The 56,833-nt window shown below is 72.4% G+C and carries 48 protein-coding genes, 2 tRNA genes and 1 pseudogene (2 of these 51 running past the window's edge); 29 read left to right on the top strand and 22 right to left on the bottom strand.

Going from position 1 to position 56,833, the window contains the following annotated elements:
- The 4 genes from M5362_RS23780 to M5362_RS23765 all read right to left on the bottom strand — a co-directional run.
- Nucleotides 1-2,097, bottom strand: the 5' portion of a protein-coding gene (locus tag M5362_RS23780; RefSeq protein WP_374214518.1) for an ABC transporter ATP-binding protein. Its footprint begins 1,620 nt before the window's first position; 2,097 of the gene's 3,717 nt are visible here — the first part of the coding sequence; it begins with the start codon at nt 2,095-2,097; its stop codon lies beyond the left edge, outside the window.
- A gap of 302 nt (nt 2,098-2,399) precedes the next feature.
- Nucleotides 2,400-4,082: a thiamine pyrophosphate-binding protein gene (locus tag M5362_RS23775; protein ID WP_260229737.1), complete on the bottom strand. Its 1,683-nt coding sequence runs from the start codon at nt 4,080-4,082 to the stop codon at nt 2,400-2,402.
- A 260-nt stretch (nt 4,083-4,342) separates the two neighbouring features.
- Nucleotides 4,343-5,317 (bottom strand): agmatinase, encoded by a 975-nt coding sequence (speB, locus tag M5362_RS23770; RefSeq protein WP_260229736.1) that lies wholly within the window; start codon nt 5,315-5,317, stop codon nt 4,343-4,345.
- Nucleotides 5,318-5,401: 84 nt separating this feature from the next.
- Nucleotides 5,402-6,883 carry a sodium:solute symporter gene (locus M5362_RS23765; protein ID WP_260229735.1) on the bottom strand — a complete coding sequence of 494 codons (1,482 nt, stop codon included), beginning with the start codon at nt 6,881-6,883 and terminating at the stop codon, nt 5,402-5,404.
- 186 nt (nt 6,884-7,069) lie between these two features.
- Here M5362_RS23765 and M5362_RS23760 point away from each other — a divergent pair, with 186 nt between their 5' ends.
- Nucleotides 7,070-8,659, top strand: coding sequence for a PucR family transcriptional regulator (locus M5362_RS23760; protein ID WP_260229734.1), 1,590 nt, complete (start codon nt 7,070-7,072; stop codon nt 8,657-8,659).
- A 21-nt stretch (nt 8,660-8,680) separates the two neighbouring features.
- Here the strand turns inward: M5362_RS23760 and M5362_RS23755 are convergent, their stop codons facing one another.
- A complete protein-coding gene (locus M5362_RS23755) occupies nt 8,681-9,286 on the bottom strand; it encodes a hypothetical protein (protein ID WP_260229733.1) in 606 nt (201 codons plus the stop codon).
- Nucleotides 9,287-9,449: 163 nt separating this feature from the next.
- Here M5362_RS23755 and M5362_RS23750 point away from each other — a divergent pair, with 163 nt between their 5' ends.
- The 4 genes and pseudogenes from M5362_RS23750 (at nt 9,450) to M5362_RS23735 (ending at nt 13,878) form a co-directional block, all read left to right on the top strand.
- Entirely contained in the window at nt 9,450-10,682 is a 1,233-nt protein-coding gene (locus M5362_RS23750) for a helix-turn-helix transcriptional regulator (RefSeq protein ID WP_260229732.1), read from the top strand.
- 127 nt (nt 10,683-10,809) lie between these two features.
- Nucleotides 10,810-11,967 (top strand): acyl-CoA dehydrogenase family protein, encoded by a 1,158-nt coding sequence (locus M5362_RS23745; protein ID WP_260229731.1) that lies wholly within the window; start codon nt 10,810-10,812, stop codon nt 11,965-11,967.
- Nucleotides 11,968-12,828 carry an acyl-CoA thioesterase II gene (gene tesB / locus M5362_RS23740; RefSeq protein WP_260229730.1) on the top strand — a complete coding sequence of 287 codons (861 nt, stop codon included), beginning with the start codon at nt 11,968-11,970 and terminating at the stop codon, nt 12,826-12,828.
- A 23-nt stretch (nt 12,829-12,851) separates the two neighbouring features.
- A pseudogene (locus M5362_RS23735) lies at nt 12,852-13,878 on the top strand (cation diffusion facilitator family transporter).
- Nucleotides 13,879-13,926: 48 nt separating this feature from the next.
- On the opposite strand, the gene M5362_RS23730 reads toward M5362_RS23735, so the two are convergent.
- Entirely contained in the window at nt 13,927-14,709 is a 783-nt protein-coding gene (locus M5362_RS23730) for a phosphatase (protein WP_260229729.1), read from the bottom strand.
- Between the two features lie 86 nt (nt 14,710-14,795).
- Nucleotides 14,796-15,383 (bottom strand): TetR/AcrR family transcriptional regulator, encoded by a 588-nt coding sequence (locus M5362_RS23725; RefSeq protein ID WP_260229728.1) that lies wholly within the window; start codon nt 15,381-15,383, stop codon nt 14,796-14,798.
- Nucleotides 15,384-15,470: 87 nt separating this feature from the next.
- Here M5362_RS23725 and M5362_RS23720 point away from each other — a divergent pair, with 87 nt between their 5' ends.
- From M5362_RS23720 to M5362_RS23705, 4 genes are read left to right on the top strand one after another with little or no spacing between them, the layout of a single operon-like run.
- Entirely contained in the window at nt 15,471-17,078 is a 1,608-nt protein-coding gene (locus tag M5362_RS23720; RefSeq protein WP_260229727.1) for a carboxyl transferase domain-containing protein, read from the top strand.
- A 20-nt stretch (nt 17,079-17,098) separates the two neighbouring features.
- A complete protein-coding gene (locus tag M5362_RS23715; protein ID WP_260229726.1) occupies nt 17,099-19,144 on the top strand; it encodes a biotin carboxylase N-terminal domain-containing protein in 2,046 nt (681 codons plus the stop codon).
- Nucleotides 19,141-20,076, top strand: a complete 936-nt coding sequence (locus tag M5362_RS23710; protein ID WP_260229725.1) for a hydroxymethylglutaryl-CoA lyase — start codon at nt 19,141-19,143, stop codon at nt 20,074-20,076. Before M5362_RS23715 ends, M5362_RS23710 begins: the two co-directional genes overlap by 4 nt.
- 7 nt (nt 20,077-20,083) lie before the next feature.
- Nucleotides 20,084-21,244, top strand: a complete 1,161-nt coding sequence (locus M5362_RS23705; RefSeq protein ID WP_260229724.1) for an acyl-CoA dehydrogenase family protein — start codon at nt 20,084-20,086, stop codon at nt 21,242-21,244.
- 1,136 nt (nt 21,245-22,380) lie between these two features.
- Here M5362_RS23705 and M5362_RS23700 read toward each other — a convergent pair.
- Both M5362_RS23700 and M5362_RS23695 read right to left on the bottom strand, forming a co-directional pair.
- Nucleotides 22,381-22,650, bottom strand: coding sequence for a DUF397 domain-containing protein (locus tag M5362_RS23700; RefSeq protein ID WP_260229723.1), 270 nt, complete (start codon nt 22,648-22,650; stop codon nt 22,381-22,383).
- Nucleotides 22,619-23,458: a helix-turn-helix transcriptional regulator gene (locus M5362_RS23695; RefSeq protein ID WP_260229789.1), complete on the bottom strand. Its 840-nt coding sequence runs from the start codon at nt 23,456-23,458 to the stop codon at nt 22,619-22,621. The genes M5362_RS23700 and M5362_RS23695 overlap by 32 nt, the downstream gene beginning before the upstream one ends.
- 84 nt (nt 23,459-23,542) lie before the next feature.
- Here M5362_RS23695 and M5362_RS23690 point away from each other — a divergent pair, with 84 nt between their 5' ends.
- Genes M5362_RS23690 through M5362_RS23680 form a run of 3 tightly spaced genes read left to right on the top strand, consistent with a single transcriptional unit; the run spans nt 23,543 to nt 26,007 of the window.
- Entirely contained in the window at nt 23,543-24,076 is a 534-nt protein-coding gene (locus tag M5362_RS23690; RefSeq protein WP_308354900.1) for an ATP-binding protein, read from the top strand.
- Nucleotides 24,077-24,104: 28 nt separating this feature from the next.
- Complete coding sequence (locus M5362_RS23685) at nt 24,105-25,154, top strand: ABC transporter substrate-binding protein (protein WP_260229722.1); 1,050 nt, start codon at nt 24,105-24,107, stop codon at nt 25,152-25,154.
- 4 nt (nt 25,155-25,158) lie between these two features.
- Nucleotides 25,159-26,007 (top strand): siderophore-interacting protein, encoded by an 849-nt coding sequence (locus M5362_RS23680; RefSeq protein ID WP_260229721.1) that lies wholly within the window; start codon nt 25,159-25,161, stop codon nt 26,005-26,007.
- Between the two features lie 82 nt (nt 26,008-26,089).
- On the opposite strand, the gene M5362_RS23675 is transcribed toward M5362_RS23680, so the two are convergent.
- Entirely contained in the window at nt 26,090-27,712 is a 1,623-nt protein-coding gene (locus M5362_RS23675) for a beta-N-acetylhexosaminidase (protein ID WP_260229720.1), read from the bottom strand.
- A 186-nt stretch (nt 27,713-27,898) separates the two neighbouring features.
- On the opposite strand from M5362_RS23675, the gene M5362_RS23670 reads away from it, so the two are divergent.
- A complete protein-coding gene (locus M5362_RS23670) occupies nt 27,899-28,174 on the top strand; it encodes a hypothetical protein (protein ID WP_260229719.1) in 276 nt (91 codons plus the stop codon).
- A 33-nt stretch (nt 28,175-28,207) separates the two neighbouring features.
- A complete protein-coding gene (gene glmS / locus M5362_RS23665) occupies nt 28,208-30,025 on the top strand; it encodes a glutamine--fructose-6-phosphate transaminase (isomerizing) (protein ID WP_260229718.1) in 1,818 nt (605 codons plus the stop codon).
- A 227-nt stretch (nt 30,026-30,252) separates the two neighbouring features.
- Here glmS and M5362_RS23660 read toward each other — a convergent pair whose 3' ends face one another.
- On the bottom strand, nt 30,253-30,816 hold the full coding sequence (locus M5362_RS23660; RefSeq protein ID WP_260229717.1) for a GPR1/FUN34/YaaH family transporter: 564 nt from the start codon (nt 30,814-30,816) through the stop codon (nt 30,253-30,255).
- Between the two features lie 165 nt (nt 30,817-30,981).
- Nucleotides 30,982-31,503 carry a universal stress protein gene (locus M5362_RS23655; RefSeq protein WP_260229716.1) on the bottom strand — a complete coding sequence of 174 codons (522 nt, stop codon included), beginning with the start codon at nt 31,501-31,503 and terminating at the stop codon, nt 30,982-30,984.
- Nucleotides 31,504-31,837: 334 nt separating this feature from the next.
- On the opposite strand from M5362_RS23655, the gene M5362_RS23650 reads away from it, so the two are divergent.
- The 5 genes from M5362_RS23650 (at nt 31,838) to M5362_RS23630 (ending at nt 35,862) form a co-directional block, all read left to right on the top strand.
- Entirely contained in the window at nt 31,838-32,242 is a 405-nt protein-coding gene (locus M5362_RS23650) for a hypothetical protein (protein WP_374214514.1), read from the top strand.
- Between the two features lie 397 nt (nt 32,243-32,639).
- On the top strand, nt 32,640-33,809 hold the full coding sequence (locus tag M5362_RS23645; RefSeq protein ID WP_260229715.1) for a helix-turn-helix domain-containing protein: 1,170 nt from the start codon (nt 32,640-32,642) through the stop codon (nt 33,807-33,809).
- 211 nt (nt 33,810-34,020) lie between these two features.
- Nucleotides 34,021-34,623: an oligoribonuclease gene (gene orn, locus M5362_RS23640; RefSeq protein ID WP_260229714.1), complete on the top strand. Its 603-nt coding sequence runs from the start codon at nt 34,021-34,023 to the stop codon at nt 34,621-34,623.
- 154 nt (nt 34,624-34,777) lie between these two features.
- A tRNA-His gene (locus tag M5362_RS23635) sits at nt 34,778-34,850 on the top strand.
- A 229-nt stretch (nt 34,851-35,079) separates the two neighbouring features.
- Nucleotides 35,080-35,862 (top strand): alpha/beta fold hydrolase, encoded by a 783-nt coding sequence (locus tag M5362_RS23630; protein WP_260229713.1) that lies wholly within the window; start codon nt 35,080-35,082, stop codon nt 35,860-35,862.
- Nucleotides 35,863-35,932: 70 nt separating this feature from the next.
- On the opposite strand, the gene M5362_RS23625 is transcribed toward M5362_RS23630, so the two are convergent.
- From M5362_RS23625 to M5362_RS23615, 3 genes are all read right to left on the bottom strand, one after another.
- On the bottom strand, nt 35,933-37,429 hold the full coding sequence (locus tag M5362_RS23625) for a cellulose binding domain-containing protein (protein WP_260229712.1): 1,497 nt from the start codon (nt 37,427-37,429) through the stop codon (nt 35,933-35,935).
- A 173-nt stretch (nt 37,430-37,602) separates the two neighbouring features.
- The gene (locus M5362_RS23620) at nt 37,603-39,000 is read right to left on the bottom strand and encodes a HAMP domain-containing sensor histidine kinase (RefSeq protein WP_260229711.1); all 1,398 of its coding nucleotides are present in this window, start codon (nt 38,998-39,000) and stop codon (nt 37,603-37,605) included.
- Nucleotides 38,997-39,698 (bottom strand): response regulator transcription factor, encoded by a 702-nt coding sequence (locus M5362_RS23615; RefSeq protein ID WP_260229710.1) that lies wholly within the window; start codon nt 39,696-39,698, stop codon nt 38,997-38,999. The genes M5362_RS23620 and M5362_RS23615 overlap by 4 nt, the downstream gene beginning before the upstream one ends.
- Before the next feature lie 78 nt (nt 39,699-39,776).
- Here M5362_RS23615 and M5362_RS23610 point away from each other — a divergent pair, with 78 nt between their 5' ends.
- On the top strand, nt 39,777-40,340 hold the full coding sequence (locus M5362_RS23610; protein WP_260229709.1) for a hypothetical protein: 564 nt from the start codon (nt 39,777-39,779) through the stop codon (nt 40,338-40,340).
- A 21-nt stretch (nt 40,341-40,361) separates the two neighbouring features.
- Here the strand turns inward: M5362_RS23610 and M5362_RS23605 are convergent, their stop codons facing one another.
- Together M5362_RS23605 and M5362_RS23600 are read right to left on the bottom strand one after the other, a co-directional pair.
- On the bottom strand, nt 40,362-41,237 hold the full coding sequence (locus M5362_RS23605; RefSeq protein ID WP_260229708.1) for a spermidine synthase: 876 nt from the start codon (nt 41,235-41,237) through the stop codon (nt 40,362-40,364).
- Between the two features lie 102 nt (nt 41,238-41,339).
- A complete protein-coding gene (locus M5362_RS23600; protein ID WP_374214513.1) occupies nt 41,340-41,777 on the bottom strand; it encodes a hypothetical protein in 438 nt (145 codons plus the stop codon).
- A gap of 222 nt (nt 41,778-41,999) precedes the next feature.
- Here M5362_RS23600 and M5362_RS23595 point away from each other — a divergent pair, with 222 nt between their 5' ends.
- Nucleotides 42,000-43,286 carry a tetratricopeptide repeat protein gene (locus tag M5362_RS23595; protein WP_260229707.1) on the top strand — a complete coding sequence of 429 codons (1,287 nt, stop codon included), beginning with the start codon at nt 42,000-42,002 and terminating at the stop codon, nt 43,284-43,286.
- Nucleotides 43,287-43,435: 149 nt separating this feature from the next.
- Here the strand turns inward: M5362_RS23595 and M5362_RS23590 are convergent, their stop codons facing one another.
- Complete coding sequence (locus M5362_RS23590) at nt 43,436-44,032, bottom strand: histidine phosphatase family protein (RefSeq protein ID WP_260229706.1); 597 nt, start codon at nt 44,030-44,032, stop codon at nt 43,436-43,438.
- Nucleotides 44,033-44,205: 173 nt separating this feature from the next.
- Between M5362_RS23590 and M5362_RS23585 the strand changes: the two genes are divergently transcribed.
- The 3 genes from M5362_RS23585 to M5362_RS23575 are packed head-to-tail and all read left to right on the top strand — an operon-like array spanning nt 44,206 to nt 48,349.
- On the top strand, nt 44,206-45,378 hold the full coding sequence (locus M5362_RS23585; RefSeq protein ID WP_260229705.1) for a hypothetical protein: 1,173 nt from the start codon (nt 44,206-44,208) through the stop codon (nt 45,376-45,378).
- Entirely contained in the window at nt 45,369-46,985 is a 1,617-nt protein-coding gene (locus M5362_RS23580; protein ID WP_260229704.1) for a hypothetical protein, read from the top strand. Before M5362_RS23585 ends, M5362_RS23580 begins: the two co-directional genes overlap by 10 nt.
- Complete coding sequence (locus M5362_RS23575) at nt 46,982-48,349, top strand: AAA family ATPase (RefSeq protein WP_260229703.1); 1,368 nt, start codon at nt 46,982-46,984, stop codon at nt 48,347-48,349. The genes M5362_RS23580 and M5362_RS23575 overlap by 4 nt, the downstream gene beginning before the upstream one ends.
- Nucleotides 48,350-48,352: 3 nt before the next feature.
- On the opposite strand, the gene M5362_RS23570 is transcribed toward M5362_RS23575, so the two are convergent.
- Nucleotides 48,353-48,940 carry a peroxiredoxin-like family protein gene (locus M5362_RS23570; RefSeq protein ID WP_374214512.1) on the bottom strand — a complete coding sequence of 196 codons (588 nt, stop codon included), beginning with the start codon at nt 48,938-48,940 and terminating at the stop codon, nt 48,353-48,355.
- A 68-nt stretch (nt 48,941-49,008) separates the two neighbouring features.
- Between M5362_RS23570 and M5362_RS23565 the strand changes: the two genes are divergently transcribed.
- The 4 genes from M5362_RS23565 (at nt 49,009) to M5362_RS23550 (ending at nt 51,000) form a co-directional block, all read left to right on the top strand.
- Nucleotides 49,009-49,623: a TetR/AcrR family transcriptional regulator gene (locus M5362_RS23565; RefSeq protein WP_260229702.1), complete on the top strand. Its 615-nt coding sequence runs from the start codon at nt 49,009-49,011 to the stop codon at nt 49,621-49,623.
- Between the two features lie 85 nt (nt 49,624-49,708).
- Nucleotides 49,709-50,065 (top strand): hypothetical protein, encoded by a 357-nt coding sequence (locus M5362_RS23560; RefSeq protein WP_260229701.1) that lies wholly within the window; start codon nt 49,709-49,711, stop codon nt 50,063-50,065.
- Between the two features lie 199 nt (nt 50,066-50,264).
- Nucleotides 50,265-50,936 (top strand): bifunctional DNA primase/polymerase, encoded by a 672-nt coding sequence (locus tag M5362_RS23555; RefSeq protein ID WP_260229700.1) that lies wholly within the window; start codon nt 50,265-50,267, stop codon nt 50,934-50,936.
- Nucleotides 50,927-51,000: transfer RNA gene (locus M5362_RS23550), tRNA-Lys, on the top strand. Before M5362_RS23555 ends, M5362_RS23550 begins: the two co-directional genes overlap by 10 nt.
- Before the next feature lie 85 nt (nt 51,001-51,085).
- On the opposite strand, the gene M5362_RS23545 is transcribed toward M5362_RS23550, so the two are convergent.
- On the bottom strand, nt 51,086-52,339 hold the full coding sequence (locus M5362_RS23545) for a M6 family metalloprotease domain-containing protein (protein WP_260229699.1): 1,254 nt from the start codon (nt 52,337-52,339) through the stop codon (nt 51,086-51,088).
- 355 nt (nt 52,340-52,694) lie between these two features.
- On the opposite strand from M5362_RS23545, the gene M5362_RS23540 reads away from it, so the two are divergent.
- Nucleotides 52,695-54,608: a putative bifunctional diguanylate cyclase/phosphodiesterase gene (locus tag M5362_RS23540; protein WP_374214511.1), complete on the top strand. Its 1,914-nt coding sequence runs from the start codon at nt 52,695-52,697 to the stop codon at nt 54,606-54,608.
- A gap of 86 nt (nt 54,609-54,694) precedes the next feature.
- Here M5362_RS23540 and M5362_RS23535 read toward each other — a convergent pair whose 3' ends face one another.
- Together M5362_RS23535 and M5362_RS23530 are read right to left on the bottom strand one after the other, a co-directional pair.
- Nucleotides 54,695-56,410 carry a glycosyl hydrolase family 18 protein gene (locus M5362_RS23535; protein ID WP_260229698.1) on the bottom strand — a complete coding sequence of 572 codons (1,716 nt, stop codon included), beginning with the start codon at nt 56,408-56,410 and terminating at the stop codon, nt 54,695-54,697.
- A 245-nt stretch (nt 56,411-56,655) separates the two neighbouring features.
- Nucleotides 56,656-56,833 carry the 3' end of an LLM class flavin-dependent oxidoreductase gene (locus M5362_RS23530; RefSeq protein ID WP_260229697.1) on the bottom strand. It continues 902 nt past the right edge of the window, so 178 of the gene's 1,080 nt are visible here — the last part of the coding sequence; its start codon lies beyond the right edge, outside the window — the gene reads right to left on this strand; it ends in the stop codon at nt 56,656-56,658.

The raw sequence follows: 56,833 nt of genomic DNA, 5'->3' as shown, positions 1-56,833 counted from the left end.
GTGCCGGATCAGGATCGGCAGCAGCAGGCCCATGCCGGCGTCGAGGGCGACGAGGCCGAGGCTGATGAGGAGGGGGATCCCGAAGCCGTGCAGCAGGCGGCGCAGTCCGTACGACGCCTCGGGCGTGACGGCACGGGCCTCGTCGATGTCGGGGATGTCGGTGGCGGGCGGCAGCGCCTCGACGGCGGCCAGGAGTTCTGGGGTGGCCCCTGGGGCCTGGGACTCCTCGGCGGGCGTCTCCTCGCGGACCCACAGGGTGGGGGTGATGCCGCGTTCGGCGTCGAACTCCGCGTCGAGTTCGGCGCGCAGGGTGCGGTCCTCGGGCACCTCGACGGGCGCCGTGTGGCCGGGCGAGACGCCGCCGAGCTCGTCGGGGTCGGTGAGGAGCCGCCGGTAGAGCGCGGAGCGCCGCTCCAGCTCCTCGTGGGTGCCGATGTCGGAGAGCCTGCCGCCGTCGAGGACGGCGATCCGGTCGGCGAGGCCCAGGGTGGAGCGGCGGTGGGCGATGAGGAGGGTGGTGCGGCCGGCCATCACGGAGGCGAGGGCCTCGTGGATCTCGTGCTCCACGCGGGCGTCGACGGCGGAGGTGGCGTCGTCGAGGAGGAGCAGCCGGGGGTCGGTGAGGATCGCGCGGGCGAGGGCGACGCGCTGGCGCTGGCCGCCGGAGAGGGTGAGGCCGTGCTCGCCGACCTTGGTGTCGTAGCCGTCGGGCAGCTCGGCGATGAAACGGTCCGCCTGGGCGGCGCGGGCGGCGGTCTCGATCTGCTCCTGGGTGGCGTCCGGGTGACCGTACGCGATGTTGGCGCGGACGGTGTCGGAGAACAGGAAGCTGTCCTCGGGGACCAGCCCGATGGCGGCGCGCAGCGAGTCGAGGGTGAGCTCGCGGACGTCGTGGCCGCCGACGAGGACGGCGCCGTGGCCGACGTCGTAGAAGCGGGGCAGGAGGAGCGAGACGGTCGACTTGCCGCTCCCGGACGCGCCGACGACGGCGACGGTCTCGCCGGAGCGGATCTCCAGGGAGAAGCCGTCGAGGACGGGGCGCCCGTCGTCGTAGGCGAAGCTCACGTCGTCGAACTCGACCGTGGCCTCTGCGTCCGCCGGCAGCTCCTTCGTGCCGTCCTTGATGACCGGCTCGGTGTCGATGAGCTCAAGCACGCGGTCGACGCCCGCGCGGGCCTGCTGGCCGACGGTGAGGACCATGGCGAGCATGCGGACGGGGCCGACGAGGGACGCGAGGTACGCCGAGAAGGCGACGAAGGTGCCGAGGGTGATCTGGCCACGGGTGGCGAGCCAGCCGCCGAGGGCGAGGACGGCGACCTGCCCGAGGGCCGGGACGGCCTGGAGGGCGGGGGTGTACCGCGAGTTCAGCCGGATCGTACGCATACGGCCGGCGAAGAGCTTGCGGCTGGCGTCCCGGATCTTCCCGGTCTCCTGGTCCTCCTGTCCGAAGCCCTTGACGACGCGGACCCCGGTCACGGACCCGTCGACGACCCCGGCGACGGAGGCGGCCTGGGCCTGGGCGTACCAGGTGGCGGGGTGGAGGCGGGTTCGGCTGCGCTTGGCGATGAACCAGAGCGCGGGGGCGACGGCCAGGGCGACGAGGGTGAGCGGGAGGGAGAGCCACGCCATGACGGCCAGCGAGATCAGGAAGAGCAGGATGTTCCCGATCGTCATCGGGAGCATGAAGAGCAGGCCCTGGATGAGCTGGAGGTCGCTCGTGGCCCGTCCGACGACCTGCCCGGTGGACAGCTCGTCCTGCCGCCGGCCGTCGAGCCGGGTGATGGTGCCGTACATCTCGGTACGGAGGTCGTGCTGGACGTCGAGGGCGAGCCGGCCCCCGTAGTAGCGGCGGACGTAGGTGAGCGCGTAGACGAAGACGGCGGCGCCGATGAGGAGACCGGTCCAGACGGAGAGCGACCGGGTCTTCGCTCCGATGACGTCGTCGATGATCACCTTGGTGATCAGCGGGACGAGCGCGAGGAGGGCCATTCCGGCGAGCGAGGACCCGAGGGCGAGCACGACGTTGGCCTTGTACCGCCAGGCGTACCCGGCCAGCCTGCGCGCCCAGCCCCGCGCACGCGGCGCCTGCCGGTCCACCTGTTCCTGCCCCGCCGCGGCCACGTGGTCGCCTCCCGTTCGTCCTGCTCTACCGGAAGGCACCAACGCGGGTGGGGTGGGATTTCATCCCGCCGCAACAAACTGTGGGAGAAGACCGGTCGCTGGTCCTAGGACCGTCGGACGGTCGGAGACGGTCAGTCGGCGTAGAACAGCAGAAAGACCGCGGTCACGCCGACGGCGGTGAAGGCGGTGGAGGCGGCGGCGAGCCGCCGCCGGCGCCGGGGGCGTGCCACGAGTGGAGGACTCGCGAAGAGCGGGGACGGTTGCGCCGGTGTCCGGCCTCAGAGGTGCGTCGGTTCGAACATGCGCAGGAGGGCCGGGAGGACCACCACCGACGGGCCGGGGGTCGCAAGGGCCTTCGAGAGGTCGGCCGTCAGGGTCTCCGGGGTCGTACGGACCGCCGGGACGCCGAAGGACTCCGCCAGGGCCACGAAGTCCGGGCGGGCCAGCTCCGTCGCCGTCGCCTCACCGAAGGCGTCCGTCATGTACTCGCGCAGGATGCCGTAGCCGCCGTCGTCGACGATCAGCCACGTGACGTCCGAGCCGTACTGCTTCGCCGTCGCCAGCTCCGCGATCGAGTACATCGCGCCGCCGTCGCCCGAGACCGCGAGGACCGGGCGCGTCGGGTCGGCCGCCGCCGCGCCGAGGGCGGCGGGGAAGCCGTAGCCGAGACCGCCGGCGCCCTGGGCGGAGTGCATGGTGTTCGGGTGGCGGGCGTCGAAGGCCGACCAGGCCCAGTAGGCGAGGATCGTCATGTCCCAGAAGCTGGGCGAGTCGTCCGGCAGCGCCTCGCGCACCGAGGCCACGATCCGCTGCTCCAGGCCGAGGTCCTGCGCCGCGATCCGGTCCCTGACCTTGGTGAGAACGGCTTCGACCCGCGCGGGCGCGGTCTCGTCCCGTCGCTCGTCCACCGTCTCCAGGAGCGCCTGGAGGGCGAGGCGGGCGTCCGCGTGGATACCGAGCGCCGGGTGGTTGGACTCCAGCTTGCCCGCGTCCGCCTCGATCTGGATCACCCGGCCGCGCGGCGCGAACGTGTGGTAGTTCGACGACAGCTCGCCGAGCCCCGAGCCGACGACCAGCAGGACGTCCGCGTCCTCCAGGAAGTCGGTGGTGTGCCGGTCCTCCAGCCAGGACTGGAGCGACAGCGGGTGCTTCCAGGGGAACGCGCCCTTGCCGCCGAAGGTGGTGACCACGGGCGCGTCGATCCGCTCCGCGAGCGCGCGCAGCTTGCCCGACGCGTCGGAGCGGACGACTCCGCCGCCCGCGATGATCGCGGGCCGCTCGGCGTTGGCCAGGAGGTGTGCGGCCACCGCCGTCAGCTCGGGGCGCGGGGCGACCTCCTCGGGTGTCGCGTCCATCGCCGTGACGACCGGCAGGAGGGTCTCCGCGAGCAGCACGTCCTGCGGGATCTCCACCCAGACCGGCCCGTGCGGGGCGGTCAGCGCCGACTCCCACGCCGCCGCGATGGCGGAGGGGATCTGCGACTGGGTGCGGACGGTGTGCACGGACTTCACGATGTCCCGGAAGGACGCCTGCTGGTCGCGCAGCTCGTGGAGGTAGCCGTGCCGCCCGCCGCCGAGCCCGGCCACCGGGATCTGGCTGCCGATCGCGAGGACGGGGGCGGAGGCGGCCGCCGCCTCCTGGAGCGCGGCGAGGGACATGAGCGAGCCGGGGCCGGTGGAGAGCAGCAGCGGGGCCGCCTCGCCGGTCATCCGGCCGTACGCGTCGGCCGCGAAGCCCGCGTTGTTCTCGACGCGCAGTCCGACGTACGAGAGCGAGGAGCGGCGGAGCGCGTCGAACATGCCGAGCGCGTGCTGGCCGGGGAGCCCGAAGACGGTGGTCGCGCCGAGCCCGGAGAGGGTCTCGACGACGAGGTCGCCACCGTTCCGCCCGGGAGGCGGGTTGAGCGCGGCGGCGGTCTGCGCCTCCGTGGGGCGGAGTACCAGGTCGTGGTCGTGGGTCATGGACGTTCCCCAGGGTGGCGTGATCGGTCGGGTACGGCGGGGTGGTACGAGGAGGGACGGACGAGCAGCGGCCCGGCGCGACGAGCGTTCGCCCGGTCCGGGCGCGCCCCGTCGGCGCGGGCGCGCCCCGTCGGTCCGGGCGTGACCCCCGGTCCGACGGTACGGCCCGAGGCCGGCCGGATGCGGCACCGGGGCGGCCGGCACCACCCGGCCGCCCCGGGCGGGCCGCCCCTGCGGCCCGGGCCCGCGAGCGCCCCGCGCTACTGGGCCGCGCGGTTCTCCGCGATCTGGCGGGACATGATCGTCGTCAGCTCGTACGCCGTGTGCGAGGCGGCGACCGCGGTGATCTCCGCGTGGTCGTAGGCCGGGGCGACCTCGACCACGTCCGCCGACACCAGGTTGCAGGAGGACAGGCCGCGCAGGATCTCCAGGAGTTCGCGGGATGTCATGCCGCCCGCCTCCGGGGTGCCGGTGCCGGGCGCGTGCGCCGGATCGAGGCAGTCGATGTCGATGGAGATGTACAGCGGCCGGTCGCCGATGCGCTGGCGCAGCTGGTCGGCCACCTCGTCGGCGCCGCGGCGGTAGATGTCCGCCGAGGTGACGATGCCGAAGCCCATCTTCTCGTCGTCGGTGAGGTCCTGCTTGCCGTACAGCGGGCCGCGCGTGCCGACGTGCGACAGGGCGGAGGTGTCGAGGATGCCCTCCTCGACGGCCCGGCGGAACGGGGTGCCGTGGGTGTACTCGGCGCCGAAGTACGTGTCCCAGGTGTCGAGGTGGGCGTCGAAGTGGAGCAGCGCGACCGGGCCGTGCTTCTTGGCGACGGAGCGCAGCAGCGGCAGCGCGATGGTGTGGTCGCCGCCCAGGGTCATCATGCGGGCGCCGGTGGAGAGCAGGTCGTCCGCCGCGGCCTCGATCGTCTCGACGGCCTCGTTGATGTTGAAGGGGTTCGCGGCGATGTCACCGGCGTCGGCGACCTGGGCCAGGGCGAACGGCGAGGCGTCCTGCGCCGGGTTGTACGGGCGCAGCAGACGGGAGGCCTCACGGATGGCGTTGCCGCCGAAGCGGGCGCCGGGGCGGTAGGAGACACCGCTGTCGAAGGGGACGCCGACCACGGCGATGTCGGCGGTGCCGACCTCGTCGAGTCGCGGCAGCCGGGCGAACGTCGCGGGACCGGCGTACCGCGGGATGCGGGACGAGTCGGTCGGGCCGCGGAAGGCGTTCTGGTCGCTGCTCATGGTCGGGTCCTCCTGGGTGTGTCGGTGATGTCCGGCCGGGGCCCGAGGGTCGTCTCGGGCTCCGGCCGGGAGTCTGCGGTGCCGTCAGCCGGTCGTCGGCACCGGCACGGTCTCCGGCGTCGTCGGGTCGGCTTCGGGGGTGTCCTGGCCCGCCAGCCGGGCGCGCCAGTTCGCGAGCACGGCGGCGTCCGTCGGGCGGGTCGCCAGGGAAACGATCACATATGCGGCGAGCGAGGCCAACAAACCATAGTAAACAGGCTCATTTGCCAAGATTCCGTAAGCCCACATCAGGCCAATGACGGACAGGCCGCCGACGGTGACCGCGGCGAGGGCTCCCTGCACGGTGCCGCGGCGCCACAGCAGGCCGCCGAGGATCGGCACGAGCAGTCCGCCGACCAGCAGGTTGTAGGCGACGGTCAGCGCCTGGACGACGTCGTTCAGGGCGATGGCGATGGCGATGGTGGCGATGCCCATGAGGAGGATGAAGAGGCGGTTGCCCTTCACCTCGTCGTGGTCCTCGCCGCCGCCCCCGGCGGTCAGCCCGCGCAACCTCGACCAGATGTCGTTGTTGGCGACGGTGGCGCAGGCGATCAGCGCGCCGGAGGAGGTCGACATGACGGCGGCGAGCGCGGCGGCGAGGACCAGGCCCCGCACACCCATGGGCAGCTCGTCCTTGACGATGGTCGCGAAGGCGTCGTCGGCACTGGGCAGGTTCGGGTAGAGCACCTTGGCCGCGGTGCCGATGACGGCGCCGGCGAGGGCGTACACGAGACAGTACGTACCGGCGACGGTCCCGCCCCACTTGGCGACCTTGTCGGTCCGGGCGGTGAACACGCGCTGCCAGATGTCCTGGCCGATGAGCATGCCGAAGGTGTAGATCAGGACGTACGTGAAGATCGTCTCGCCGCCGATGCCGAGCGGCGCGAAGTACTCGGTGGGCAGCTGGGCCTTCATCTCCGCGAACCCGCCGGCCTTGATCACGGCGATCGGCAGCAGCAGGATCAGCACGCCGATGGTCTTCACCACGAACTGCACCATGTCGGTGAGGGTGATGGACCACATGCCGCCGAGCGTCGAGTACGCGACGACGATGGCGCCGCCGAGGACGATCGCGACCGTGCGGGGCAGGTCGAAGAGGACGTCGAAGATCGTGGCGTACGCGATGGTCGAGGTGACCGCGAGCATCAGCGTGTACGCCCACATGACCACGCCCGAGATGACGCCGGCCTTGCCGCCGTAGCGCAGGTCGAGCATCTCGGAGACCGTGTAGACCTTCAGCCGGGCGATGCGCGCGGAGAAGAAGACGGAGAGGGCGAGGAGTCCGAGGCCGATGGCGAAGACCATCCAGGCGCCGGAGAGGCCGTACTTGTAGCCGAGACCCACGCCGCCGATGGTGGAGGCGCCGCCGAGGACGATGGCGGCCATGGTGCCGGAGTACATCCAGGGACCGAGGCGGCGGCCGGCCACCAGGAACTCGCTCTTGGACTTGGCGCGGCGCATGCCCCACCAGCCCATCGCGAGCATGCCGGCCAAGTACAGGACGATCACTGTGTAGTCGACGGCCATGGGGCCCTCCCTCGTTCACTTCGGTGGCGTGTCGTGCGGGTGGAGTGACTCCAGTGACTGATCGCGAGGACATCCGCCCGTACCCGCGGCCGCTGGATGCCACGAGGTTAGGTGGCCGGAAAGCGACGATGAAGCGTAGGTTTCATCCACTGTTCACCCGGTGCGATGTACGAAAGGTCCATAGCGATGCCCGCCAAGGAACCCACGTCGACACCCCCGGCCCCGCCCGTCTCGCTGGCCGCGCTGCTGAGCCGGAAGGACCTCGGGCTGCGGCTCCTCGCCGGCCCGGAGGACGCCGCCGTCCACTGGGTGCACACCTCCGAGATGGCCGACCCGTATCCGTACCTCCTCGGCGGCGAGCTGCTGATGACCGCGGGCGTGCAGCTCACGGACCCGGAGCACTATGTCGAGCGGGTGGTGGCGGCAGGGGCGGCGGCGCTCGGTTTCGGCGTCACACCGGTGTACGACACGGTGCCCGCGGCGCTCGTCGACGCGTGCGGGCGCCGCGGGCTGCCCCTGCTCGAAGTGCCGCCGGACACGCCGTTCACGGCGGTGGCCCGGGCGGTGTGGCGGCTGATGGCGGAGGCCCGCCACCGGGAGCTGCGCCGGGTGACCGAGGCCCAGCAGTCGCTTGCGGTGGCGGCCGCCCGGCCGGCGCCGGTCCCGGCGGTCCTCGGGGCGCTCGCGTCCCGGCTCGGAGGGCACGCGGCGCTCTACGCGGCGGACGGTACGCCCTACGCGGCGGCGGGCCGGGAACTGCCGGGCGCGGCGTCCGGGGCGCTCATGGAGCTGGCGGGCGTGGTGGGCCGCCGGCCCGGTGGCCCGGCCTCCGCGAGCGGTGAGGGCGACGGGCTGCGCCTCGCCGCGTACGCGCTGGGCGGCGGCGACGGTGAGGGCGACGGACTGACGCTCGGGGTCGCGACGGAGAGCCGCGAGCCCGGGGACCACACGATCGCGGGCGTCGCGGTCGTCCTGCTCTCCCTGCTGACCGCCCCGCACCGGGGCGCCGACGTCTCGGCCCGGGACGCCGCCCTGGTCCGCCTCCTCCTCGGCACCCGGCCGGAGGAGGCCGCTCCGGCCCTCGGCCCCGGCCCCTGGACCGTCGTCCACGCCCACGGCGGCGACGGCACCCCGTTCGCCGCGCCGAGCCTGGCGGCGGCTCTGGGCACGCCGCTGATGGACGCGGGCGAGGAAGCCACCGGCGCGGAGGCGGGCACGGGCGAAGCCGGCAGCGAGACGACGCGCACGGCCACCACCGACCCGGGCGACGCCACGGGCGGAGCCTCCACGGGCGGAACCGGCGACGCGGAGGCGGGCGAGGCCGAGCCGGACGGCACCCCCGTGACCGTCCGGCTCCTGCTGCCCGCCTCCTCCCCCGTCACCGCCCAGCCCGGATGGACCCTCGGCGTCAGCTCCCCCGTCGACGCCGGCGACCTCTCCGTCGCCGACGCCCAGGCCGCACGGGCGCTGCGCAGGGCCGAGGCCGGCCGCACCGATCTCGTACGCCACCGGCCCGCCGGGTTCGGCGGGCTCATCGACGAGGCGGAGGCCGCCGCGTACGCCCGGACCCTGCTCGCACCGATCGGCGAGCCGCTGACCGAGACCCTCCGCACCTGGCTCTCGCTCCACGGCAGCTGGGACCGGACGGCCGTCGCCCTGGACATCCACCGCAACACGGTCCGCCAGCGCATCGCCCGCTGCTCCACGCTCCTGGCCATGGACCTGGACGACGCGAACGTACGGATGGAGCTGTGGTTCGCCCTCGGCCGGATGTGACCCCGGCCGAGGGCGGGCACGTCAGCGGAGCTTGTTCACCGCGGTGCGCGTGGTGTTCTTGAAGTCCGCCAGCGGGGCGTCCTCGAAGTCGCCCATCTGCCCCCAGCGGACGAGGGTGACGGTGCGGCCGTCGCGGCCGACGGAGAAGAGGTGGATGTCGGTGATGCCGATCTGCGGGTCGGCGGTGTCCAGGCTGTAGACCCAGGCACCCTCCTCGACGGCGAGCTTGCCGTGGGAGGCGCTGACGGCGTGCAGGCCCGGGTTCTGCCGCTCCAGCAGGGGCCCGCAGCCGGCGAGGGCCTTGCGGAGGGTGTCGACCAGCTTCACGGCGTCGGCCTCGGTGCGGGCGACGGTGGTGATCTGGACGCCGTTGGTGTCGAGCTCGGTGGTGAACTCGCGGTAGCGGGTGTTCTGCGCCGGGATCTTGTACGGGGCGCAGAGGGCGCCGCCGTTCTCCGGGATGCCGGTGAAGACCCGGGTGGCGGTCCACGGCGTCGACGACGGCGGCATCTGGGAGGCGGCGAGGAAGGCGGGCTGGGCAGCGGCCTGCGCCGGGGCCGTGGCGAGGGCCGCGAGGCCCAGGGCGGCAGCGGTGGCGGTGGCGAGTGCGGCACGGAGCTTGTTCATGGTGGTGGATCCCCCGTCGGGTCGTTCGGTCAGTGCTCGACCAGCGTCGGGCCGGAGCCCGTTGCTTGCAACGGTGACGCGCCCTCCACCCGTCCCGGAACCATCCCACCCCCACTGACGTGCAAGGACATGAAGCGTGGGACGCAGGTTCGAGGGGGATGGAATGCCGAAGGACGCCGCCGTCGAGGAGTTCGCGCGGCTCGTGCACGCGCTGAAGGCGCGGGACGGGCGCAGTTACGAGGCGCTGGGCCGGCGCCTGAGCGTCAGCGCGTCCACCCTCCACCGCTACTGCTCGGGCGCGACCGTCCCGGAGGAGTTCGCCGTGGTCGACCACCTCGCCCTGCTGTGCGGGGCGGACGAGGAGGAGCGGCGGGCCCTGGAGGTGGCCTGGAGCCGCGCCGACCGCACCCGTCGCCCTCCGGTGCCGGAGCCCGACGCGGAGCCCGTGCCCGACGCGGAGCCCGTGCCCGACGCGGAGCCCGTGCCCGGCCCGGAACCGAAGCCGACGCCGGAGCCCGAGCCGGCCCCGGAGCCCGAGCCGGCCCCGGAGCCCGCGTCCGAGCCCGAGCCCGCGTCCGAGCCCGAGCCCGACCCCGAGCTGGAACCCGTGCACGCGCGCGTGCCGGGCCTCCCGTCCGGGCGGCGGAGGCGCCGGTGGGCGTGGTTGGGCTTGGTCGGCGGGGTGCTGGCGGTCGTGGGGGCGGTGACGCTCGGAGCCGTACTCCTGCCCGGGAAGACCCGGGAGCGGGCCGCCGAACCGCCGGCGCCGCTGACGTGGACGGTCGCCTCGCACCTCTATGAGGACGGGTGCGGGCACACCTACCTCGTGGAGCGGACGCCCCCTCCCCCGCCGGGGTCGGCCGACGCGAGGAGCTGGGCGGTGACGCAGGGGGCCGTGGACGGCGGGAAGACGCTGGTGCGGGTGTCGGTGCAGGGGAAGAACTCGGCGGCGGTGGTGCTCCAGGCGCTGCACGTGCGGGTGGTCGAGCGGGGCGCGCCGCTGCCGTGGACCGCGTACCAGATGGGCGGCGGGTGCGGCGGGGCGGTGACGCCGCGCCGTTTCGAGGTGGACCTGGACCGGCCGCGGCCGGTGGCGCGGGCGCTGGACGGGTACGACGCCTCCGGGGAGGAGGGCCGGACGCTCCCGGCGGTCTCCTTCCCGTACACGGTCAGCGCCGCCGAGCCGGAGGAGCTGCTGGTCTCGGCCGGGGCGGCGGGGTGCGACTGCCGCTGGTACCTGGAGCTGGAGTGGAGCTCGGAGGGGCGCCGGGGCACGGTCCGGATCGGGGACGAGGACGGCGCACCCTTCCGGACGAGCGGTCTGCGGGGCCGCCCGGTGTGGGAGTACGACTCCGTCGGCCTCCGCTGGGTACCCGGCGAGGCGCCCGGCTCCTGAGTGGACGTGATGTGGGCAACCCTGGGGCCCCCAGATCTGGACAGCGGCGCGAACCGATGGGTAACTTGACTGAGCAAGCGCTTAGGCATAGTGCGTCAGGTACGCAGGACTCCGAAGGAGGCGGCTCGTGCGCCGTACGGTATTCAACGAGGACCACGAGGCGTTCCGGGAGACCATCCGGGCCTTCATCGAGGCCGAGGTCGTCCCCGTCTACGACGACTGGTTCGCCGCGGGCCAGGCGCCGCGCGAGTTCTACGACAAGCTCGGCGAGCTGGGCGTCTTCGGCATCAACGTGCCCGAGGAGTTCGGCGGCGCGGGCCTGGACACCCACAAGTTCGAGGCCGTCCTCTACGAGGAGACCTCCCGCGCGGGCGTCCAGTTCGGCGGCTCCGGCGTCCACGTGCTGCTCGCCCTGCCGTACATCAAGATGCTCGCCACCGACGAGCAGAAGAAGCGTTACCTCCCGAAGTTCGTCTCCGGCGAGGAGATGTGGGCGCTGGCGATGACCGAGCCGGGCACCGGCTCCGACGTCGCGGGCATGAAGACCACCGCCAAGCTCTCCGAGGACGGCACGCACTACGTCCTCAACGGCTCCAAGACCTTCATCACCGGTGGCGTCCACGCCGACCGCGTGATCGTCTGTGCCCGTACCTCCGCCCCGACGGCCGAGGACCGCCGCTTCGGCATCTCCCTCTTCGCCGTGGACACCAAGTCCGAGGGCTACTCCATCGGCCGCAAGCTGGACAAGCTCGGCCTGCGCACCTCCGACACCGCCGAGCTGGCGTTCGTCGACGTGAAGGTGCCGGTCGAGGACCTGCTCGGCGAGGAGAACAAGGGCTTCTACTACCTCGGCCACAACCTGGCCTCCGAGCGCTGGGGCATCGCCTTCGGCGCCTACGCGCAGGCCAAGGCCGCCGTCCGCTTCGCCCAGCAGTACGTCACGGACCGCACGGTCTTCGGCAAGCCGGTCGCGCACTTCCAGAACACCAAGTTCGAACTGGCCGCCTGCCAGGCCGAGGTGGACGCCGCCGAGGCGGTCGCCGACCGCGCCCTGGAGGCCCTGGACGCGGGCGAGCTGACCCCGGCCGAGGCCGCGAGCGCCAAGCTCTTCTGCACCGAGGTCGCGCACCGCGTGATCGACCGCTGCCTCCAGCTGCACGGCGGCTACGGCTACATGAACGAGTACCCGATCGCGCGCCTGTACGCCGACAACCGCGTCAACCGCATCTACGGCGGTACGAGCGAGATCATGAAGTCGATCATCGCCAAGTCGATGGGCCTGTAAGTGCCCGAGGCTCTGGACGCTCTGCTCGATCTGCTCGACCTGGAGCAGATCGAGCAGAACATCTTCCGGGGACAGTCCCGCTCCGCCGTCGTCCCCCGCGTCTTCGGCGGCCAGGTGGCCGCCCAGGCGCTGGTGGCGGCGGGCCGGACCGTCCCCGCGGACCGGCTCGTCCACTCCCTGCACGCGTACTTCCTGCGCGCCGGGGACCCGGGCGCGCCGATCGTCTACACGGTCGACCGCATCCGTGACGGCCGCTCCTTCACCACCCGCCGGGTCGTCGCCGTCCAGCACGGGCAGCCGATCTTCCACTTCTCCGCGTCCTTCCAGACGTACGAGGAGGGGCTTGAGCACCAGTACGACATGCCGGCCGCGCCGGACCCGGAGTCCCTGCCGACGGCGGCCGAGATGCTGCCCCGGCACCTCCCGGCGGAGGTGGCCGCGCGCCTGGTCGAGGCGCGGGCCGCGGTGGACCTGCGCTACGCCGACGTGCCGCCGTGGGGTTCGGTAGGGGAGCCGCGCGAGCCGCGCTCGCAGGTCTGGTTCCGTACGAACGGCAAGCTGGCCGACGACCCCCTGCTGCACGTCTGCCTGGCGACCTACGTCTCCGACATGACGCTGCTCGACTCGGTGCTGCTCGCCCACGGGCGCGGCGGCTGGGCGGTCGGGGACGTCGTCGGGGCGTCGCTGGACCACGCGATGTGGTTCCACCGGCCGTTCCGGGCCGACGAGTGGCTGCTGTACGACCAGGAGTCGCCGTCCGCGTCGGGCGGGCGGGGGCTCGGCCAGGCGCGGATCTACACGCAGGACGGGCGGCTGGCGATCTCGGTCATCCAGGAGGGTGTCGTTCGCATCCCGCGCTGAGGGCCGGACATACCGTCCGGACCATGGCGCGGAACGACGACGCACGGAACGACGACGCACAGAACAGCTCGCAGAACGGCTCGCAGAACGGCGAGAGCACCGTCACGGTGATCGTGGCGGCGGTGGCGAACCTGGGGATCGCCGCCGCCAAGGCCGTCGCCGGGATCGTGGGGGCACCTCCCATGCCCGAAGGGCTATGGGGGAGGATCGAGCGCGATGCTCTCCGAGGCGGCCCACTCGGTCGCCGACACCGTCACCGAGGTCATGCTGCTCACCGCGCTGAAGCGGAGCGAGAAGCCGGCCGACGAGGACCATCCGCTCGGCTACGCGAACGAACGCTACGTCTGGGCGATGCTCGCCGCCGTCGCCACCTTCGTCGGCGGGGCGGTCTTCTCGGTCTACGACGGCGTCCACACCCTCGTCCAGGGCGAGGAGGTGGGCGACCCGCTCGTCTCGTACATCGTGCTCGGCGTCGCCTTCGTCCTGGAGAGCTTCTCCCTGCGGACCGGCGTCCGCCAGGTCAGGGGCGAGGCGGCACGGAAGAGGACGCCCTTCGGCCGCTATCTGCGGCGCACCCCCGACACGACCGTCAAGGCCGTCGTGATGGAGGACTCGGCCGCGCTGGCCGGTCTGCTGCTGGCGGCCGGCGGTCTGCTCGGCGTCGAGCTCACCGGCTCGGACGTGTGGGACGGCGTCGCCTCGATCCTCATCGGCCTGCTGCTCGTGTACGTGGCCTGGGTGCTCGGCCGCTCGAACGCGGAGCTGCTGATCGGCCGGCCGGTTCCGAGGCGGATGCGGGCGGAGATCCGCGAGGAGCTGCTGTCGGTCCCGCACATCATCGACGTGCTCGACCTGACGACGCTGATCCAGGGCCCGGAGGAGGTCCTGATCGCGGCCAAGGTCGACTTCCGTGACGTGGCGTCGGCCGGGCAGGTCGAATGGGCCTGCGAGGAGGCCGAACAGCAGCTGCGGGAGCGATTCCCGGCCGTCAGGCGGGTGTACCTGGACCCGACCCCCGGTCTCGGCCGGCGTGCGCCGCGGGACGCGTGACGGGGCCGCGGCCCCGTGCGGCCCCGTCGTCGTCCGGCCGCCCGGCCGTCAGTCCTTCAGGCCCGCCGCGTCGAGCAGGTAGTCGGTGAGCGGCTCGTAGTACCGGGGGTCGAGGACGTGGTCGTCCAGCGGGATCGTGACCTGCATCGTGCCCTCGGCCTCGCCGATGAAGAGGGCGGGGTCGTTGCAGTCGGCGTACCCGACGGAGTCGATCCCGCGCTGACCGGCACGGCCGGCCCAGCCGTGGTCGGCGACGACGAGGTCGGGCCGCCGCTCGCCCAGGGCCTCCAGGCCGTCCAGGATCGCGTTCATGGGCTCCGGCGAATGGGTGTGCCAGAGGGTGGCGCCCCGCTCGAAGACGGCGACGTCGGCGAACTGCACGACGTACCCCTCGTCGGCGGTGAGTCCGCCGGGGATCCGCACGATGTCGCAGCCCCTGGCCCGCAGCGCGGCGGCGACCCGGCTGTGGGCGTCGATCAGCGCGCCCGGGTGGCCGGTCGCGAAGAGCACCCGCTCCTCGTCGGCGGCGGCCTTGCGCAGGCGCGCGGCCGCCCGGTCGAGGGCGTCGACGGTGAGCTCGGGGTCGATGGTGTCCTGCCCGGTGCGGTGGGCGGGATCGTCGTTCACCCCGCACCGCTCGGCCATCACGGCGAGCACGTCCTGCTCGTCGGTCCACCGGTCGCCGAGTTCCAGGCCGAGCCAGTAGTGCCGGTCACCGTTGGCGAGCTTGCGGTAGTGGGCGAGGTTGTTGTCGCGCGGGGTGGCGACATCGCCCGCGATCCGGGTCCGTACGAGGTGCTCGACAAGGGCGGGGCGACTGAGTATCGGCATGGTGCTCATTCTGAAGGACCCGCAACGGTTGTGGGCAATCGTTTCGCGGTGCGGGACCGGTGGGCACGGCCCGCAGGACCGGTGACCTACTCGGCTCCCAGGGCCCCGAACGCCCCGTGCGCCAGGCGCCTCAGGAGGTCCTCCATGGGGGCCCGGCCCAGCGCGGCGAGGTGGGGCGTCGAGTTCAGCAGCCCGAAGACGGCGTGGACGGCCGCCCGGGCCTCCCCCTCACCGGCCGCCGGGTACAGCTCCCGTACGACCGTCACCCACAGCTCCACGTACTGCCGCTGGAGCTGGCGCACCCGCTTGCGGTCCTCGTCCTTGAGCCGGTCCAGCTCCCGGTCGTGCAGGGTGATCAGGGGCCGGTCGTCGAGCGCGAAGTCGATGTGCCCGTCGATGAGCGCGCCGAGCAGGACCCGCGGGTCGCCGGGCTCCTCGCCGACCCGCAGGCGCCCGCCGTCCAGGAGCCGCTCGCTGATCCCGACGAGCAGCTCCGCGAGCATCGCGTCCTTGCCCGGGAAGTGCCGGTAGAGACCGGGGCCGCTGATGCCGACGGCGGCTCCTATCTCGTCGACGCCCACCCCGTGGAAGCCGCGCTCGGCGAAGAGGCGAGCGGCCTCCTTGAGGATCTGCTCGCGTCGCGTGGGGGCGTCGGTCCTGGCGGTGGTGGTCATGGAAGCGATTCTAGACAACCGGGTTAGCGGTCGTTAACCTGAACGACATACGTTAACGCTCATTAACCGAGCAAGGGAGCTCGAGAGATGCAGCAGGCACCTGTGCTGACGAGCGCGGCGGACCCCGCGTCGGCGGCCTGGCAGGCCAATGAGGCCGCTCACCACGAGCTCTCGGCCACTCTGCGCGCCAAGCTGGCCGCGGCCGCGCTGGGCGGCGGTGAGAAGGCCCGCGCCCGGCACACCGCGCGCGGAAAACTGCTGCCGCGCGACCGCGTGGACACCCTCCTCGACCCGGGTTCCCCGTTCCTGGAGCTGGCCCCGCTCGCCGCGAACGGGATGTACGGCGACGCGGCACCGGCCGCCGGTGTCATCGCGGGCATCGGGCGGGTCTCGGGCCGTGAGTGCGTGATCGTCGCCAACGACGCGACCGTCAAGGGCGGCACGTACTACCCGATGACGGTGAAGAAGCACCTGAGGGCCCAGGAGGTGGCGCTGGAGAATCGTCTCCCCTGCCTCTACCTGGTCGACTCCGGCGGCGCGTTCCTGCCCATGCAGGACGAGGTCTTCCCGGACCGCGAGCACTTCGGCCGGATCTTCTACAACCAGGCCCGGATGTCCGGCGCCGGCATCCCGCAGATCGCGGCGGTCCTCGGCTCCTGCACGGCCGGTGGCGCGTACGTCCCGGCGATGAGCGACGAGGCCGTGATCGTACGGAACCAGGGCACGATCTTCCTCGGCGGACCGCCGCTGGTGAAGGCCGCGACCGGCGAGGTCGTCACGGCGGAGGAGCTGGGCGGCGGCGAGGTGCACTCCCGTACGTCCGGAGTCACCGACCACCTCGCGGAGGACGACGCCCACGCGCTCCGGATCGTCCGCAACATCGTCTCGACCCTCCCCGCGCGCGCCGCCCTCCCCTGGTCGGTCGAGCCGGTCGAGGAGCCGAAGGTGGACCCCGCGGGGCTCTACGGCGCGGTGCCGGTCGACTCCCGCACCCCCTACGACGTCCGCGAGGTCATCGCGCGGATCGTGGACGCCTCCCGCTTCCAGGAGTTCAAGGCCGAGTACGGGCAGACGCTGGTCACCGGCTTCGCCCGGATCCACGGCCACCCGGTCGGGATCGTCGCCAACAACGGCATCCTCTTCTCCGAGTCCGCCCAGAAGGGCGCGCACTTCATCGAGCTGTGCGACCAGCGCGGCATCCCGCTCCTCTTCCTCCAGAACATCTCGGGCTTCATGGTCGGCAAGGACTACGAGGCGGGCGGCATCGCCAAGCACGGCGCCAAGATGGTGACCGCCGTGGCCTGCACGCGCGTGCCGAAGCTGACCGTGGTCGTCGGAGGCTCGTACGGCGCGGGCAACTACTCGATGTGCGGCCGGGCGTACTCCCCGCGCTTCCTGTGGATGTGGCCCAACGCCAAGATCTCGGTCATGGGCGGCGAGCAGGCGGCGTCCGTCCTCGCCACCGTCAAGCGGGACCAGCTCGGCGACGAGTGGAGCGCGGAGGACGAGGAGGCCTTCAAGGACCCGATCCGCGCGCAGTACGACACCCAGGGCAACGCCTACTACGCGTCGGCGCGCCTCTGGGACGACGGGGTCATCGACCCGATGGAGACCCGCCAGGTGGTGGGCCTCGCCCTGACGGCCTGTGCCAACGCGCCCCTGGGTGACCCCCAGTTCGGCGTCTTCCGGATGTGAGGGACCCAAGGATGCAGCACATGTTCGACACGGTGCTCGTCGCCAATCGCGGCGAGATCGCGGTCCGGGTCATCCGCACCCTGCGGGCGCTCGGCGTGCGCTCGGTGGCGGTCCACAGCGACGCGGACGCCGAGGCACGCCATGTCCGGGAGGCGGACACGGCGGTACGGATCGGCCCGCCGGCGGCCTCGGAGTCGTACCTGTCGGTGGAGGCGCTCCTCGACGCGGCCCGCCGGACGGGCGCGCAGGCGGTCCACCCGGGCTACGGCTTCCTGGCCGAGAACGCGGGCTTCGCGCAGGCGTGCGCGGACGCGGGCCTGGTCTTCATCGGCCCTCCGGCGTCCGCGATCTCCCTGATGGGCGACAAGATCCGGGCGAAGGAGACCGTGAAGGCGGCCGGCGTCCCGGTCGTCCCCGGCGCGGCGGATCCGGAACTGGAGGCGGCGGCGCGCGAGCTGGGCGCCCCGGTCCTGCTGAAGCCCTCGGCGGGCGGCGGCGGCAAGGGCATGCGCCTGGTGCGCGACCTGGCGACGCTGACCGACGAGATCGCGGCGGCACGGCGCGAGGCGCGGTCGTCGTTCGGCGACGACACGCTGCTCGTGGAGCGGTGGATCGACCGGCCGCGGCACATCGAGATCCAGGTCCTCGCGGACGGGCACGGCAACGTCGTGCACCTCGGTGAGCGCGAGTGCTCGCTCCAGCGGCGCCACCAGAAGATCATCGAGGAGGCGCCGAGCGTCCTGCTGACGCCCGGGATCCGCGAGGAGATGGGCGCGGCGGCGGTCGAGGCGGCGCGCTCGTGCGGCTATGTCGGCGCGGGCACGGTCGAGTTCATCGTGCCGGGCGTCGACCCGTCCTCGTACTACTTCATGGAGATGAACACCCGGCTCCAGGTGGAGCACCCGGTGACGGAGCTGATCACCGGGATCGACCTGGTGGAGTGGCAGCTGCGGGTCGCGGCGGGCGAGAAGCTGGGCTTCGCCCAGGAGGACGTCCGCCTCGACGGCTGGGCGATCGAGGCCCGGATCTGCGCGGAGGACCCCTCGCGGGGCTTCCTCCCGTCCGGCGGCACGGTCCTCTCGCTGCGCGAGCCGCAGGGCGCCGGAGTCCGCACGGACTCGGGGCTGAGCGAGGGCACGGAGGTCGGCAGCCTGTACGACCCGATGCTGTCGAAGGTCATCGTCCACGCGCAGGACCGCCCCACGGCCCTGCGCCGCCTGCGCGCGGCCCTCGCGGACACGGTCACCCTGGGCGTCCCGACCAACGCGGGGTTCCTGCGCCGCCTGCTGGCCCACGAGTCGGTGGTGAGCGGCGACCTGGACACGGGCCTGGTGGAACGCGACGCGGACAGCCTGGTCCCGACGGGCGTCCCGGACGAGGTGTACGCGGCGGCGGCGCTGCTGACCGCGTGGGGTGCCCCCTCCGCGGGCACCCGAGGCCCCGCCCCCGCGGGCACCGGCTGGGTCGACCCCTTCGACGTCCGCAGCGGCTGGCGACTCGGCGGCACGCCCGCCTGGACCGTCCTGCAGTTCCGCGTCCCGGGCCACGACCCCGTGACCGTCCGGGTGCGCGGCACGGCGTCCGGCGCCGAGCTGCTGCTCGGCGACCCGGAGGTGGCGGCCGACCCGGTCACCGCCGCTCTCGTCGGCAACCCGTCGGCCGTGGCTTCCGCAGGGGCGGCGGAGGGCGAGCTCACCCTGTCCGTCGACGGGGTCACCCACCGCCTCCACCTCGCCCCCTCCGCGGAAGGGCTCTGGCTCGGCCGCGACGGCGACTCCTGGCACGTCCTGCACCACGACCCCGTCGCCGCCGCCCTCACCGGCGCCCGGCACGGAGGGGCCGACACTCTGGCCGCGCCCATGCCCGGGACCGTCACGGTCGTCAAGGTCGCGGTCGGGGACGAGGTCGAGGCCGGGCAGAGCCTGCTCGTCGTCGAGGCCATGAAGATGGAGCACGTCATCTCCGCCCCGCACGCCGGCACCGTCACCGAGCTGGACGTCACCCCCGGCTCCACCGTCGCCATGGACCAGATCCTCGCCGTGGTGACCCCCAGGGAGGAATCATGACCACGGGCCTGCCCATGCGCGTGCCCGCCGCCGGGCTCCCCGCCCGCGTCCGGATCCACGAGGTCGGGCCCCGCGACGGGCTGCAGAACGAGAAAACCGTCGTCCCGACCGCCACGAAGGCCGAGTTCGTGCGGCGGCTCGCCGCCGCCGGGCTCTCCACCGTCGAGGCGACCAGCTTCGTCCACCCCAGGTGGGTGCCCCAGCTGGCCGACGCCGAGGAGCTGTTCCCGCTCGTCAGCGGCCTGCCGGCACGCCTGCCCGTCCTCGTGCCGAACGAGCGCGGTCTCGACCGCGCCCTCGCGCTCGGCGCCCGCGACGTCGCGGTCTTCGCCTCCGCCACGGAGTCCTTCGCGAAGGCCAACCTGAACCGGACCGTCGACGAGGCGCTCGCCATGTTCGAGCCGGTCGTCACCCGGGCCATAGAGCAGGGCCTCCGCATCCGCGGCTACCTCTCCATGTGCTTCGGCGACCCCTGGGAGGGCGCCGTCCCCGTCGAGCAGGTCGTCCGTGTCACCAAGGCCCTGGCCGAGATGGGCTGCGACGAGCTGAGCCTCGGCGACACCATCGGCGTCGCCACCCCGGGACACGTCACGGAGCTCCTGGAGAGCCTGAACGAGGCCGGCGTCCCCACCTCCCGTCTCGCCGTGCACTTCCACGACACGTACGGCCAGGCACTCTCCAACACCCTCGCCGCGCTCCGGCACGGCGTCACCACGGTCGACGCCTCCGCCGGCGGCCTCGGCGGCTGCCCCTACGCCAAGAGCGCCACGGGCAACCTCGCCACCGAGGACCTCGTGTGGATGCTCGACGGCCTCGGCATCGAGACCGGGGTCGACCTGGCCGCCCTCACCGCCACCAGCGTGTGGATGGCCGAACAGCTGGGCCGACCGAGCCCTTCCCGTACCGTCCGCGCCCTCTCCCACAAGGAGTGACGTACCCATGTCCCTCGACCACCGTCTCTCCGAAGAGCACGAGGAACTCCGCCGCACCGTGGAGGAGTTCGCGCACGACGTCGTCGCGCCGAAGATCGGCGACTACTACGAGCGCCACGAGTTCCCGTACGAGATCGTCCGCGAGATGGGCCGGATGGGCCTGTTCGGCCTGCCCTTCCCGGAGGAGTACGGCGGTATGGGCGGCGACTACCTCGCCCTCGGCATCGCCCTCGAGGAGCTCGCCCGCGTCGACTCCTCCGTGGCGATCACCCTGGAGGCGGGGGTGTCGCTCGGCGCGATGCCGGTCTACCGCTTCGGCACCGAGGAGCAGAAGCAGGAGTGGCTCCCCCGGATGTGCTCGGGCGAGATCCTCGGCGCGTTCGGCCTGACCGAGCCCGGCGCGGGCAGCGACGCCGGCGGCACCCGCACCACCGCCGTCCGTGACGGCGACGACTGGGTCATCAACGGCTCGAAGTGCTTCATCACCAACTCCGGTACGGACATCACGGGTCTGGTCACCGTCACGGCCGTCACCGGCCGCAAGCCCGACGGCCGCCCGCTGATCTCCTCGATCATCGTTCCCTCCGGCACCCCGGGGTTCACGGTCGCCGCGCCCTACTCCAAGGTCGGCTGGAACGCCTCGGACACCCGCGAGCTGTCCTTCGACGACGTCCGCGTGCCGGCCGCGAACCTGCTCGGTGAAGAGGGCCGTGGCTACGCGCAGTTCCTCCGGATCCTCGACGAGGGCCGGATCGCGATCTCGGCGCTGGCGACCGGGCTCGCGCAGGGCTGTGTCGACGAGTCGGTGAAGTACGCGAAGGAACGTCACGCCTTCGGCCGGCCGATCGGCGACAACCAGGCCATCCAGTTCAAGATCGCGGACATGGAGATGCGGGCGCACATGGCCCGGATCGGCTGGCGGGACGCGGCCTCGCGCCTGGTGCTGGGCGAGCCGTTCAAGAAGGAGGCGGCGCTGGCGAAGCTGTACTCGTCGACGGTCGCGGTGGACAACGCCCGCGAGGCCACCCAGATCCACGGCGGCTACGGCTTCATGAACGAGTACCCGGTGGCCCGGATGTGGCGCGACTCCAAGATCCTGGAGATCGGCGAGGGCACGAGCGAGGTCCAGCGCATGCTGATCGCCCGAGAACTGGGCCTCCAGGCCTGACGGGACGGCGGTAGGGCGGTAGGGCGGTACGGCGGTACGGGTACGGCGGTACGGCGGTACGGGGCCGGGGGCTCGGGAGTCGGGAGCGGCCGGGCCCCGGGGGCCGGGCTCTCCCGGGGCCTGGGGTCTCGGGAGGGCCCGGGCCTGGCCCGTCACCCAGGCCGGGGCGACGGGTCGCGGCCCTGGGGTTTGCGAGCCTCTGGCTTCCCAGGCGGTCGAATCCTGGGCCCGGTGAGCTTCTGGGTCGGCCGCCCTCGTTCCGAGTGTGGCGGGTTCCACCGGCGCCTCAAGGGCGCTCCTTCGTCGCGTCGCTTCGCGATGGCCTACGGCCACCCTTGACCCACCGCCTCCACCCGCCTTTTCACACTCGGAGGGCGGCCGGGGGGCGTGGCCACGCGTCCAGGCCGGGGGCGGTGCCGCTCTGCTCAGCGCCTGCCGCCCGGCGGGTGGTGTTGCGCGGCAGTTGAATGGGGCGGCCCGGCACCGGCTCAGCGGCTGACGGTTTCCGGACGGCCGGGCCTCATGCCCCGCTGGTCACCCTGGGTGGGTGGAGCGACCGTAAGTGCCCGGATTACGCCTGCGGGACCTCGATCGCCCCGAAACGGCCCGAACCGAGGATAGTTACCGCAAGTACGCTGCACTTACGTCCACTTCAGCCCCGCGGACCGGGGGCCTGCGACGACGCCAACCGCCCGAAGTCGGACCCATCGAGCGGATTGGCCCCCGCATCCGGGCCATTGGTGCGGTGCTACCGCAGGTACGGGACGGTTACGTCCGCAAGCTCCCGGTTCTCACCACCCACCGGGCAGTGACCAGCGGGGCATGAGGCCCAGCCGCCCACCGGTGGAGAGACGCTGAGCCGTGCCGGGCCGCCCCATTCAACTACCGCGCAATCCCACCCACGCGGCCGCGGGCGCCGATCCCTGCTCAGGTACCCGCCAGGCCCCTGCGTGGCCACGCCCCCCGGCCGCCCTCCGAGTGTGAAAAGGCGACCCGAGGTGGTGGGTCAAGGGTGGAGCGCAGCGGAATCGGCGCAGCCGACGCGACGAAGGAGCGCCCTTGACGCACCGCCTCCGGTCGCCACACTCGGAACGAGGGCGGCCGAACCAGAAGCCCGCGAGGGCCCGTCACCACGATCAGCCGAGGAGACCATGGGCAGTGGCCGTCACGAACGCGGAGAACGCGGCGGGGGTAGCCAGGAAGACGGGACCCTCGGGGACCTTGGAGTCCCGGACGGCGACGTGAGCGGCCAGGTCGGCGACCTCGATGCAGTCGCCACCGTTGGGACCGCTGAAGGAGGACTTCCGCCACGCGGCGCCGCCGAGCGGGGCGCACTCGACACACTCGCCGCCACTGGGGCCGCTGTACGAGGACTTACGCCACCGCAGGATCTGGCTCGTACTCATACCGTTCCTCCATCACGCGAGCGATCAGCGCAGCCGAGTCCTCCCGTGAGAGGGCCGTAGCCTGCAGTCGAGCGTAACCGACGGAACGCTCCCGGATCGCCTGAGAATTCGCGGTCATATGGCCCGAGTCATAGCTCTCGGTGTAGCAGATGTCCGGGTCGTCCTCGAAGCGCAGAAGATTGAACGAACCCAGCAGCCCGGTGTGTTGCCCGGCCTTGAACGGAAGCACCTGCACCTGGACCCACCGATGGTCCAGGAAGCCCAACAGGTTGGCGAGTTGGTTCCGCATCACCTCGGCATCGCCGAGTTCCCGGTGCAGCACCGCCTCGTCGAGGACGACACACAGAACCGGCGGATAGTCCCGCTCCAGGATGCGCTGGCGCTCCATCCGAGCGGCCACCATCTCGTCGAGCTTGTCCGGGTGGTCGACGCTCAGCACTGCCCGCGCGTACTCCTCCGTCTGAAGCAACCCGTACACCAGCTGCGCCTGGTACGTGGAGATGTACGTCGCCTTCGCCTCAAGCTCCGCGTACTGCTGGAACCACGTCGGCAGCTGGCTCTTCAGGACCAACCCCACCAGCCGCGAGAACAACCCGCCCGTCATCAGCGCCGCGTCGAGCCGTTCCGAGAACTCGCGCGTGGGGACCTTCTTCGCCGTCTCTATCTGGCCGATCAGCGACGCCGTGCAGTAGACGATGTCGCCCAACTGCTGCTGGTTCAGCCCCGCCTCCTCCCTCAACCGGCGGAGTTCCGAGCCGTAGTAGTCCAGCGGCGAGGCACTCGGATCCAGACTGCGGATGTTGACCACGACGAGGTCACCCCCAAGCTCACGCATGACTGCGTTCGTTTCGCTCCGTAGCCGAGCGTAACCAGCCCACCCCACTCTGGTGCCATGAATCACGCAACTGACCTCGCAACCGACCTCTATCCGACGGAACTTCGCCACCGCTACCGCATGGGCTTCACCGTCGGTGAGCACTCCGCCGGTCACATGCGCCGCATCCTGCGCATCTTCCTCACCCGTTGGGAGCTCGACCACCTCACCGACGCCGCCGAGCTCGCGCTCACCGAGCTCGTCGCCAACGTCGTACGACACGTCCCCGGGCGGTCCTGCACCGTGCTGATCCTGCGGGAGCCGCACGCCCTCAGGGTGGAGGTGGCGGACGAGGTGCCCGGGCCGCTCTACGCGAAGGCGGCCGAGCCGCTCGCGGAGGGCGGGCGGGGGCTCGCGCTCGTCGAGGCCGTGACCGACCGATGGGGCGTGGAGCCGTCCGCCGGCGGCAAGACGGTCTGGTTCGAGTGCGACAACCCACCGACCGAAACCCACCGGCCGGAACCCACCAGCCGGAACCGGTCCCGACCGGAACCCACCCCTCCAGATCAACAGGAAGTTAGGTTACCCTACCCTCACATCGCCCAGGCCTGATCAGGCCCGCACCGAAAGCGACTTCGCCATGCCCAGCAACGCCCGAGCCACCTCCCTCACCCGTCGCGGTCTGCTCGCCGCGGGCGGCGCCCTCGGGCTCGGCGCCGCGCTCGCCGCCTGTGGCAGCGAGAAGGCCGGAAGCGGTGCTGCCGGCGGCTCCGCCGAGAAGGCCGGCCCGTGGAAGTTCACCGACGACCGCGGCACGGCCGTCGAGGCGAAGTCCACCCCGAAGAACATCGTCGCCTTCACCGGTATGGCCGCCGCCCTCAAGGACTTCGGCATCGAGGTCAAGGGCGTCTTCGGCCCGACCACGGTCAAGGACCCGAAGACGGGCGAGGTGAGGCCGGACGTCCAGGCGGGCGACCTCGACGTCACGAAGGTCAAGGTCATAGGCAACGTCTGGGGCGAGTTCAAGATCGAGGAGTACCTCAAGCTCAACCCGGACCTCCTCATCACGGACATGTGGGAGAAGAACGACCTCTGGTACGTCCCGGCCGAGCAGAAGGACAAGATCCTCAAGGTCGCCCCGAGCGTCGCCCTGTGGGCCTCCGACAAGTCCATGCCGGCCGTGCTCCAGCGCCACGCCGACCTCGCCGCCTCCCTCGGCGCCGATGTGAAGACCAAGCGGATCCTCGCCGACAAGGCCCGTTTCGAGGCCGCCGCCGAGCGGGTCCGCCAGGCCGCCAAGGGCAAGAAGGACATCAAGGTCCTGATCGGCTCCGGCTCCCCCGACCTGTTCTACGTCTCCACCCCGGTCCGGCCGACCGACACGGTCTACTTCAAGGAGCTGGGCGTCAACCTGGTCACCCCCACCGCGCTCGACCAGGGCGGCTGGTTCGAGGGTCTGAGCTGGGAGAACGTCGACAAGTACCAGGCCGACATCATCATGCTCGACAACCGCACCTCGGCCCTCCAGCCCGAGGCGCTGAAGTCCAAGCCGACCTGGGCCGCGCTGCCCGCCGTCAAGGCCGGTCAGGTCATCCCGCGTGTGACCGAGCCGATCTACTCGTACGCCAAGTGCGCGCCGCTCCTGGAGGACCTGGCCAAGGCGCTGGAGAACGCGAAGAAGGTTTCCTGACCCGATGACGAACGCAGAGACCGCCCCGTTCCGGTTCTTCTCCCTCCAGGTCGACAGGACGAGGCGGCTCGGCCCGTCGCTGGTCCGCGTGACCTTCACGGGCGAGGACCTGGCGTCGTTCGCCTCCGGCGGGCGGGACCAGTCGCTCTCCCTCTTCCTGCCGCACCCCGGCCAGGAGGCCCCCGTCCTGCCGCCGTTGGACGACCCCGACATGTACGCGATCCTGGGCGCCTGGCGGGCGATGCCGCACGACGAGCGGGCCGTGATGCGCTCGTACACCGTCCGCGAGCAGCGCACCGAGCCCGGCGGGCCGGGCGAGATGGACATCGACTTCGCCCTCCACGAGGACGGCGGCCCCGCCTGCCGCTGGGCGCAGCAGGCCGCGCCCGGTGACCGGGTCGTCGTGCTCGGCCCGGCGACGCCCGCCAACACCGGCGTCCGCTTCCAACTCCCGGACGACGTCGACTCCGTCCTCCTCTGGGCGGACGAGACGGCCCTGCCGGCCGCCGCGGCGATCCTGGAGTGGCTGCCGGCCGGCACCCGGACGCACGCCTATCTGGAGATCCCCTTCTCCGGCGACCGCCTGGAGCTCGCGACCGAGGCCGACGCCACGGTCACCTGGCTGGTGCGGGAGGAGGGCGCGCCGTCCGCGGTGGACGCGGTGCGCGCCGCCGAGCTGCCGGGCGAGGATCCGTACGTCTGGATCGCGGGCGAGTCCGGTTCGGTGAAGGAGCTGCGCCGCCACTTCGTACGCGACCGTGGGCTCGACCGCCGTCGGGTCACGTTCGTCGGCTACTGGCGCAAGGGACTGTCCGAGGACGCCCTGCGCGAGACGCCCGAGGACGTCTCCTGAGCTGGAGACCGGCACGTCGTGAGACACAGACCGGCGCGGGCCCGGCGGAGAGTACGGTCCTCCGCCGGGCCCGCGCTTCGTGCTACTCAGCCGCGGGCCACGGGACCTGCGGCGAGCGGTAGTAGTCGATCCCGAGCGCCTCGAACCTCGGCCCCTGTGCCGCGAGCCGCACCTTGTAGGCCTCCCAGTCGTGCGTCGCCGCCGGGGACCAGCCCAGCTCGGCCACTCCCGGCAGGCGCGGGAAGGCCATCTGGTCGATGTGCGCGTTCTGCGAGACGGTCTCCGTCCACAGCGGCGCCTCGACGCCCTTCACGGCCTCGGCGGGCGCGCCCGGGAGGTAGGCGGCCGGGTTCCAGTCGTACGAGCGCTGCACCTCGACGTAGCCGGCCCAGGCCAGGCCCAGCTTGGTGTCCTTCGTGTACTTCATGTCGAGGTAGACCCGGTCGGCCGGCGAGAGGATGAGCCCGGTGCCGTTGCGGGCGGCCGCGGCGACCTGTTCCTTCTCCGCGGCGCTCGTGCGGTCGAGGCCCCAGTACTGGGCGAGCGCGCCCTCGGCGGGCGTGGCGCCCGTCAGCTGGTGCCAGCCGACGACGGTCTTGCCGTACTTCGCGACGATCGGCTGGACCTTCTCCATGAAGGCCACGTAGTCCTCGTGGGCCGTGGAGTGCGCCTCGTCGCCGCCGATGTGGAGGTACTTCCCCGGCGTGAGCGCGGCGAGCTCGCGGATCACGTCGTCCACGAAGTCGTACGTGACGGGCTTCGGGACGCACAGGGAGCTGAAGCCGACGCTGGTGCCCGTGTAGAGCGGCGGGGCGACTCCGTCGCAGTTCAGCTCGGCGTAGGAGGCGAGGGCGGCGTTGGTGTGACCGGGGAGGTCGATCTCGGGGACGACCTCCTGGTAGCGGGAGGCCGCGTACCGCACGATCTCCCGGTAGTCGTCCTTCGTGTAGTACCCGCCGGGTCCGCCGCCGACCTGGGTGGAGCCGCCGTAGGTGGCGAGCCGGGGCCAGGAGTCGATGGCGATGCGCCAGCCCTGGTCGTCGGAGAGGTGCAGGTGCAGCTTGTTGACCTTGTAGAGGGCGAGCTGGTCGATGTACCGCTTGACCTGGTCGACGGTGAAGAAGTGGCGGGAGACGTCGAGCATCGCGCCTCGGTAGGCGTAGCGCGGGGTGTCGGTGATGGTGCCGCCCGCGACCTGCCACGGCCCGGGCTGCACGGTCTTCTTCTCGACGGCCGCCGGGAGCTGCTGGCGCAGGGTCTGGACGCCGCGGAAGAGTCCGGCGGGCCGGTGGGCCGTGAGGGTGATGCCGCCGCGGCCGGACTGGAGCCGGTAGCCCTCGTCGCCGAGCGACTTCTCCGCGTTGCTGAGGCGGAGCCGGATGCCGCCGTGCGCGTCGTCCTCGTCGACGACGCGCAGCGGGTGGCCGGTCGAGGGGCGCAGGATCCCGGCGAGGTAGGCGGCGACGGCGCGGGACTCGCGGGAGCGCTCGTCGACCCGGATGCGGGTGGAGGCCGTGATCGTGTACGGCTGCCCGCCGGGCGCCACGGAGGCGGGGGCGGGCACGATCCGGCCGAGCGGGCGGGGTGCGGGTTCGGCGGCGGAGTGGGCGGTGGGGGCGGCCCCGACGCAGGAGATGCCGGCCGCCGCAAGGAGCAGCAGGGCGCCGAGCACACGGGGAAGCGTTCTGCGCTGTCTCACAGGCATGGTCCCTTTCGGTGGACTTCGCGGCTGTGGATATGCGTATCCGAACAGTCACCATGCGTACCGTGGACCACTTGCGCGGTCAAGGTGTAGACCAATTTCCCCGCCAGCGCGCCGATCATGAGGTCGTCTGCCCGAATTCGGGCAGGATTCTTGCGAAACACCGGGGGCACCCCTCAGTATTCACAGGTGCTCGAACGCCGCCCGTCGCATGACGACCTCATCGACCACCTGGTGCGCAGCACCGCGCTGCAGCGCGGTGAAGCCGCCCGGGTGGTACTCGACGTGCTGGCGTACTTCGACGAGTCGACCGAGACGTTCGTCCGACGCCGCCACCGCGAAATGCAGTCCGGTGGCGCCGTGAACGCCGAGATCTTCGAGCGCATCGCGGCCGAGCTGCCGCACCGCGCCGTGGCGCCGCCGGAGCTCTCGCTCCGGCAGCTGCGCCGCATCGTCTACGGCTGAGCACACTCACCAACCTGGAGGGGTTACACCTTTATGTGTGGAATTGTCGGTTACATCGGAAAGCGCGACGTGGCCCCGCTGCTGCTGGAAGGCCTGCAGCGGCTGGAGTACCGGGGGTACGACTCCGCCGGCATCGTCATCACCAGCCCGAAGGCCTCCGGCCTGAAGATGGTGAAGGCCAAGGGCCGGGTCCGTGACCTGGAGGCCCGCGTCCCGAAGCGCTTCACCGGCACCACCGGCATCGCCCACACCCGCTGGGCCACCCACGGCGCGCCGAGCGACATCAACTCGCACCCGCACCTGGACCCCGAGAACAAGGTCGCGGTCGTCCACAACGGCATCGTCGACAACGCCCAGGAGCTCCGCGCCAAGCTGGAGGCGGACGGCGTCGTCTTCGCGTCGGAGACCGACACCGAGGTCATCACCCACCTGATCGCCCGCTCCCAGGCCACCACCCTGGAGGAGAAGGTCCGCGAGGCGCTCAAGGTCATCGAGGGCACCTACGGCATCGCCGTCATGCACGCCGACTTCAACGACCGCATCGTGGTGGCCCGCAACGGCTCCCCGGTCGTCCTCGGCATCGGCGAGAAGGAGATGTTCGTCGCCTCCGACGTCGCCGCCCTGATCGCCCACACCCGCCAGGTCGTCACCCTCGACGACGGCGAGATGGCCACCCTCAAGGCCGACGACTTCCGTACGTACACGACCTCGGGCGCCTCGACGACGGCCACCCCGGAGACCGTGGAGTGGGAGGCCGCCTCCTACGACATGGGCGGCCACGACACGTACATGCACAAGGAGATCTGCGAGCAGCCCGACGCGGTCGACCGCGTGCTGCGCGGCCGGATCGACGACCGCTTCTCCACCGTCCACCTGGGCGGCCTGAACCTCGACGCCCGCGAGGCCCGCACCATCCGCCGGATCAAGATCCTCGGCTGCGGCACCTCGTACCACGCCGGCCTCATCGGCGCGGGCCTGATCGAGTCCATGGCCCGGATCCCCGCCGACGCCGAGCCGGCCTCGGAGTTCCGCTACCGCAACCCGGTCGTGGACCCCGACACCCTGTACATCGCCGTCTCCCAGTCGGGTGAGACGTACGACGTGCTGGCCGCCGTGCAGGAGCTCAAGCGCAAGGGCGCCCGCGTCCTCGGCGTGGTCAACGTCGTCGGCTCGGCGATCGCCCGCGAGGCCGACGGCGGCGTGTACGTGCACGCCGGCCCGGAGGTCTGCGTCGTCTCCACCAAGTGCTTCACCAACACGGTCACCGCGTTCGCGCTGCTCGCCCTGCACCTCGGCCGCATCCGCGACCTGTCGGTCACCGACGGCAAGCGGATCATCGAGGGCCTGCGCAAGCTGCCCGCGCAGATCAGCGAGATCCTCGAGACCGAGGACGAGATCAAGAAGATCGCCGAGCAGTACGCGGGCGCCCAGTCGATGATGTTCATCGGCCGCGTGCGTGGCTACCCGGTCGCCCTGGAGGCCTCCCTGAAGCTCAAGGAGATCTCCTACATCCACGCCGAGGCGTACCCGGCCTCCGAGCTGAAGCACGGCCCGCTCGCCCTCATCGAGCCGGCCCTGCCGACGGTCGCGATCGTCCCCGACGACGACCTGCTGGAGAAGAACCGCGCCGCCCTGGAGGAGATCAAGGCCCGCAGCGGCCGTATCCTCGCGGTCGCGCACCAGCCGCAGGCGAAGGCCGACCACACCATCGTCGTCCCGAAGAACGAGGACGAGCTGGACCCGATCCTGATGGGCATCCCGCTCCAGCTCCTCGCGTACCACACGGCGCTCGCCATGGGCCGCGACATCGACAAGCCGCGCAACCTGGCCAAGTCCGTCACGGTCGAGTAGCAGCAGACCGGGCCTGTCCCCCGGAGCTCTCGACCACGGCCGGGAAAGCCCGTCCGCCCGCATTCCGGACCTGTCCCCGGAGGGCCGGACGCCCGGCCGGACACGAAGAGCGGTCCCTGTGCACGCCACGCGCGCACAGGGACCGCTCTTTCTCCGTGGTGCCTGGATCGCCCCTACGGGCTCTTCCGTCTCCCCTACGGGCCCTTCGTCTCCCCTCCGGGCCGGCGTCAGCTCGCGGCGGGCGCGCTGCGGCGCGCGCGGCCCAGCGAGGTCGGCCAGTTGGCCACCGCCGCCGTCGCTCCGTACCAGGCCGCGAGGCCCGCCACCGCGGCGACCCAGCCGCCCGCCTTCGCCAGACCGCCGTTGTCGGCGAGGGCGCCGATGCCGAGCAGCAGCAGCGCGACGAACAGCAGCCCGTACACGCCCTGCCCGAACAGACCGCTGCCTCCGGCGGCCACCGTCAGCGTGAGCGCCAGCAGCGCCCACAGCAGCAGGAAGAGACCGCTCGCCTCGGCCGACCCTGCGTCGCCCACCCCGGTGCCCCAGGTGAACCAGAAGGCGCCGAGCGCCGCGTAGGCCGTACCCGTGCCGCCGTTGCCGGCGCGCAGGGCGAGCAGACCGACGAGGAAGAGCGTCACCCCGCCGACCCAGGTGGCGAGGGCCGCGGCGTCGGACGCCGCGACGTTGTCCACGACGCCTGTACCGCCTATGCCGAAGGCCAGCAAGGTCAGTCCGAGCGCGAGGTGGCCGAGAGTGGAGGTCGTGTTTCCCGCGGCGACTTCGTTGTCCACGGCGGGCTCCCTTCAAGTGGGCAGTTGTGCTGCGTGAGCTGCTTGTTCCGGTGACCTTTAACTACCCTTCACAAGCACACAAATCACCTGACGGGGGCAGAAATTATCGCCGCAGCAAGGGAGTTGACGAAGCGTCGAAGAGAAGGAACCCGGGGGCGCGGACGCTCAGGGAATGACGATCACGGGCCGCTGCGCGCGCTTCGCCAGCCGGCCGGCCACCGAGCCGAAGATCCGGCCGACGATGCCGTGCGTCGATCCGACCACGATCGCGTCGGCCGAGTACTCCCGGCCGACCTCCTCCAGCTCGTGACAGATGTCGCCGCCGCGCTCGACGAGGATCCAGGGGACCTCGGCCAGGTAGTCCGCGCAGGCCAGCTCAAGGCCGAGCACCTCGGTGCGGTGGTCGGGGACGTCGACGAAGACCGGCGGCTCGCACCCCGCCCAGACGGTGGTGGGCAGCCGGTTGGCGACATGCACGATGATCAGCCCGGAGCCGGAGCGGCGGGCCATGCCGATGGCGTACGCGAGGGCTCGCTCGCTGGACGTCGAGCCGTCGAAGCCGACGACCACTCCGTGCCGGAAGGCGGGATCACAGGAGTGGCGTGGCTGTTCCACCGCGAGGGGGTCGACCGTGGAGTCGGCGACGCGCTTGCGGTCCGCGGGTTCGGAGAATTCGTGACCGGCCATCGGTGTCTCGGCGAAGAAGATCCTTGTGAAAAGGGACGGTAAGAACGTCGTACGGACCAGCGGTTGGCGGCGGAGCAGTGTCCGGGAATCACCTTCCCAAGCCCATACCCCCAAGGGTACGGCGACACTCCTTTCCTGCCCAGAGCGGTCCGAGGCCACACGCGGCGCCCTCACGGCGTCCCAGGGAGCATGCACGAGCCCGTCCCGATATGGCAATGCCGGTTGTGTCCTACAGCTGTCCGGTACGGGGGCCAAACGGACGCCCCCGGCAGTGACCGGAACGTTCCGCTTCTCGTTGCCACAGGTCCAGTCACCGTCGCAGGGAGCTCCGCCCGTGCCCGTACCATCGGCCGCCGCCCACCCCGCCACCACCGGTCCCGTCGACACCCGCTCCCCCGCCGGCCCGCCCGCCCACGCCCCGGCCCACGCCCCCGCGCACACCGTCGTGTCTGCGCCGGGCGGCGGACGCCGGCGCGCCCCGGAGCCCCCGGCAGGTGCGGCGGCGGACCCGGCGGGCGACGTCGTCCGCTGGGCGGCCTTCTGCTGCGTCCTCGTCCCGGTCGTCCTCGTGGTCTACGGCACGTCACTGGGCGGAGCCGTCGGGACCGCGCTCGGCCTCGCCGCGGTGACGGCGGTCTGCCGGGTGCTGCTGCGCCGCGCGGAACGCGGTCTGCGCGCGGAGGCGGCGGGACCCCGCGCGCGCCACTCCCACAGCGGCCGAAACCACCGTCACGGCTGACGTACCCCCCGTGAAGCTGACGCATTCGCACACCCGGACCCGTACGTTTTCAGCCAACTTCCAAACGTCGGCGAGTCCTTGGCGGAATGCCCCCTCAACCCCGTTGCCACCAGGCATGAAAGCCCCGAGCCCGGCCCGCACACCCTACGGGGATGGGCCATGCGGCCACGGCGCACTTCCCTGCGCGGCCCGCGAGTGGAACGCTTCGTGATCGAATGCTTCGCGCCAAGTTGCCTTGTCGACAATGTGCCGGATGGAGAACTTGTCACGCCGGCGCCACGGAACACAGTAGATTCGATCATGAGTATCGAAGACTGGGGTCTCGTGCAAAACCGAGGGGAAACGTGCAGGAGCGACAGGACCAGGGAGACGCGAACACCGAGGGGGGCTTAGCGTCATGAGCCAGGACTCCGCCGTAACGGAGGCCGCACGGAAGTTGTCCGGACGCCGCCGCCGCGAAGTCGTCGCGGTGCTGCTGTTCAGCGGCGGCCCCATCTTCGAGAGCTCCATCCCGCTCTCCGTGTTCGGCATTGACCGGCAGGACGCAGGAGTACCGCGGTACCGGCTGCTCGTATGTGCCGGCGAGGAAGGCCCGCTGCGGACCACAGGGGGCCTCGAACTGACCGCGCCGTACGGCCTGGACGCGATCAGCCGTGCCGGCACAGTCGTCGTGCCGGCCTGGCGGTCGATCACCTCGCCGCCACCGCCGGAGGCACTCGAAGCGCTGCGCCGGGCACACGAAGAAGGCGCGCGGATCGTCGGGCTGTGCACCGGCGCGTTCGTGCTCGCCGCGGCCGGACTGCTCGACAGCCGCCCGGCCACCACACACTGGATGTACGCGCCGACGCTCGCGAAGCGCTATCCGTCGGTCCACGTGGACCCGCGGGAGCTCTTCGTCGACGACGGGGACGTACTGACCTCGGCCGGCACCGCGGCCGGCATCGACCTGTGTCTGCACATCGTGCGGACCGACCACGGCGCGGAGGCCGCGGGCGCACTGGCGCGCCGCCTGGTCGTCCCGCCGCGGCGCAGCGGCGGCCAGGAGCGCTACCTCGACAGGTCTTTACCCGAGGAGATCGGCGCCGACCCGCTCGCGGAGGTCGTCGCCTGGGCCCTGGAGCACCTCCACGAGCAGTTCGACGTGGAGACGCTCGCGGCCCGTGCGTACATGTCACGGCGTACGTTCGACCGCCGTTTCCGGTCGCTGACGGGGTCCGCCCCGCTGCAGTGGCTGATCACCCAGCGGGTGCTGCAGGCGCAGCGGCTGCTCGAGACCTCCGACTACTCGGTCGACGAGGTCGCGGGACGCTGCGGCTTCCGCTCCCCGGTGGCGCTGCGCGGCCACTTCCGCCGCCAGCTCGGCTCCTCGCCGGCCGCGTACCGCGCGGCCTACCGGGCCAGGCGCCCGCAGACCGAGACGTCGACGGCGGTGCTCGACCCGCTGGTGCCCCCGCAGGGCTCGCCGGTCGTCCGGCGGCCCGGGGGCCCCATGGAGCCGGGCAAGCCGCAGTCCGACGTGTACGCCTCCGGCCGCCCGGCCCTGCCGGGCCAGCGCAGCGCCCCCTAGGGGCGAGGCCGGACCGCGCGCCACAAGCCGCGCAACCGAGAACCGACGGGCGCCCGGGGACACCCTCCCGGGCGCCCGTCGGCGTCGGGTCGGCGGGCCGGTCTCCGGGCGGGCCGACGGGCGGGTTGACGCCGGGTCGGCGGGCGGGCCGGCCGTGAGCCGTACCGCCGGTCCCGGTCCGAACCGGGAGCCACCCCCTAAGGTAGGACGCATGAACGATCGCATGGTGTGGATCGACTGCGAGATGACCGGGCTCTCGCTGACGGACGACGCACTCATCGAGGTGGCCGCACTGGTCACCGACTCGGAACTGAACGTACTCGGCGAAGGGGTGGACATCGTGATCCGCCCGCCGGAGGCGGCGCTGGAGACCATGCCCGAGATCGTGCGCCAGATGCACACGGCCTCCGGCCTGCTCGACGAGCTCGCCGGCGGCACCACCCTCGCCGACGCCGAGGCACAGGTCCTCGCCTACGTGCGCGAGCACGTGAAGGAGCCCGGGAAGGCCCCCCTCTGCGGGAACTCCGTCTCGACCGACCGGGGCTTCCTCGCGCGGGACATGGCGGCGCTGGAGAGCCACCTGCACTACCGGATCGTCGATGTCTCCTCGGTCAAGGAGCTGGCCCGCCGCTGGTACCCGAGGGCGTACTTCAACAGTCCGGAGAAGAGCGGCAACCACCGTGCGCTCGCCGACATCCGCGAGTCCATCGCGGAGCTGCGCTACTACCGCGAGGCGGTCTTCGTCCCGCAGCCCGGACCGGACTCGGACACGGCGAAGAAGATCGCCGCGCGCCACGTCCTGCCGCCGGAGTAGTCCCCACCGTCCGAGCACCCCCGCTCGCGCCCCTGACGCACCCCTGACGCCCCTCCGGCGCCGCCGGGTCGAATACGGGCGCGAGCACCCTCTCGGACCCTGTAGACTTCTTCTCGGCCGGTCGGGGAAACCTTCGGGAAAACCGCCGGTCATGGTGGGTATAGCTCAGCTGGTAGAGCACCTGGTTGTGGTCCAGGATGTCGCGGGTTCGAGTCCCGTTACTCACCCTGAAGATCGAGGCCCCGGTTCGAAAGAACCGGGGCCTCGGTCGTTTTCCGGGGCACCCCGCGACTTGCCCACTGGTGTGAGCTACGCAACCCCTCGCCGCCTGCGGTCCGTCCCGCACGGCCCCCTCCTCACATGCCTCGAAAGAGTGAACCGTTTTCTGTAGTGGCCGCTATGGAATCTGCTGTACGGTGATTTCGTAACGTCCACTACAGATTTGGGGGATCTTCGATGACTGCGGTGACTTCGACGACGGCTTCTCACGCGCTCCTGCTCGCCCATGGATCCGGCGGGGGCATCGACGCCAACTACGGCCCGATCAGGGGCGCGTTGGCCTCCGGCGGACGTCTGGTCGTCGGCTTCGACCTGCCGGGGACGGGCGGGGCGCCGCGCGCCACGGAGCCGCTCGAACTGGACGCCCTGGCCGACGGGTTGGTGGCGGCGGCCGACGAGGCGGGGGTGGAGCGGTTCGCGGTCTCCGGGTACTCCCTGGGGACGACGGTCGCCGTCCGCGCGGCCACCCGCCATCCGGAGCGCGTGACGGCCCTCGTCCTGACGGCCCCGTTCGCCTGCGCCGACCATGCGTTGCGGCAGTCCTCGCTGCTGTGGCGGGACCTCGCGGACAGCGGTCGGCACGAACTGGTGGCGCGCCTTCTGGTGCCCCTGGTGCTCGGCTCCGCGACGCTTGACCCGATGACGCCGGAGGCCGTCGAGGGCCTCGTCCGGCTCACCGCCGAGTCGGTCCCGGCGGGGACGCCGGAGCACGCGGACCTGGTGACGCGCGCGGACGTCCGGGAGGAGCTGGGACGGGTGGGCGTGCCGACCCTGGTGATATCGACGACCGAGGACCGGCTGGTGGCGCCCGCGCTGCACCGTGCCGTCGCCGCCGGCATCCCCGGTGCGCGTCTCACCGAACTGGCCACGGGCCACGCGCCGTTCGCCGAGAACCCGGAGGCGTGGGGGAAGCTGATCACCGAGTTCCTCGGTTTGGTCGAGCGCGGGGCCGTCGGCTGACGAAGAGGCGCGCTCCGGCCGGCGGTGGGGTGGCTCCGGCCGGAGCGCGCGGTGTGGGGGGCTCAGTGGCTCACTTGTAGGCGGCGAACGCCTTGGTGAAGGCCAGCGGCTGCTGGAGGATCGAGGAGCAGGTGGCGTCCGCGTGGTTCACCGCGCCGGCCGCGCACTGCTTGTCGCGGGTCGAGGACCACATCGACAGCCAGCCGATGCCCTTGGACTTCGCGAAGTCCACCAGCTGGGTGGCGTCGTCGACCTTGAAGATCTCGGTCGTGACGTCGTTGACGCCGATCATCGGGGTGACGGCGACGGCCTTCCAGGCGGCCGCGTCGCTCAGCCCGAGGACGCCCTTGATCTGGGCCTGGGTGGCCGTCGCGGCCTGGATCGCGTACTGCCCCATGTCGCCGCTGTAGGCCGGCCCGTAGTCCATCGCCATGATGTTGACGGCGTCGATGCGGACACCGTTCTTCTTGGCGTCGGCGAGCAGGTCCACGCCCGGCTGGGTCAGACCCTCGGGCATGACCGGCAGGGTGAAGGAGACGTTCAGGCCGGGGTGGGACTTCTGGAGCTGTGCGATGGCCTGCGAGCGCCGGGTGTTGGCTGCGGTGTCCGGCAGGGCGGCGCCCTCGATGTCGAAGTCGACCTTGGTGAGCTTGTACCGGTCGACGACCTTGCCGTAGGCGGCGGCCAGGTCGGCGGAGTTGGCGCAGTTCAGGGCCAGTTCGTGGCCGGCGGCGCCGCCGAAGGAGACCCGGACGTCGCCGCCCTTGGCCCGCAGGGCGCCGATCTGGGAGGCCACCTTGTCGTCGGCGAGGTCGGTGACACCGCCCCAGAGCGGGGCGCAGGAGCCGCCGGAGGTGATGAAGGCGAGGTTGAACTCCTTCACACCGGTGGCGTCGGCGGTGGCGAGCATGTCGTACGTCGGGTAGAGGGAGGTGTCGATGTAGGGCGCGTACTTGGCGGCGGCGCCCGGAGTGCCGGTGGCGGTCGCCGTCGGGGTGGGCGTCGGAGCCGTCGTGGCGGTCTGGCTCGGGGTGGCCGTCGCGGTGGCGGAGGGGGTCGCCGAGGCGGTCGGGGTCGCGGTGGCGGTGGGCTGCTCGGTGGGACGGCCGCTGGGGGTCGGGGTGGCTCCGCCGACGGAGCAGGTGGCCTTGTTGATCAGACAGTTCGTGGGGTCGGCGGCCTCCCCGGCCGCCGAGGTCACGAAGCCGACGGTGACGGACTGGCCGGGGGCGAGCTCCTTGTTCCAGCTCGCGGGCTTCACGGTGACATGCCGGCCGGAGACGGTGTGCTCGCCGTTCCAGAGGGAGCCGATGGTCGTCCCTGCAGGCAGGTCGAACTCCAGCGTCCAGCCCCCCGACTGGACGCTGGAGGTCTCGTTCGTGACGACGTACTGGCCGGTGTAGCCGCCGGTCCAGGAGCTGGTCCGGGTGTAGGCGGCGCCGACGGCGGCGGCCTGCGCGGTGCCGGTGAGCGCGAACACCGCGCCGCCGATCACCGCTGCCGCGACGACCGCGCCGACGGCCTTGGTCCTGGTGCTCGCCCTGCGTCGGTGCGAACTGGTGCCCATCGCGTGCCTGCCTCTGTGCCGGGGGTGTGGGGTGCGGCAGCACGCTAGCGACCGGGAAACAGACAAATGCCCACGAGGAGGCCGAGGTTGAGGATTCTTAGGCTCCGCTTAAGGAAGCCATCGGGACGAGGAAAGGTTGGGCCCCGCGCCGCCCCTCGCGGGGCCCGTGACAGCTATCGGGCCTTGGCCGTGGCCGGCCGCTTGCGGCGGCCGCGCTGGCTGCGGCGGCCGCCCGCGTCGCCGGACCGGCGCCCGTCCAGGCCGATCCAGATGCGGACCTCCGTGCCGCCCAGCACCGAGTGGCCGATGCGGACGTCGCCGCCCGTGGCCTCGGCCATCTGCCGCACGATGTCCAGGCCCAGGCCGGTCGAGCCGGCACGGTGGCCGCTGTTGCCCCGGGTGAGCGCGGCGGCCGGGTCGGCGATGCCGGGGCCCGCGTCGGAGACCAGCACGATGACGGCGTCGTCGCCGTTGTGGACGTCGACGGAGAACGCCGTCCCCTCCGGGGTGTGGCGGAAGACGTTGCCGAGCAGCGCGTCGAGCGCGGCGACGAGTTCGGGCCGGGCGACCGGGATGCGTACGGGTCGCTCGATGCCCGCGACGCGCACCTTGCGGCCCTCGTCCTCGGCGAGCGCGGACCAGAAGTCCATCCGCTCCCGGACGACCTCGGAGGCGTCGCAGCCGGCGCCCGGGCCGGGGCCCTGCGTCTGGGGCTTGGCCTCCCGCGCCGTGCGGATGATCGTGTCGACCTCGCGCTCCAGCTGCTCGACGGCGGCGCGGGTCTGGTCGGCGGCCGGCCCGGAGCCGAGCGAGGCGGCGTTGAGCCGGAGCACGGTCAGCGGGGTCCGCAGCCGGTGGGAGAGGTCGGCGGCCAGTTCGCGCTCGTTGGCGAGGAGCTGGACGACCTGGTCGGCCATGGAGTTGAAGGCGATGGCGGCCGACTTGAGCTCCGGCGGCCCCTCCTCGGGGACGCGGGCGCCGAGCCGGCCCTCTCCCAGGTCGTGCGCGGCGCCCGCGAGGCGCTGCGCGGGCTGGACCATCCGGACGCCGAGGCGGTCGGCGACGGCGACGGAGCCGACGATCAGGGCGATGCCGACGCCGGCCAGGACCAGCCAGGCGGTGGCGACGCCGTTGGTGACCTCGCCCTCGGGGACGAAGAGTTCGACGACGGCGACCTGCCCGGAGGAGAGCGCCGTGGGCTGGAGCAGCACGGAGCCGCCCTCGACCTCGGCGATCGTGGCCCGTCCCAGTTCCCGGGTGGTCCGCAGGTCCTTCTCCTCGGCCCTGCGGGTGCCGATCTCCAGAGCCGTGGCGCCCGGCTCGTCGGCGGCCGGGACATGGACGGCCATCCGCCCGGCGGCCCCGTCCTCGGTGGTGGCCACGGCCCGGTCGAGCTCGTCGCGGTCGGTGGTGATGGCGAGGACCGGGGCGAGCCCGGCGGCGCGGCGTTCGGCGTTGGAGAAGGCCCGGTCGCGCGCCATCTCCTTGACGACGAGGCCGAGCGGGACGGCGAAGGCGACGACGACCATGGCGGTGACGGCCAGCGACACCTTGACGAGTGCCCATCTCACGGCTGGTTCTCCCGCGGCGGTTCCAGCTTCACGCCCACCCCGCGCAGGGTGTGGAGGTAGCGGGGGCGGGCGGCCGTTTCGCCCAACTTCCGCCGCAGCCATGACAAATGGACGTCGATGGTCTGATCGTCCCCGTAGGACTGCTGCCAGACCTCGGCGAGCAGCTCCTTGCGCGGGACGACGACGCCCGGCCGCCCGGCGAGGAAGGCCAGCAGGTCGAACTCCCTGCGGGTCAGGTCGAGCCGGGCCCCGTCGAGCTCCGCCTGCCGGCGCAGCGGGTCGATGGACAGACCGCCGACCTGGATGACCCGCGAGGGCGGGGCCTCCCCGGCAGCGGCGCGGGAGCGCCGGAGCACGGCGGCCATCCGGGCCGAGAGGTGCTCCACGGAGAAGGGCTTGGTCAGGTAGTCGTCCGCGCCGTCGTTGAGGAGCCGGACGATCTCCGCCTCGTCGTCCCGCGCGGTCGCGATGATCACCGGCACGTCGGTGATGCCGCGCAGCATCTTCAGCGCCTCGGACCCGTCCAGATCGGGCAGTCCGAGGTCCAGGATGACCACGTCGAAACGGAAATGGGCGACCTCGCGCAACGCCTCCAGGGCCGTGCCGACGCTCCGTACGGTGTGGGAGGCCTCGGTCAGATGCCGAATGAGGGCGGAGCGCACGAACTGGTCGTCCTCGACCACGAGCACACTTGCCATGGCCCGCACCGTACGCCATGCGGGTGAGGCCGAGGGAAGGTCCACCCTGTGGGACCCCGGGGGCTCCTGTGGTGCAGTATGGCCCGGATGCGTAGAGGACTTGTTCACGCCATGGCGTGGTCGCTCGCCACGGGCGCGGCGGTCACTCTCTCGTGGTGGGGTGTGCACACGGTGCTGGCGGGCACGGTCTACGACCCGCCGCGCGCGCTGCCGATCCCTGCCGGGACCAGCAGCGACGGACCGGCCGGTGAGGCGGGTGACTCGCCTGTCTCGTCCACCCAGCGGCCGAAGCCCTCCGCCTCCGTCACACCGTCGGCCGCGCCCGGCACGGGCGGTACGCCGACGTCGTCGGCCACCTCGACCCCCTCGCGCACGCCCAGCAGCCCGAAGCCGCCCGCCTCGAAGTCGCCGCAGGGCGGTGGAAACGTGAAGAGCTATGCCGTGGACGGCGGCCTGGTCGTCTTCGACCTCGGCGAGACCTCGGCGGAGCTGGTCTCGGCGACGCCGGCCTCGGGCTGGCAGATGCAGGTGTGGAAGCAACCCACCTGGATCCGGGTCACCTTCACCAAGGACGGCCGCGAGCTGTCGGTCTTCTGCGTGTGGCACGACACCGCGCCCCGGGTGGAGATCGAGGATCGCTGAGACAGTCCGCCGTGCGGCGCGTCAGCGGAACACGGCGGCGGGCGGTACGGGCGAGGGCTTGGCGCTGGCGTCGGTGACCGGGGTCGCCCCGCCGGCGAAGTCGGCGAGCGCCCGGCCGTGTTCGACGCGGCCGGGGTGCGGGTCGGTCGCCACCCGGCGGGTCAGCTCGCCGACGGGCAGCTCGCGGTCGGAGGCGAGGAGCACGGCGTTGCCGAAGCGGCGGCCGCGCAGCACGGTCGGGTCGGCGGCCAGCGCCAGCTCGGGGAAGACGGTGGCGGCGGTCGCGATCTGACCGCGCAGATGGGTCAGCGGCGGCCCGTCGGCGAGGTTCGCGGCGTAGAAGCCGCCGGGCTTCAGGACGCGGCGCACCTCGGCGAGGAACTCGGTGCTGGTGAGATGCGCGGGGGTGCGGGCCCCGCTGAACACATCGGCGATGATCAGGTCGGCCCAGCCGTCCTGCACCTTGTTGAGCCCGGCTCGGGCGTCGGTGGAACGGACCCGGATGCGCGCGGTCGCGTCGAGGGGCAGCTCACGGCGGACGAGCTGGACCAGCGGCCCGTCGAGCTCCACGATCTGCTGGGTGGAGCGGGGCCGGGTGGCGGCGATGTAGCGGGCGAGGGTGAAGGCTCCGCCGCCGAGGTGGACGGCCTGGAGGGGCCGGTTCGGCGGGGCGGCGAGGTCGGCGATGTGGCCGAGGCGTCGCTGGTACTCGAAGGAGAGATGGGCCGGGTCGTCGAGATCGACGTGTGACTGCGGGGCGCCGTCGATCAGCAGCGTCCAGCCGCGGGGCCGCTCCCGGTCGGGTATGAGCTCCGCGAGTCCGCCGTCGACGGTCTCGACGACGGCGACGGCTGCTGCCGTCCTTTCGCGCTGTCTGTTCCTTGCCACGTGCCCCATTATCGGCGTTCGCCGGGCGTGCCCGCCCGACGAGCCCCCGGGGCCGGGAAGCGGCCTCGGCGGCAGGACACCGCGGGCGGCTGCCCTCCACGCCTACAGGGCCTAGCGGCAGCCGTCGGCCGCTTCGATCAGGCGCGCGGCCTGGCCGAGGGCCTCGCGCAGCACCGCCGGGTCGGTGACCTCGCCGGCGCCCCCGGGCGGCAGGAGCCAGCCGACCGGGCGGGGCCCGTCACCGGCCGGCTCGGGGAGTGCCGGCAGCTCGGGGATGCGCAGGCCGCGCCCCGAGGTCTGCGTACAGGCGCTGCCCGGCATGTCCCAGGCCGCCGCCGTGCCCGGCGGCACGAGGAAGCCGAGGGTGTCGCAGGCGCCGTCGTGCAGGACGGGGCCGACGACGGGGGTCCCGCCGCGGCGGAGGATGTCCACGGCCTCCAGACCCTGGCGGACCGGCACGGTCACCAGGTCACAGGGCTCGGCGTGCGGGGCACTGGCGTCCGGGGTGGGTGCGTGCAGCGCGGTCGACTGCGATCCGATCTCCAACAAGGGACCCCTCCTCGCTCCTGAGAAGACACGTTCCGTCTCTCCGCATGGTTCAACGCCCGTCCACGTCAACGGCTACGGCGGCACGCCGCCGCAAAGGATGGCAGTTCATGGCAGATCGCGAGCGAGATATCCGATTTATGGCAAAACTCAGCGTGTGCGACCGGACACAGCAGGTACGTTTTGCCCCGCCGGAACACCGGCAGCACAGGAGAGGGCTCGGCCATGGCGGTGTCAGGGGCAGTTCCCAATCTCGCCTTCCGCCGGCTCCGCGGGCAGCACTCGCCGGCGGAGTTCGCCGCGGCGGTCCGGCGGGCGGCGCGGGAGATCGGCGAGCGGGTCGCGTGCGACGCCCGCTACATCGGGCGCGTGGAGGCGGGCGAGATCCGCTGCCCCAACTACGCGTACGAGCGGGTGTTCCTGCACATGTTCCCCGGTCTCTCCCTGGCGGACCTGGGCTTCTCGGCGCGAGAGGCGGTACGCGGCCGACGGCCCCTCGTCTCGGCCGGGGCGCCCCCGCCCGCCATCACGACCCGGAACGATGAGGAGAGCGACGTGCTGCGTCGCGCATTCATGACGAGCGGTACCGCCACCCTGGCGGCCGCCTCGCTGGGACTCGGCGGCACGGCCGTCGCGATCCCCGCCCCTCGCGGGGCCCACAGGATCGGCGAGACCGAGGTCCGCGCCGTCGAGGAAGCCGTACGGCAGATCCGGCTCCTCGACGACCGGCACGGCGCCGACGGCCTGTACAAGGCGGCCGCTCAGCCCCTGCGGGCCGCGTACGCCCTGCTCGACGCGGGCACGACGGCCCGCCGCTCCACCGAGGACCGGCTGCACGCCGGCGCCGGGGAGCTCGCGATCTCCGTCGGCTGGCTGGCCCACGACTCCGGCCGGTTCGACGACGCCCGCTCCCACTACGCGGAGGCCCTCGCCACCGCGCGCGTGGCGGGCGATCCCGCCCTGGAGGCACACGCCTTCTGCAACACGTCGTTCCTGGCCAGGGACGCGGGACGGTACCGGGAGGCGGTCCGCGCCGCCCAGGCGGGGCTGCGGGCGGCACAGCCGCTCTCCTCCGCCCGGCTGCTCTCCCTCCTCTCCCTGCGGGAGGCGGGTGCCTGGGCCGGACTCGGTGACCGGGCCGCCTGCGAGCAGGCCCTCGGCCGCGCGCACACCGAATTCGCCCGCGGACAGGGCGAGGGGGACCCGGAGTGGATGTCCTTCTTCGGGGAGCCGGAGCTGGAGGCGCTGGAGGCCGGGTGCTGGTCGGAGCTGGGCGACTGGGGCCGCGCGGCCCGCCACGCCCATCGCGCGACCGTCCTCCAGAACCCCCACTTCGCCCGCAACCTCGCCCTCTACCGGGCCCAGCTGGCGAGCGACCTGGCCCACGCGGGCCGCCCGGACGAGGCGGCGGCGGAGGCGCGGCGCGTGGTGGACTCGCTGGGCGACGTCCAGTCCTCCCGTATCCGCCGCATCCTGACGGAGACGGGCCGGGTCCTGGCGAACGTCCGCTGAACCGCCCGGCCCCGGGGCCCCGGCCACGGGAACACGGCTCCGTCAGCCGGTACGACAACCCCGGCTGCCACCGGAACGCCCGGTCCGCCCGGCCCCGGAACCCGGCCGCCGGACCGCCCAGGTTCCGTGGCGCCGCCGACAGTGCGGTGCTACTCCAGGTGCCCCGTGTCGTTCCAGCGTGCGAGGGCGGGCTTGCCGTACATCCAGCCCAGCACCGACAGGCTCGTCGGGTCGAGGCCGATGCGGGCACCGAAGGAGACGGGCTCGCCCAGCCAGCGCGCCGCGAGCGAGCGCAGGATGTGGCCGTGCGCGAAGACCAGCACGTCGCGGTCCGCGGACCGCGCCCACTCCACGACCTCGTCCGCCCGCGCCGTGACCTGCGCCAGGGTCTCCCCCTCCGGCACGCCGTCGCGCCACAGGAGCCAGCCGGGCTGGATCGCCTGGATCTCGGGCGGGGTCAGCCCTTCGTACGCCCCGTAGTCCCACTCCATCAACGCGTCCCAGTCCTGCGCCCGCTCGCCGAAGCCGGCGATCTCGCAGGTCTCACGCGCGCGTACCAGCGGGCTGGTGCGGACCTCCACGTCCGGCAGGCCGTTCCACGGCGACCGGTGCAGCCGCTCGCCGAGCAGCTTGGCGCCGCGCCGGCCCTCGTCGAGCAGGGGGATGTCCGTCCTGCCGGTGTGCCGGCCGCTCAGCGACCATTCGGTCTGGCCGTGCCGGGCGAGCAGCATGCGCGGGGGTGCCATGAAGGCCCTCCAGGGGTTCACGTATCGGGTGCACCACCATCATCCCGCACATGAATTCGCAGCGTCGCCCGGGCGACGCGGGACCGCCGGTCACCCGGTCCGCGGCACGGCCGGGAGCGCCGCCGAGCGGGAACCGCAACCGAATGTCAGTGGCGGATGGGAGACTTCCGCGGGTGAGCGCATCCCTGGACAGCGGAGCTCCTCTCCCTCCGCAGACGACACGACGGCACGGGGTCTCCCCCGCTCCGGTGAAGCCGAGAGTGTGGGAGAAACTCGCCGAGCTGCGCGGCCCCGCCGTGGTCCCGCACCCACTGGACGCGCGGGCGCTGGCGGCGCTCGCCGCCAACCCGGGCTGCAGACGGCGCGCGCTGCTCGACGGCGCCGGGGTGGACAAGACGGCGCTCGCGGCGAAGCTCGGATCGCCCGCCGCCTTCGGGCAGTCGCAGTTCGCGTTCATGCGGGGCAACGCCTTCGAGGCGAAGGTCAAGGCCGACGGCGGGCGCGAGCTGCTGCGGCTGCTCGGCATCGAGGAGCCCGGGTCGGTCCAGGTTCCCGACCTGGCGGCGGCCGGCCCCGAGGGTCGCGCCGCCCGCACCTCGCTCGCGCTGCGCGAGGCGACCGCCGCCGGGCGCTGGGCGCTGCTCGACCACCCGATGCTGGCCCTGGAGGTGGCGGGCTCCCCCGCGTATCTGGAGCCGGACGCCGTGGTGGTGCACCCCGACGGCCGGTGGACGGTCGTGGAGATCAAGTCCTTCCCGATGATCGACGGTTCCGCGGACGCCTCCAAGGTGGGCGCCGCCGCCCGCCAGTCGGCGGTGTACGTGCTGGCCCTGGAGCGGGTCGCGGCGCTGACCGAGGGCGCCGAGGTGGCGCACAGCGTGCTCCTCGTCTGCCCGAAGGACTTCTCCAACCTGCCGACGGCCTCGGTCGTCGACGTGCGCAAGCAGCTGTCGGTGACCCGCCGGCAGCTGACCCGGCTCACCCGGATCGAGGACATCGCGGCCGCGCTGCCGGAGGGCGTCACCTTCGACGTGGAGGCCTGCTCCGCGGAGGAGCTGACGGCCGCGGTGGAGTCCGTTCCGCACGCGTACGCGCCGGAGTGCCTGTCCGCCTGCGAGCTGGCCTTCCACTGCCGGGAGCGGGCCCGGCAGGCGGGCGTGGTGGAGACGCTGGGCCGTTCCGTACGGGGCGAGTTGGGCGGGCTGACCACGGTCGAGGCGGTCCTGGCGGCGGCCCGCGGCGAGGAGGGCGACCCGGACGACCCGACGGTCGAGGCGCTGCGCCGGGCGCACGCGCTGCGCGGCGAGGCGATCGCGGCGAGCCGGGGAGGCGGCTCATGTCTCTGATCGCCACCCTCGCCCGCCTGGAGGCCGTCGAGTCCGGGCGGGCCCAGCCGCTGGCCACGGTCCGCCACCGGCACGTCGCGGAGCGGCCGCTCGTCCTCGTACCGCTGACCACGGCCGGTGAGGCGGGTGCGCCGCTCGGCGCGCTGGTCGGCACCGACCGCGAGGAGCCGCGGCTCCTGGTGGTCGCGCAGCCGCGCGACCGGGACCTGCGGTTCGCCTTCCTCGCCGACCTGGCCGAGGAAGTCCTGCCGTACATCGACTCGTTCACCGACCTCGTCGAGGCGGCGGAGCGGAACGAGACCGACCCCGAGACCGGGAAGAAGGTCAAGGTCGAGGTCGAGCTGTGCTCCGACGCGCCGCAGCTGATCGTGCCGAGCCGGGCGGGCGTCGAGTACGTACGGCTCCTGGGGCGGTCGATGCGGTTCCGGCGGACGGCCGAGCAGGACCCGGAGACGCCGTTCCCCGCGCCGCCGCGCGTGCCGCTGCTCGGCCGGTGGCTGACGCACTTCGGCGAGCGGGCCCGTGTGCCGGGTTCCTCGCTGCTGCTCACGGCGACGGATCTGCTGAACCGCCACTGGGCGACGGGCCAGTCCTCCCTGGAGGACCAGCATCTCGGTGCGCTGCTCGCCTGGGTCGACCCCGACGGCGCGGGGGTCCCCCCGGCGGAGCGAGGGGGAGAGTCGGGGGCGGAGGCGGCGCAGCGGGCCGAGCTCGGGCGGGACCGCGACGGGCAGTTGCTCTGCCCACCGGCCGGTCCCGCGACCGACCCGGCCTTCGACAACCGGCTGCTGGCGCCCGCCATCGAGCGTTTCGACCGGGCCCGGCAGGCGCTGGCCTCGGCCGAGGACGGCGAGACGGCCGACGAGCGGCTGGGCGAACTGCACCGCGCCGAGGGGGAGATCCGCCGGCTGATCCTCTCGCAGCTCACGCCGACCTGGCACGCGGTGTGGCGCGCCCTCGACCTGCTGCGGGAGCTTCCCGAGGGGGCCCGGGTGGCGGACCGCTGGACCCGCGACCGCTGGTCGTTCACCGGCCACCGCGACCGGGTCACCGCCGGTGAGCCGCCGCAGCCCCGCCGCGACGACGCGGTCTCGGCGGCGCAGAAGCTGGCCGCGCGCGAGTCGGCGCAGGGCCAGTTGGAGGCGCAGGAGGCCCTGGACGATCCGCTGGTGATGGCGGGGCGGCGGCTCTCGGGCGAGGCGTTCGTCGCGGAGGTGGTGGACGTGACCATGGCCTGGTCGGAGTCGAAGCGCCCGTCGCCGCGCCCGCTGCTCACGGTCCGCACGGACGACCGCCCGCACCTGGGCGCGGGCGTCAGGGCGTACCGGTCGCTCGAAGGAAAGCCGCAGACCGTGGAGTTCGTACGGTACGAGGAGGACGGCTCGCTCGTGCTGCGGGTCACCGACCGGATGGGCCGGTCCAAGGAGCCCGCGGAGGGATCGGTCCCGGAGAAGGGCGAGCGGATCGCCTGGACGCTCTTCGAGCACGACCAGCGGGTGGGCGCGAAGCTTCCCGACCCGGAGGAGACGCCCTGGACGCACGGCGGGCCGCCGCGCTCCGACGTCGCCGAACTGCCCGACGCCGCGACGCCGGAGGACCTGCTGTGAGCCCCGATGGATTCGACCCGTCCGCGGAGGCCGCGCGGGCCACGGCGGGCATCCTGGCCGACACCCTGCACGGGGACGCCCGGGGCGTCGTCGTGGACTCCCCGCCGGGCGCGGGCAAGTCGACGCTCGTGGTCCGCGCGGCCCTCGAACTGGCGGAGGCCGGACGGCCGTTGATGGTGGTCGCGCAGACGAACGCGCAGGTGGACGACCTGGTGCTGCGGCTCGCGAAGAAGCAGCCGGACCTGCCGGTGGGGCGGCTGCACTCCAACGACAGCGATCCGTACGACAAGGCGCTCGACGACCTGGAGAACGTACGGAAGTCGTCGAAGGCGGGGGATCTCGCGGGCCTGGACGTGGTCATCTCGACGGCGGCGAAGTGGGCGCACGTGAAGAACGTCGAGCCGTGGGCGCACGCCATCGTGGACGAGGCGTACCAGATGCGCTCGGACGCGCTGCTCGCGGTGGCGGGGCTCTTCGAGCGGGCGCTGTTCGTGGGCGACCCGGGGCAGTTGGACCCGTTCTCGGTGGTCGGCGCGGAGCAGTGGGCGGGGCTGTCGTACGACCCGTCGGCGAGCGCCGTCTCGACGCTGCTCGCGCACAACCCGGAGCTGCCGCAGCACCGGCTGCCGGTGTCCTGGCGGCTGCCGGCGTCGGCGGCTCCGCTGGTCTCCGACGCGTTCTACCCGTACACCCGGTTCCGCAGCGGTACGGGCCCCGGCGAGCGGCGGCTCGCGTTCGGGGTGGCGTCGGACGGATCGGGTCCCGACCGGGTCCTGGACGAGGCGGCGGAGTCGGGCTGGGGCCTGCTGGAGCTCCCCGCCCGGCACACCCCGCGCACGGATCCCGAGGCGGTGGGGGCGGTGGCGCTGGTGGTGCGCCGGCTCCTGGACCGGGGCGGCGTGACCGTCTCGGAGCTCCCCCCGGCTCTCGGCTCCGCCCAGGCCCCGCCGCCCGACCGGGTCCCGCTGACGCCCGACCGGATCGCGGTCGGCACCGCGCACCGCGACCAGGCGGCGGCGGTCCGGGCGGCGCTGGCGGAGCTGGGCGTCTCGGGCGTGACCGTGGACACGGCGAACCGCCTGCAGGGCCGGGAGTACGACGTGACGGTCGTCCTCCACCCCCTGTCGGGCCGCCCGGACGCCACGGCCTTCCACCTGGAGACGGGCCGCCTGTGCGTGCTGGCCTCCCGCCACCGCCACGCCTGCATCGTGGTCTGCCGCGCGGGGGTCGCCGATCTCCTGGACGACCACCCCTCGACGGAGCCGGTGCAGCTGGGGGTCACGGTCAAGTTCCCGGACGGCTGGGAGGCCAACCACGCGGTCCTCTCCCACCTGGCGGAGCACCGCGTGGCCTGGCGGCCCTGAGAGTCAGGCCTTCGTGGCGGCGGGCCGGGCCTCCCGGGCCGCGGCCGCGAGGGTGAGGAGTTCGTCGACCGGCCACTGGTCGTCGGCGTGTTCGCCGTACTTCACGGCGGCGACGCGGCCGTCCGGGGTGATCAGGAAGTCCGCGGGCAGGCCGAGCCGTCCGCCCCGCGGTCGGCGCACCGGCGGGCGTGCCCGTCCGCGCAGCAGCTCCCAGGTGCCGAGGAGCACGGCCCGGGCGATCGGTCCCCAGGCCCGCGGGGAGAGCAGCGACCGGGGCGAGGACTCGACGCCGAAGGCCGCGTAGAGCCGCTTGTCGGGGTCGGCGACGACCGGGAACGGCAGGCCGTCCAGGTGCGGGTGGAGCTCCGCGGGGGGCGAGTGGAAGACCACGACCTCGCGGATTCCGGCCGCCTCGATCTCCGCGTGCCGGCGGACCACCGACCGCAGGTGGAGGTGGCAGACCGGGCAGCCGGCGAAGCGGCGGAACTGCAGATGGACGAGACGCTCGGGGTCCGGCACGGAGACCGGGGGGCCGAGGACCGGTTCGAGCGCGCGGGCGGCGGCGGGAGTGGTGGCGCCGGGCATGAGCATGGAAGACCTCCACGTAGGCGTACGGCGTACTCCTATCAGCGTAGGCGTATGCCGTACGCTGTCAACCCATGCCCCGCCCTCGCTCCCTCACCCAGGAACACCTGGCCGTCGCCGCGCTCGCCGTCATCGACCGCGACGGGCTCGCCGGCCTGTCGATGCGGACCGTCGCCAAGGAACTGGGCATGAGCACCATGGGGCTCTACCGGTACGTCGCCGACCGCGACGAGCTGGAGGGGCTCGTCGTCGAGCGCGTCCTGAGCTCCGTCGACCCGACTCCGCCCGACGCCGACACGCCCTGGCGGGAGCGGATCGAGGTCATGGTCCGGCGGCTGCGCGACAGCGTCGGCGCACACCCGGCCGCCGTCCCGCTGACACTCACCCACCGGCACCGGCTGCCGGGGCTGCTGCGCTGGTCGGAGTCGGTGCTCGGGCTCCTGGCCGAGGCCGGGATCGAGGGCGACCGGCGGGTCGTCGCGCTGCGCGGCCTGATCGGCTACGTCGTCGGGGCGATACAGCTCGAACACCTGGGGTCCCTCGCGGGCCCGGGCACGACCGCCATCGCCGAACTGCCCCAGGACCGCTTCCCGTACATGGCGCAGGCCGCCCGAGACGCGGCCGGTGTCGACCCCGAACGGGAGTTCTTCGGCGGACTCGGGGTCTACCTCCGCGGCCTGGGCGACTGACCGCGGACCCGCCCTCTTGCGCGAGGCGGGACAATGGAAGCGGCCCGGGTGTCCGGGCCGCGTGTGTGCGAGGAGGAGAAGGACGATGGCGGAATCCGCGGAGCGGAACGGACAACGGCGGCTCCGGCCCGCACCGCTGGTCTTCGAGCCCGCCGAGGCGACCGCCGACCCGGAGCACTTCTTCGACCTGGAGTCCATCGAGGACCCGCGTGAACTGCTGGCGCGCGCGACCGAGCTGACGCTCGCGTTCCGCGCGGCGACGGACCGGGCGATCGAGTTCCAGGCGATGGCGGCGGCCCAGCTCGCCGACCCGCGGCGCTTCGACCGCCTGACCGCGGCGGACGTCGCCGAGCGGGCGGAGTGGACGGAGGACTACGCGCGCCGCATGATCGACTTCGGCCACGACCTCCTCCGTACGGCCGGCACCCCGACGGACGACTAGCCCGGACGGACGACCGGCCCTGACGGACGCCCGGCTCGAAGGCGCGCCCGACGCGGAGTCGCCACACGCCCCCGCCACGCGCCCCCGCCACCACCCCCTGGCATATGCCGGTGCGAAAGATACTCCCCTCGCACCACCCTTGTCCGGGTTTCCGGCAACACACGGAATCTGTTTCGTCACAGACGGTAGACCTGACGTCATGACCGCATGGCTGCGAGACGAGACACCCCTGAGCCCCGCCCAGAGCGACGCCGACGAGCGGCGGGCCGACCGGCACGACATCTTCCGGTTCCTCCGGGACGCGGACGACCGCCGCCACCACTCCGCGCACGTCACCGCCGCCGGCGCCGACTGGCTCGCCTCCGCCGCCTCGTATCCGCGCTCCACGCTCGCGCTCTGGGAGTCCCGGCCCGCCGCCCCCGCCGTCCTCCCCTGCGGGACCGCCTTCGACGTCGTGAACGTGGACACGATCTTCGGCCGCCGGATGCTCGACCGGCTCTGGGCGGAGGGCCCGGGCTCCGGGCCCGTCGCCGTCCACCGGGGCCGGATGCTGCTCTTCGCCGCGCCCGGCACCGCCCAGCGGTTACCCGCCCTGCTGCACTGGGAGGAGTGGGGCGAAGCCGTTCCGCCGCCGCTCTGTCACGGGACCGGCGACGCCATCACGATCCCCCCGCTCACGCCCCTCCAGGCCACCGGGCCCCGCTGGGTGGTCGCCCCCGACACCCGCCATCCCTGGCTGCCGGGCCCCGAGGTCATGCTCTGGGCGTGCGTCCGGGCGGCCCGTACCGCCTCCGCCGCCGACGTGCGGATTTCGATTTTTCCTCCCGCCGATCAGGATGCTAAGGTCTACGACGTCAGCAGGCGCCGCTAGCTCAGTTGGTTAGAGCAGCTGACTCTTAATCAGCGGGTCCGGGGTTCGAGTCCCTGGCGGCGCACAGACGGAGAAGCCCCTCGCGGAAGCGAGGGGCTTTCTCGTTGCGGCAGGTCGGCGGCGTCGGCGGCCCGGCCGCCGCGCGCCCGTCACAGCGATGGTTCCGGCACCGTCACCTTCACCGTCCACGCCCCCGCCGGGGTCCGGTCGGCCACCTCCACACGCGTGCCGTCCTCCGGCACCGTGAACGTCTCGCCCACGCGCAGCGGCGCGTCCGCCAGTGGCGGATACACCGAGCGGTCCCAGCAGGCCTCGGTCCGCGGGTGGGTGTCCACGACCTCGATCGGGCCCTCCCCGGACGCCGCCTCGTTCCGTACGCGGTAGATCAGCACGCCCTCCGTACAGGTGTCCCGGTCGTTGCCGGTCGAACCGCGCGCCTCGATCGCGAGCACCGTGCCGGGACCCGTCCGTACGACCGCGAGGCGGTTGCCGACCGTGCCGCCCGCCACCGGCTGCGCCGCCAGCGGCTCCAGGCTGAAGAGCCGGGCGCCCGGACCCTGGACGCAGGTCACCTGGCTCCGCTCCAGCCAGCCCAGCTTCCACTTGTGCCAGCCGAACGGCTCCGGTGCGAGACCGAACTGGCTGCCCATGACGTCCCAGTCCCCCACATGGGTGTCCCAGTCGCCCTTGCCGTCCATGGGCCGGTGATAGAGGTCCGGCAGGTCGAAGACGTGCCCGGTCTCGTGTGCCAGCACGTTCCGGTCCGGCGGATGCCGCTCGAAGACGGTGACGACCCGCTTGATCTCCTTGCCGTCCACCCTGATCGGATGCTCCAGGTTGACGACCTTGGTGGCGTCGGAGTCGACACCCGGGGCGTCGGGGTCCGCGACCAGATAGACGACGTCGAACCGCGAGAAGTCGACCTTCTTGTCGGCCGCCGCGACCGCGTCGCGCAGATACGCCGTCCGCTTCGCCGCGTCCCAGTCACGCCGTATGGCGTAGGCCGTCGAGTCCTGCGGCATCGTCGTCCACTCCGTCCCGGTGTGTGGACGCAGCGCGAACCGCCCGTACGAGGCGCTCCGGAAGAAGTCGCTCGTGCCGGGGAAGTGGTCGGCGGCGAGCTCGGCGGGGGTGGTCAGCGGGGTGGAGTCGGGGAACGCCAGAAAGATCATGACCGCGTCGAGCGAGCGCACGGGCTGGGGATAGGCGCGGTTCCAGGTGTCCAGGCCGAGGGAGTGGTGCGCGGCGGTACGGGGCAGGGCGCACGGCCCGCCCGAGGGGGCGCCCACGGCGGGGCCCGCCACGAGCCCGGTCGCGGCGAGTGCCACGAGGGAGGTGAAGGCCGCTGCGGAGGCACGCAGCCTCGCGCGGTCCACTCCCCCGGGTGGCTGCTGACCCCTCACGTGGACCTCCGGCTGCCGAATGCGGGACTCCTCACCCACCTTGTGACGGTTTGGGGTGTTTCGCACTTTTCCGCTGCCCCAGTCGGGTGAGCGGGCGACACGAGGTCGACGCGACACGAGCCGTCAATGACTCACGGAACGTCACAATCGGTCAGGCCCCCGACGTCCCGCGTCAGACCCGCGCAGAAACGATCGGCCGGGCCCTGTCGGGGAGAGGCTCACGGCCTCCGCCGGGCCGGAGGGCGCCCATGAAGCTGGAACGGCCCCGGGCCCAGCCTCTATGATCGGCACACTTTCCTTGGCCGACCCATCCCGACCACGTTTGTACGGCCCAACTGCACTACGGGAGCGAGCGGTGAGCGGAACCCCCGAAGAACCGGTGCACAGCCAGCTCTCGCCCGCACGGGAGCCCGCGCCTCCGATCACGGAGCGTCATCACGAGCTTCCGGTCGACGCAGAGATCCGCGACTACCGCGCCGCCTTCCGCGCCGCGCAGCTCGCCATGGCCGTCGTCGACCAGGACGGGCTCGTCGTCTCCGCGAACGACGCCCTCGGCTCGCTCTTCGGCACCGAGGCCGGCGCGCTCCGCGAGCAGGCCGCCGCCGACCTCGTCGACCTCGCCTCCGACGGCCGCACCTGGCACGCGTATCGCGAGGTGCTGGGCGGCCGCCGCTCCCGCTTCCGCTGCACGCGCCGGCTCAAGCACCCCGACGGGCGCTCGCTGTGGGCCGAGGTCACCGTCTCCCCCGTACCCGACAGCCCCCGTGTCCTGCTCTCCGTCGCGGACATCAGCGACCGGCGCGAGCTGCAGGCCCGCCTGCGCCACCTCCAGATGCACGACCCGGTCACCCGGCTGCCCAACCGCACCCTGTTCTTCGAGCGGCTCTCGGCCGCGCTGGAGGCCGCGGCCTCCCAGGACGAGGAGACGTCGGAGTTCGGATCACCGCACCCGACGCACCCCTCGTACGAGTCCCACCGCACCCACCAGTCGTACGAGTCGTACGAGTCCTACGGGGATGGCGGAACAGGGCGGATCGGTCTCTGCTACCTCGACCTCGACGGGTTCAAGGCGGTCAACGACACCCTCGGGCACCGGGTGGGAGACCGTCTTCTCGCCGCCGTGGCCGCCCGTCTGACGGAGTGTGCGGACAACGACGGATACACCAGGAGCGGCGGGCATCTGGTCGCGCGGCTCGGCGGGGACGAGTTCGCCATCCTCGTCGAGGACTCCACGGGCACCGAACAGCTCGCGGATCTGGCACAGTCCGTCCTCTGCGCGCTCCAGCGGCCCTTCGACCTGGCCGGGCAGCGGCTCTCCGTCTCCGCCTCGATCGGGGTGGTGGAGCGGGGCGCCCGCGGGACGACCGCGACGGGACTGATGCAGGCCGCCGACACCACGCTGTACTGGGCGAAGGCCGACGGCAAGGCCCGCTGGACCCTCTTCGACCCCGAGCGCAACGCCCACCGGATGACACGGCAGGCGCTCTCCTCCACCCTCCGCCCGGCCGTGGAGCGCGGGGAGTTCGCGCTGGAGTACCAGCCGCTGGTCGGGCTCGCGGACGGCGCGGTGCACGGGGTCGAGGCGCTGGTGCGCTGGAACCACCCGCAGTTCGGCACGCTCGCGCCGAATCGGTTCGTCGGGATCGCCGAGGAGGACGGCTCGATCGTCGAGCTGGGGCGGTGGGTGCTGCGCACGGCGTGCACCCAGGCCCGGCAGTGGCAGAAGGACCACCCGCGCGAGCGGCCGCTGTTCGTGAGCGTCAACGTGGCCGTCCGGCAGGTCTGGGACTCCGACCTGGTGGCGGACGTGGCGGGCATCCTGACGGACACCGGCCTCGCTCCGCATCTGCTCCAGCTGGAGCTGACCGAGTCCGCGGTGATGGGCTCGGCGGGCCGCCCGCTCCAGGCGCTCCAGGCGCTCAGCGACATGGGTGTGCGGATCGCCATCGACGACTTCGGCACCGGCTACTCGAACCTGGCCTATCTGAGCCGGCTCCCGGTCTCCGTCCTGAAACTCGACGGATCGTTCGTCCGCGGCTTCCAGGACGAGGCGCACGCCAACCCGGCGGACGAGCTGATCGTGGAGGCCCTGGTCCAGCTGGCCCACCGGCTGGGTCTGACGGTCACCGCCGAGTGCGTGGAGACCTCGGGGCAGGCGACCCGGCTGCGGCGCATCGGCTGTGACACGGGGCAGGGCTGGCTCTACTCCCGCGCGGTGGCCCCTGACCGCATCGCGGAACTGATCGGGACCTCACCGCTCGCGGTCTGAGCCCTCCCGCGTCCACCGGCATGGAACTGCCCCCGGCCGGGGGACATCCGGGCGGGGGCAGTGGTCATGTGGTGCTCAGCGGGGAGCTAGCAGGCGCCCTGGTCCTTCCAGACGCCCCACTCGCCGGTCGTTCCCGGCGCCTCGTTCTGGGTCCACCACTGGGCCAGCCACTTGCGGCCGTTGTGGGAGACCACGCTGCCACCGGTGTAGATGTTGCCCGCCACGTACGCCGGGACGGAGCCGCAGCCGGTCGGAGGCGTCGTCGGCGGGGTCGTGGGCGGGGTCGTGGGCGGCGTGGTCGGAGGCGTGGTCGGAGGAGTCGTCGGCGGGGTGGTCGGCGGGACGGTGGTGCCGCCGAGCGCGTCGCTGATCTGGTTCAGCAGCGTGATGTTGTTGTCCAGGCCGAGGAGCGAGTACATCATCGCGCCGGCCAGGCCGCGCTGCTTGCCGTAGTCCACCCGCGCCTGGACGGACCGCTGGTTCAGGCCGGTGAAGAACTCGCCGTCCTTGTAGAAGTAGGAGGACTTGGCCTGGTCGTCCCAGAAGGTGGTCGCCGCGTTGTCGACGATGCCGCCGAGCTCCTTGTAGTGGGCGATGCCGGCCTGCTGGCTGAGCGGACGGGCGTTGGAGCCGCCGGTCGCGCTCTGGGCGAGACCGTTGGCGCTGCCCGCCGGGACGCCCTTCCAGCCGCGGTAGTAGAACTCGTAGCCGAGCGTCAGCTTGTTGGCCGGGAAGCCGCCGGCGATGCCGTAGGCCGGCTTGCCGTCGATCCAGGAGTCGATCGCGTTGTCGATCGAGTACTTCTCGGTGCCCGGTGCGATGGGGTCGGTCGGGTCGTTCGAGCCGGAGTACAGCGGGGACTGGTGGTACGTCGGCCCGTCGCCGTCCCAGGCGCCGTGCATGTCGTACGTCATGATGTTCGCGTAGTCGAGGTACGCGCCGATCTTGTCCGTCTCGATGTACTTGATCTTGTCCTGGCCGGCCGGCAGCGCCGCGGTCAGCAGGTACTTCTTGCCGCCGTTGGCCGCGCCCTCGGCGTCGAGCTGCTTGCGGAACTCCTGCAGCAGGAGGGTGAAGTTCTGCTTGTCCTCGGGCCCGTAGTGGTTGCCCAGGTGGCCGCCGGAGGAGCCGGGGTACTCCCAGTCGATGTCGATGCCGTCGAAGATGCCGGCCGCGGCGCCGGCGCCGCCGAAGCCGCCCTCCACCGGGAGGTCGCCCTTGATGTACTGCTTGATGCAGGAGGCGACGAGCTTCTTGCGGGAGGCGTCGGTCTTCGCCGCGTCGTGGAAGAACTTGGAGTACGTCCAGCCGCCGAGCGAGATGTTGATCTTCAGGTGGGGGTACTTCGCCTTCAGCTCCTTGAACTGGTTGAAGACACCCACGATCGGCTGGTTCCACGTGTCGGCGACCCCGTCCACGCTGTCCGCCGCGCCGAAGGACTTCTGGTAGTCGGCGTACGAGTCACCGGCGCCGTCACCGGCGTTGGGGTTGTTGTCGTCGCCCGCCGCCTTGTTCGCCTCGAAACAGGTGAGGTCGGTGGGGTGGATGTTGCCGAACGAGTAGTTGATGATGTCCAACTTGCTCGCGATGCCCCGAGTGTCGAGGTGCTTGGGATGGAAGGCGTTCCCGTACACGCTCCACTGGTCGTAGTACGCGATGCGTACGTTGCCGTCGGAGGCGGCGGTCGCGGTCGTAGCGGTGTCGGCCGCCTGGGCGGAGCCGAGGCCGACGGTCGCGGCGAGGGCGCCTGCGGCGAGGGCCGTGCTCAGGAGCGCGGCGATCAAGGGCTTACGGGGGTGCACGTTCGGCCTCCGAGGGGTGACGCGAGACGGGAGTTGCTGAAGTGATAGCCCCTGGACGAACAGCAGGTCAATGGTCTGAACCAGATTGAGGACTAGACCAATTGACAGGAGAAAGCCCTTGTCAGAGAGGTGCAGCACAAAAACGAACCGCCCGCCACCACAGGTGACGAGCGGTTTAAGGTTCTATTAGGGGTGTCGGAGCCGGGTGTTCCGGTCCGAACCAACCGGCCCTCGACAGCCAGGTTTTACTCTGCCGGAACGCCGTCGTCCGGCATGCCGTAGGCGTCCGCGATCAACTCGTAGCTGCGCAGGCGGACATCGCCGCCGTGCGCGTTGGCCGTGATCATCAGCTCGTCGGCGCCGGTCCGCTTGCGCAGATCGTCCAGACCTGTCCGGACCTCGTCCGGGGTGCCGTGGACGATG

This window comes from Streptomyces sp. Je 1-79, from assembly GCF_025195125.1.
Taxonomy (GTDB): Bacteria; Actinomycetota; Actinomycetes; order Streptomycetales; family Streptomycetaceae; genus Streptomyces.
Note: the sequence above shows the minus strand (reverse complement) of the source record. Positions and strands in the feature narration are given on the sequence as shown.

Bases quoted from the DNA above. Each gene is read 5' to 3' on its own strand.
- orn (WP_260229714.1), top strand. From the start codon at position 34,021: ATGAACGATCGCATGGTGTGGATCGACTGCGAGATGACCGGGCTCTCG.
- M5362_RS23605 (WP_260229708.1), bottom strand. From the start codon at position 41,237: ATGGGGCACGTGGCAAGGAACAGACAGCGCGAAAGGACGGCAGCAGCC.
- M5362_RS23720 (WP_260229727.1), top strand. From the start codon at position 15,471: ATGCAGCAGGCACCTGTGCTGACGAGCGCGGCGGACCCCGCGTCGGCG.
- M5362_RS23705 (WP_260229724.1), top strand. From the start codon at position 20,084: ATGTCCCTCGACCACCGTCTCTCCGAAGAGCACGAGGAACTCCGCCGC.
- glmS (WP_260229718.1), top strand. From the start codon at position 28,208: ATGTGTGGAATTGTCGGTTACATCGGAAAGCGCGACGTGGCCCCGCTG.
- M5362_RS23645 (WP_260229715.1), top strand. From the start codon at position 32,640: ATGAGCCAGGACTCCGCCGTAACGGAGGCCGCACGGAAGTTGTCCGGA.
- M5362_RS23760 (WP_260229734.1), top strand. From the start codon at position 7,070: ATGCCCGCCAAGGAACCCACGTCGACACCCCCGGCCCCGCCCGTCTCG.
- speB (WP_260229736.1), bottom strand. From the start codon at position 5,317: ATGAGCAGCGACCAGAACGCCTTCCGCGGCCCGACCGACTCGTCCCGC.
- M5362_RS23590 (WP_260229706.1), bottom strand. From the start codon at position 44,032: ATGGCACCCCCGCGCATGCTGCTCGCCCGGCACGGCCAGACCGAATGG.
- M5362_RS23630 (WP_260229713.1), top strand. From the start codon at position 35,080: ATGACTGCGGTGACTTCGACGACGGCTTCTCACGCGCTCCTGCTCGCC.
- M5362_RS23595 (WP_260229707.1), top strand. From the start codon at position 42,000: ATGGCGGTGTCAGGGGCAGTTCCCAATCTCGCCTTCCGCCGGCTCCGC.
- M5362_RS23655 (WP_260229716.1), bottom strand. From the start codon at position 31,503: ATGGCCGGTCACGAATTCTCCGAACCCGCGGACCGCAAGCGCGTCGCC.
- M5362_RS23755 (WP_260229733.1), bottom strand. From the start codon at position 9,286: ATGAACAAGCTCCGTGCCGCACTCGCCACCGCCACCGCTGCCGCCCTG.
- M5362_RS23690 (WP_308354900.1), top strand. From the start codon at position 23,543: ATGAATCACGCAACTGACCTCGCAACCGACCTCTATCCGACGGAACTT.
- M5362_RS23565 (WP_260229702.1), top strand. From the start codon at position 49,009: ATGCCCCGCCCTCGCTCCCTCACCCAGGAACACCTGGCCGTCGCCGCG.
- M5362_RS23580 (WP_260229704.1), top strand. From the start codon at position 45,369: ATGTCTCTGATCGCCACCCTCGCCCGCCTGGAGGCCGTCGAGTCCGGG.
- M5362_RS23710 (WP_260229725.1), top strand. From the start codon at position 19,141: ATGACCACGGGCCTGCCCATGCGCGTGCCCGCCGCCGGGCTCCCCGCC.
- M5362_RS23750 (WP_260229732.1), top strand. From the start codon at position 9,450: ATGCCGAAGGACGCCGCCGTCGAGGAGTTCGCGCGGCTCGTGCACGCG.
- M5362_RS23725 (WP_260229728.1), bottom strand. From the start codon at position 15,383: ATGACCACCACCGCCAGGACCGACGCCCCCACGCGACGCGAGCAGATC.
- M5362_RS23570 (WP_374214512.1), bottom strand. From the start codon at position 48,940: ATGCTCATGCCCGGCGCCACCACTCCCGCCGCCGCCCGCGCGCTCGAA.
- M5362_RS23685 (WP_260229722.1), top strand. From the start codon at position 24,105: ATGCCCAGCAACGCCCGAGCCACCTCCCTCACCCGTCGCGGTCTGCTC.
- M5362_RS23610 (WP_260229709.1), top strand. From the start codon at position 39,777: ATGGCCCGGATGCGTAGAGGACTTGTTCACGCCATGGCGTGGTCGCTC.
- M5362_RS23765 (WP_260229735.1), bottom strand. From the start codon at position 6,883: ATGGCCGTCGACTACACAGTGATCGTCCTGTACTTGGCCGGCATGCTC.
- M5362_RS23700 (WP_260229723.1), bottom strand. From the start codon at position 22,650: ATGAGTACGAGCCAGATCCTGCGGTGGCGTAAGTCCTCGTACAGCGGC.
- M5362_RS23715 (WP_260229726.1), top strand. From the start codon at position 17,099: ATGTTCGACACGGTGCTCGTCGCCAATCGCGGCGAGATCGCGGTCCGG.
- M5362_RS23775 (WP_260229737.1), bottom strand. From the start codon at position 4,082: ATGACCCACGACCACGACCTGGTACTCCGCCCCACGGAGGCGCAGACC.
- M5362_RS23730 (WP_260229729.1), bottom strand. From the start codon at position 14,709: ATGCCGATACTCAGTCGCCCCGCCCTTGTCGAGCACCTCGTACGGACC.
- M5362_RS23680 (WP_260229721.1), top strand. From the start codon at position 25,159: ATGACGAACGCAGAGACCGCCCCGTTCCGGTTCTTCTCCCTCCAGGTC.
- M5362_RS23675 (WP_260229720.1), bottom strand. From the start codon at position 27,712: ATGCCTGTGAGACAGCGCAGAACGCTTCCCCGTGTGCTCGGCGCCCTG.
- M5362_RS23555 (WP_260229700.1), top strand. From the start codon at position 50,265: ATGACCGCATGGCTGCGAGACGAGACACCCCTGAGCCCCGCCCAGAGC.
- M5362_RS23625 (WP_260229712.1), bottom strand. From the start codon at position 37,429: ATGGGCACCAGTTCGCACCGACGCAGGGCGAGCACCAGGACCAAGGCC.
- M5362_RS23615 (WP_260229710.1), bottom strand. From the start codon at position 39,698: ATGGCAAGTGTGCTCGTGGTCGAGGACGACCAGTTCGTGCGCTCCGCC.
- M5362_RS23560 (WP_260229701.1), top strand. From the start codon at position 49,709: ATGGCGGAATCCGCGGAGCGGAACGGACAACGGCGGCTCCGGCCCGCA.